General features: G+C 66.1%; 58 protein-coding genes and 3 pseudogenes. 27 read left to right on the top strand and 34 right to left on the bottom strand.

The window, feature by feature from the left end:
- The coding region (locus CF70_RS04425) for a tripartite tricarboxylate transporter permease (RefSeq protein ID WP_035860879.1) at nt 1-385 on the top strand (385 nt) is incomplete at its 5' end.
- A gap of 362 nt (nt 386-747) precedes the next feature.
- Here CF70_RS04425 and CF70_RS04420 read toward each other — a convergent pair.
- Nucleotides 748-969 carry a hypothetical protein gene (locus CF70_RS04420; protein ID WP_035860877.1) on the bottom strand — a complete coding sequence of 74 codons (222 nt, stop codon included), beginning with the start codon at nt 967-969 and terminating at the stop codon, nt 748-750.
- 176 nt (nt 970-1,145) lie between these two features.
- The gene (locus CF70_RS36875) at nt 1,146-1,283 is read right to left on the bottom strand and encodes a hypothetical protein (protein ID WP_200876690.1); all 138 of its coding nucleotides are present in this window, start codon (nt 1,281-1,283) and stop codon (nt 1,146-1,148) included.
- Nucleotides 1,284-1,515: 232 nt separating this feature from the next.
- Between CF70_RS36875 and CF70_RS04415 the strand changes: the two genes are divergently transcribed.
- Both CF70_RS04415 and CF70_RS04410 read left to right on the top strand, forming a co-directional pair.
- A complete protein-coding gene (locus tag CF70_RS04415; RefSeq protein ID WP_035860875.1) occupies nt 1,516-1,785 on the top strand; it encodes a hypothetical protein in 270 nt (89 codons plus the stop codon).
- A gap of 217 nt (nt 1,786-2,002) precedes the next feature.
- On the top strand, nt 2,003-2,245 hold the full coding sequence (locus CF70_RS04410) for a hypothetical protein (RefSeq protein WP_035860874.1): 243 nt from the start codon (nt 2,003-2,005) through the stop codon (nt 2,243-2,245).
- Between the two features lie 58 nt (nt 2,246-2,303).
- On the opposite strand, the gene CF70_RS04405 is transcribed toward CF70_RS04410, so the two are convergent.
- On the bottom strand, nt 2,304-2,504 hold the full coding sequence (locus CF70_RS04405; RefSeq protein ID WP_035860872.1) for a hypothetical protein: 201 nt from the start codon (nt 2,502-2,504) through the stop codon (nt 2,304-2,306).
- A gap of 557 nt (nt 2,505-3,061) precedes the next feature.
- Between CF70_RS04405 and CF70_RS04400 the strand changes: the two genes are divergently transcribed.
- The 3 genes from CF70_RS04400 to CF70_RS04390 all read left to right on the top strand — a co-directional run bounded on the left by CF70_RS04400 (nt 3,062) and on the right by CF70_RS04390 (nt 3,919).
- Entirely contained in the window at nt 3,062-3,289 is a 228-nt protein-coding gene (locus tag CF70_RS04400; RefSeq protein WP_035860906.1) for a hypothetical protein, read from the top strand.
- Between the two features lie 73 nt (nt 3,290-3,362).
- Complete coding sequence (gene infA / locus CF70_RS04395; RefSeq protein ID WP_006157957.1) at nt 3,363-3,584, top strand: translation initiation factor IF-1; 222 nt, start codon at nt 3,363-3,365, stop codon at nt 3,582-3,584.
- Nucleotides 3,585-3,664: 80 nt separating this feature from the next.
- Entirely contained in the window at nt 3,665-3,919 is a 255-nt protein-coding gene (locus tag CF70_RS04390) for a hypothetical protein (protein WP_035860870.1), read from the top strand.
- A 63-nt stretch (nt 3,920-3,982) separates the two neighbouring features.
- On the opposite strand, the gene CF70_RS04385 is transcribed toward CF70_RS04390, so the two are convergent.
- The 6 genes from CF70_RS04385 to CF70_RS04360 form a co-directional block, all read right to left on the bottom strand.
- On the bottom strand, nt 3,983-4,357 hold the full coding sequence (locus CF70_RS04385; RefSeq protein ID WP_035860868.1) for a hypothetical protein: 375 nt from the start codon (nt 4,355-4,357) through the stop codon (nt 3,983-3,985).
- A gap of 134 nt (nt 4,358-4,491) precedes the next feature.
- Nucleotides 4,492-4,776, bottom strand: coding sequence for a hypothetical protein (locus CF70_RS04380; protein ID WP_035860866.1), 285 nt, complete (start codon nt 4,774-4,776; stop codon nt 4,492-4,494).
- A gap of 99 nt (nt 4,777-4,875) precedes the next feature.
- A complete protein-coding gene (locus CF70_RS04375) occupies nt 4,876-5,199 on the bottom strand; it encodes a hypothetical protein (protein WP_035860863.1) in 324 nt (107 codons plus the stop codon).
- A gap of 117 nt (nt 5,200-5,316) precedes the next feature.
- Complete coding sequence (locus tag CF70_RS04370) at nt 5,317-5,601, bottom strand: hypothetical protein (RefSeq protein ID WP_035860860.1); 285 nt, start codon at nt 5,599-5,601, stop codon at nt 5,317-5,319.
- Between the two features lie 60 nt (nt 5,602-5,661).
- Nucleotides 5,662-6,513: a trypsin-like peptidase domain-containing protein gene (locus CF70_RS04365; RefSeq protein WP_235184876.1), complete on the bottom strand. Its 852-nt coding sequence runs from the start codon at nt 6,511-6,513 to the stop codon at nt 5,662-5,664.
- A gap of 99 nt (nt 6,514-6,612) precedes the next feature.
- On the bottom strand, nt 6,613-6,816 hold the full coding sequence (locus CF70_RS04360; RefSeq protein WP_006157950.1) for a cold-shock protein: 204 nt from the start codon (nt 6,814-6,816) through the stop codon (nt 6,613-6,615).
- Between the two features lie 308 nt (nt 6,817-7,124).
- On the opposite strand from CF70_RS04360, the gene CF70_RS04355 reads away from it, so the two are divergent.
- A complete protein-coding gene (locus tag CF70_RS04355; protein ID WP_035860853.1) occupies nt 7,125-7,364 on the top strand; it encodes a hypothetical protein in 240 nt (79 codons plus the stop codon).
- Between the two features lie 157 nt (nt 7,365-7,521).
- A complete protein-coding gene (locus CF70_RS04350) occupies nt 7,522-8,400 on the top strand; it encodes a lipid A biosynthesis lauroyl acyltransferase (protein WP_035860850.1) in 879 nt (292 codons plus the stop codon).
- A gap of 35 nt (nt 8,401-8,435) precedes the next feature.
- Here CF70_RS04350 and CF70_RS04345 read toward each other — a convergent pair whose 3' ends face one another.
- The gene (locus CF70_RS04345) at nt 8,436-8,630 is read right to left on the bottom strand and encodes a hypothetical protein (protein WP_035860848.1); all 195 of its coding nucleotides are present in this window, start codon (nt 8,628-8,630) and stop codon (nt 8,436-8,438) included.
- Between the two features lie 167 nt (nt 8,631-8,797).
- Nucleotides 8,798-9,142: a hypothetical protein gene (locus CF70_RS04340; RefSeq protein WP_152561683.1), complete on the bottom strand. Its 345-nt coding sequence runs from the start codon at nt 9,140-9,142 to the stop codon at nt 8,798-8,800.
- A 304-nt stretch (nt 9,143-9,446) separates the two neighbouring features.
- Between CF70_RS04340 and ligD the strand changes: the two genes are divergently transcribed.
- A complete protein-coding gene (gene ligD / locus CF70_RS04335) occupies nt 9,447-12,047 on the top strand; it encodes a DNA ligase D (protein ID WP_035860903.1) in 2,601 nt (866 codons plus the stop codon).
- Nucleotides 12,048-12,184: 137 nt separating this feature from the next.
- Here the strand turns inward: ligD and CF70_RS04330 are convergent, their stop codons facing one another.
- The 3 genes from CF70_RS04330 to CF70_RS04320 all read right to left on the bottom strand — a co-directional run bounded on the left by CF70_RS04330 (nt 12,185) and on the right by CF70_RS04320 (nt 15,341).
- The gene (locus tag CF70_RS04330) at nt 12,185-13,192 is read right to left on the bottom strand and encodes an alpha/beta fold hydrolase (protein WP_414629421.1); all 1,008 of its coding nucleotides are present in this window, start codon (nt 13,190-13,192) and stop codon (nt 12,185-12,187) included.
- Between the two features lie 137 nt (nt 13,193-13,329).
- A complete protein-coding gene (locus CF70_RS04325; RefSeq protein ID WP_035860840.1) occupies nt 13,330-14,313 on the bottom strand; it encodes a glutathione S-transferase family protein in 984 nt (327 codons plus the stop codon).
- Nucleotides 14,314-14,351: 38 nt separating this feature from the next.
- Nucleotides 14,352-15,341, bottom strand: a complete 990-nt coding sequence (locus tag CF70_RS04320) for an alpha/beta fold hydrolase (RefSeq protein WP_035860837.1) — start codon at nt 15,339-15,341, stop codon at nt 14,352-14,354.
- Nucleotides 15,342-15,506: 165 nt separating this feature from the next.
- Here CF70_RS04320 and CF70_RS37315 point away from each other — a divergent pair.
- Both CF70_RS37315 and CF70_RS04315 read left to right on the top strand, forming a co-directional pair.
- Nucleotides 15,507-15,769, top strand: a pseudogene (locus CF70_RS37315) (LysR family transcriptional regulator); the annotation flags it as partial.
- Between the two features lies 1 nt (nt 15,770).
- A partial coding sequence (locus CF70_RS04315; RefSeq protein ID WP_235184875.1) for a LysR substrate-binding domain-containing protein occupies nt 15,771-16,433 on the top strand: 663 nt, incomplete at its 5' end.
- A 147-nt stretch (nt 16,434-16,580) separates the two neighbouring features.
- On the opposite strand, the gene sodB is transcribed toward CF70_RS04315, so the two are convergent.
- Nucleotides 16,581-17,162: a superoxide dismutase [Fe] gene (gene sodB / locus CF70_RS04310; protein WP_006157940.1), complete on the bottom strand. Its 582-nt coding sequence runs from the start codon at nt 17,160-17,162 to the stop codon at nt 16,581-16,583.
- Nucleotides 17,163-17,316: 154 nt separating this feature from the next.
- Entirely contained in the window at nt 17,317-18,702 is a 1,386-nt protein-coding gene (gene xseA, locus CF70_RS04305; protein WP_051648031.1) for an exodeoxyribonuclease VII large subunit, read from the bottom strand.
- Between the two features lie 175 nt (nt 18,703-18,877).
- On the opposite strand from xseA, the gene CF70_RS35645 reads away from it, so the two are divergent.
- The 8 genes from CF70_RS35645 to CF70_RS04270 all read left to right on the top strand — a co-directional run bounded on the left by CF70_RS35645 (nt 18,878) and on the right by CF70_RS04270 (nt 25,069).
- Nucleotides 18,878-19,132 carry a hypothetical protein gene (locus CF70_RS35645; RefSeq protein WP_152561682.1) on the top strand — a complete coding sequence of 85 codons (255 nt, stop codon included), beginning with the start codon at nt 18,878-18,880 and terminating at the stop codon, nt 19,130-19,132.
- 623 nt (nt 19,133-19,755) lie between these two features.
- Entirely contained in the window at nt 19,756-20,376 is a 621-nt protein-coding gene (locus CF70_RS04300; RefSeq protein WP_035860831.1) for a MotA/TolQ/ExbB proton channel family protein, read from the top strand.
- A gap of 6 nt (nt 20,377-20,382) precedes the next feature.
- Complete coding sequence (locus CF70_RS04295) at nt 20,383-20,811, top strand: ExbD/TolR family protein (protein WP_035860827.1); 429 nt, start codon at nt 20,383-20,385, stop codon at nt 20,809-20,811.
- Nucleotides 20,812-20,997: 186 nt separating this feature from the next.
- A complete protein-coding gene (gene lpxK, locus CF70_RS04290; protein ID WP_035860897.1) occupies nt 20,998-22,107 on the top strand; it encodes a tetraacyldisaccharide 4'-kinase in 1,110 nt (369 codons plus the stop codon).
- Nucleotides 22,088-22,276: a Trm112 family protein gene (locus tag CF70_RS04285; protein ID WP_035860825.1), complete on the top strand. Its 189-nt coding sequence runs from the start codon at nt 22,088-22,090 to the stop codon at nt 22,274-22,276. Before lpxK ends, CF70_RS04285 begins: the two co-directional genes overlap by 20 nt.
- A gap of 12 nt (nt 22,277-22,288) precedes the next feature.
- Complete coding sequence (gene kdsB / locus CF70_RS04280) at nt 22,289-23,098, top strand: 3-deoxy-manno-octulosonate cytidylyltransferase (RefSeq protein WP_035860822.1); 810 nt, start codon at nt 22,289-22,291, stop codon at nt 23,096-23,098.
- A 358-nt stretch (nt 23,099-23,456) separates the two neighbouring features.
- Entirely contained in the window at nt 23,457-24,122 is a 666-nt protein-coding gene (gene adk / locus CF70_RS04275; RefSeq protein ID WP_035860819.1) for an adenylate kinase, read from the top strand.
- 188 nt (nt 24,123-24,310) lie between these two features.
- Nucleotides 24,311-25,069, top strand: a complete 759-nt coding sequence (locus CF70_RS04270) for a 3-hydroxyacyl-CoA dehydrogenase (protein WP_035860816.1) — start codon at nt 24,311-24,313, stop codon at nt 25,067-25,069.
- A gap of 6 nt (nt 25,070-25,075) precedes the next feature.
- Here CF70_RS04270 and CF70_RS04265 read toward each other — a convergent pair whose 3' ends face one another.
- Nucleotides 25,076-25,939: a helix-turn-helix domain-containing protein gene (locus CF70_RS04265; protein WP_235184874.1), complete on the bottom strand. Its 864-nt coding sequence runs from the start codon at nt 25,937-25,939 to the stop codon at nt 25,076-25,078.
- Between the two features lie 206 nt (nt 25,940-26,145).
- On the opposite strand from CF70_RS04265, the gene CF70_RS04260 reads away from it, so the two are divergent.
- Complete coding sequence (locus tag CF70_RS04260) at nt 26,146-26,904, top strand: class I SAM-dependent methyltransferase (protein ID WP_035860813.1); 759 nt, start codon at nt 26,146-26,148, stop codon at nt 26,902-26,904.
- A 19-nt stretch (nt 26,905-26,923) separates the two neighbouring features.
- On the opposite strand, the gene CF70_RS04255 is transcribed toward CF70_RS04260, so the two are convergent.
- On the bottom strand, nt 26,924-27,829 hold the full coding sequence (locus CF70_RS04255) for a LysR family transcriptional regulator (protein WP_035860810.1): 906 nt from the start codon (nt 27,827-27,829) through the stop codon (nt 26,924-26,926).
- Nucleotides 27,830-27,924: 95 nt separating this feature from the next.
- Here CF70_RS04255 and CF70_RS04250 point away from each other — a divergent pair, with 95 nt between their 5' ends.
- Entirely contained in the window at nt 27,925-28,947 is a 1,023-nt protein-coding gene (locus CF70_RS04250) for a bile acid:sodium symporter family protein (protein ID WP_035860807.1), read from the top strand.
- A gap of 73 nt (nt 28,948-29,020) precedes the next feature.
- On the opposite strand, the gene CF70_RS04245 is transcribed toward CF70_RS04250, so the two are convergent.
- Together CF70_RS04245 and tsaE are read right to left on the bottom strand one after the other, a co-directional pair.
- Nucleotides 29,021-30,520: an N-acetylmuramoyl-L-alanine amidase gene (locus tag CF70_RS04245; RefSeq protein ID WP_035860804.1), complete on the bottom strand. Its 1,500-nt coding sequence runs from the start codon at nt 30,518-30,520 to the stop codon at nt 29,021-29,023.
- Entirely contained in the window at nt 30,514-31,026 is a 513-nt protein-coding gene (tsaE, locus tag CF70_RS04240) for a tRNA (adenosine(37)-N6)-threonylcarbamoyltransferase complex ATPase subunit type 1 TsaE (protein WP_035860801.1), read from the bottom strand. The genes CF70_RS04245 and tsaE overlap by 7 nt, the downstream gene beginning before the upstream one ends.
- 16 nt (nt 31,027-31,042) lie before the next feature.
- On the opposite strand from tsaE, the gene queG reads away from it, so the two are divergent.
- Nucleotides 31,043-32,266, top strand: coding sequence for a tRNA epoxyqueuosine(34) reductase QueG (queG, locus tag CF70_RS04235; RefSeq protein ID WP_035860798.1), 1,224 nt, complete (start codon nt 31,043-31,045; stop codon nt 32,264-32,266).
- On the opposite strand, the gene CF70_RS04230 is transcribed toward queG, so the two are convergent.
- A complete protein-coding gene (locus CF70_RS04230; protein ID WP_035860794.1) occupies nt 32,259-33,152 on the bottom strand; it encodes an AEC family transporter in 894 nt (297 codons plus the stop codon). The genes queG and CF70_RS04230 overlap by 8 nt on opposite strands.
- A 123-nt stretch (nt 33,153-33,275) precedes the next feature.
- On the opposite strand from CF70_RS04230, the gene CF70_RS04225 reads away from it, so the two are divergent.
- Together CF70_RS04225 and CF70_RS04220 are read left to right on the top strand one after the other, a co-directional pair.
- The gene (locus CF70_RS04225; protein ID WP_081862011.1) at nt 33,276-33,902 is read left to right on the top strand and encodes a chalcone isomerase family protein; all 627 of its coding nucleotides are present in this window, start codon (nt 33,276-33,278) and stop codon (nt 33,900-33,902) included.
- 118 nt (nt 33,903-34,020) lie between these two features.
- Entirely contained in the window at nt 34,021-34,989 is a 969-nt protein-coding gene (locus tag CF70_RS04220; RefSeq protein WP_035860791.1) for a tripartite tricarboxylate transporter substrate binding protein BugE, read from the top strand.
- Nucleotides 34,990-35,086: 97 nt separating this feature from the next.
- On the opposite strand, the gene CF70_RS04215 is transcribed toward CF70_RS04220, so the two are convergent.
- The 13 genes and pseudogenes from CF70_RS04215 to CF70_RS04160 all read right to left on the bottom strand — a co-directional run bounded on the left by CF70_RS04215 (nt 35,087) and on the right by CF70_RS04160 (nt 48,805).
- Complete coding sequence (locus tag CF70_RS04215) at nt 35,087-36,088, bottom strand: Bug family tripartite tricarboxylate transporter substrate binding protein (protein ID WP_035860790.1); 1,002 nt, start codon at nt 36,086-36,088, stop codon at nt 35,087-35,089.
- A 67-nt stretch (nt 36,089-36,155) separates the two neighbouring features.
- Nucleotides 36,156-36,866, bottom strand: a complete 711-nt coding sequence (locus tag CF70_RS04210; RefSeq protein WP_035860891.1) for an AroM family protein — start codon at nt 36,864-36,866, stop codon at nt 36,156-36,158.
- Nucleotides 36,866-37,789, bottom strand: a complete 924-nt coding sequence (locus CF70_RS04205) for a DUF1177 domain-containing protein (protein WP_081862010.1) — start codon at nt 37,787-37,789, stop codon at nt 36,866-36,868. The genes CF70_RS04210 and CF70_RS04205 overlap by 1 nt, the downstream gene beginning before the upstream one ends.
- A gap of 48 nt (nt 37,790-37,837) precedes the next feature.
- Nucleotides 37,838-38,542: a dipeptidase PepE gene (gene pepE / locus CF70_RS04200; protein WP_035860787.1), complete on the bottom strand. Its 705-nt coding sequence runs from the start codon at nt 38,540-38,542 to the stop codon at nt 37,838-37,840.
- Nucleotides 38,543-38,564: 22 nt separating this feature from the next.
- Nucleotides 38,565-39,353, bottom strand: a complete 789-nt coding sequence (locus CF70_RS04195; protein WP_035860783.1) for an IclR family transcriptional regulator — start codon at nt 39,351-39,353, stop codon at nt 38,565-38,567.
- Between the two features lie 173 nt (nt 39,354-39,526).
- Entirely contained in the window at nt 39,527-40,456 is a 930-nt protein-coding gene (locus tag CF70_RS04190; protein ID WP_035860780.1) for a carbohydrate kinase family protein, read from the bottom strand.
- 48 nt (nt 40,457-40,504) lie between these two features.
- On the bottom strand, nt 40,505-42,136 hold the full coding sequence (gene pgi / locus CF70_RS04185) for a glucose-6-phosphate isomerase (protein WP_035860888.1): 1,632 nt from the start codon (nt 42,134-42,136) through the stop codon (nt 40,505-40,507).
- Nucleotides 42,137-42,237: 101 nt separating this feature from the next.
- A pseudogene (zwf, locus tag CF70_RS04180) lies at nt 42,238-43,497 on the bottom strand (glucose-6-phosphate dehydrogenase); the annotation flags it as partial.
- 1 nt (nt 43,498) lies between these two features.
- Nucleotides 43,499-43,733, bottom strand: a pseudogene (locus tag CF70_RS37310) (glucose-6-phosphate dehydrogenase); the annotation flags it as partial.
- Nucleotides 43,734-43,800: 67 nt separating this feature from the next.
- On the bottom strand, nt 43,801-44,778 hold the full coding sequence (locus tag CF70_RS04175; RefSeq protein ID WP_035860777.1) for an ABC transporter substrate-binding protein: 978 nt from the start codon (nt 44,776-44,778) through the stop codon (nt 43,801-43,803).
- 39 nt (nt 44,779-44,817) lie between these two features.
- Nucleotides 44,818-45,831 carry an ABC transporter permease subunit gene (locus tag CF70_RS04170; RefSeq protein ID WP_051648030.1) on the bottom strand — a complete coding sequence of 338 codons (1,014 nt, stop codon included), beginning with the start codon at nt 45,829-45,831 and terminating at the stop codon, nt 44,818-44,820.
- 84 nt (nt 45,832-45,915) lie between these two features.
- Entirely contained in the window at nt 45,916-47,559 is a 1,644-nt protein-coding gene (locus CF70_RS04165) for a sugar ABC transporter ATP-binding protein (protein WP_051648029.1), read from the bottom strand.
- On the bottom strand, nt 47,546-48,805 hold the full coding sequence (locus CF70_RS04160; protein ID WP_035860775.1) for an ROK family protein: 1,260 nt from the start codon (nt 48,803-48,805) through the stop codon (nt 47,546-47,548). The genes CF70_RS04165 and CF70_RS04160 overlap by 14 nt, the downstream gene beginning before the upstream one ends.
- 248 nt (nt 48,806-49,053) lie before the next feature.
- On the opposite strand from CF70_RS04160, the gene CF70_RS04155 reads away from it, so the two are divergent.
- The 3 genes from CF70_RS04155 to CF70_RS04145 are packed head-to-tail and all read left to right on the top strand — an operon-like array spanning nt 49,054 to nt 51,009.
- Nucleotides 49,054-49,533 (top strand): methylated-DNA--[protein]-cysteine S-methyltransferase, encoded by a 480-nt coding sequence (locus CF70_RS04155; protein ID WP_035860772.1) that lies wholly within the window; start codon nt 49,054-49,056, stop codon nt 49,531-49,533.
- Complete coding sequence (xerD, locus tag CF70_RS04150; RefSeq protein WP_035860769.1) at nt 49,530-50,480, top strand: site-specific tyrosine recombinase XerD; 951 nt, start codon at nt 49,530-49,532, stop codon at nt 50,478-50,480. The genes CF70_RS04155 and xerD overlap by 4 nt, the downstream gene beginning before the upstream one ends.
- Nucleotides 50,481-50,517: 37 nt before the next feature.
- On the top strand, nt 50,518-51,009 hold the full coding sequence (locus CF70_RS04145) for an aminoacyl-tRNA deacylase (protein ID WP_035860881.1): 492 nt from the start codon (nt 50,518-50,520) through the stop codon (nt 51,007-51,009).
- Nucleotides 51,010-51,115 lie beyond the last annotated feature (106 nt).

Below are 51,115 nucleotides of genomic sequence, written 5' to 3'. Positions count from 1 at the left end.
CCTGCCGCTGATCGGGATCTGGGTCAAGCTGTTGCAGGTGCCCTACCGCTTCCTGTACCCGGCCATCCTGACCTTCTGCTGCATCGGCGTGTACTCGGTCAACAACCAGACCTTCGACGTATTTACGGCGGCTGGCTTCGGTGTGATCGGCTACCTGTTCATCAAGCTCAAGTGCGAGCCCGCGCCGCTGCTGCTGGGCTTCGTGCTGGGGCCGATGATGGAGGAGAATTTCCGCAGGGCGCTATTGCTTTCACGTGGCGAGTTCACGGTGTTCGTGACCCGTCCGCTGTCGCTGGGATTGCTGATTGCCGCGGCGCTGCTGGTCTGCATTGTGGCGCTGCCGTCGATCAAGGCCAAGCGCGAGGAAGCATTCCAGGAGGAATGACACGGGCTGGCGGGTGCCTGACTGGTAACAGCGCTAGGGAAAGCGCAGGCACGCGCCTACACTGAGGAGGTGCCGGTCCGGCACTGTCGGTCACCGAGGGGGTACTTCATGAATTATTGTCCCAGGCCGCCTGGTCAGCGGAAAACGCCGGCCACGCCCTGGAAGACGCACTTCCAGCAACCCGGCGAGAAAGGCCGGACCGCCCAGCCCGGCCAGTTCGATCCGCGAACCGAGCAACCCGCCGACAAGAAATAGCATCAGCGATGCGATAGCGTTTTCAGGCCCGTGCCGCCATGGCTGCGGGCCTTGTCGTTTTATCGCGCGTAATATGCTCTCCGGCGGGATGGCCGGCCATGTTCCCGCTACGACGCACTGTGCGCTTCCGCGCGGTCATGTCCCGCCCAGGTCAGGCGCCATCCCGAGGTGGCCGTCTTGGCCACCAGGCCCGAATCCTGAAGCAGCAGCAAATGGTGACTTAGCTTGGATGCCTCGGCATTGCCCAGCGCCTTGGCGAGCTGAAGATCCGTCATCATCGCCTGGCTGTCGGACCGCAGTGCTGACAGCACCCGGTCCGCGAAGGACATGTCACGCCTCATCTTGCACTCCCGCTATTTTTGAACGCCCTGACGCTGACTAGCGAACGTCGCTTCATCAAGCAATGCCAGGCGCTGGGCGCGCGCATAGCGGCAGCACCCGGGCCTCCCGCCAAGGGGCAGGAATGGCAAGGTCCGGCCGACGCACCGCTTCAATCCCTTCTCGATTACTTCTTCTTGCCCGTTGCACCATCATTGCCGACGCGCGACTGGACTGCACCGAACGGGGCGGCAGGGGCGACCGGCTTCTTGGGTTGCTTGGGCTTCTTGGTTTCGCGATTGCCGCGTAATTGACCTTTGGCCATGGTGATGCTCCACGAGTGAGTTACTGCATTGGTTGCCAGGCGGCAGATCCAGCATACCCGCTTACTCCCGCATTCAGGGAATTATCACGCGCACCGGGAAGCGTTTCGCACCATGAAAATCGCCATTCGTTATCGCTATCGCGCGATAACAGCATCGTCTTCCATTATGCGGAAAAGTAAATCGGACACCACCGGGCAAACAGCGTATGCTCGTTGAAGAAAGGAGATCAACATGTCTCAAAATCATGCGATCTACAAGGGGTTCAAGGTTTCGGCCAATGTGCGTCGCTCGTTCGACGACAGCCCCGATGCCGAACTCGCGCGAGCGAAATTTCTCGCGACAGTGACCATCACCCAGGTCAGCGGCGACAGCGGTTCGCTCAGGCTGGTGCCCCCGCTGCTCCAGCATATAGCGCAAACGCCGCACGATGCCATCGACCTGGCCGTGTCTTATGCCAGGACCGTCATCGACGATATGTCCACCTTCGTCAAACGAAAGTAATCCCGCCCCGCGCTTGTTTCTCCCGTCCGATGCCCGCGCGCCCCAGCGATGCCCCACCGGCGTCTTTCCACGACGCGGCATCCGCCGGCATCCACGCACGGACTTCGCCCCGGCCCCTCGATTCGCCCGGAATTGCAGTCCATCGCGCGGCCGCCCTGACCGGCACAGCCGCAGCCACGCCCGGCAACACTTCCCCACGAAAACACAGGAGACGACCATGGAAAGACAAATCAAGAACAAGGCGGAGTTGCGCGCGATGATCCGCGCAGAGCAGCAAAAATGGATGGAGTGCAACGGTGCCTGCTTTGGCGACGTATGCTGGCAGGCGCCGGATGCAGGCGGATGCAACTGGGACCTCTCGACCATGGAAGGCGGCGACAGCGCCGCCTGCCTGGAGAAGATCCGGCCTTTCACGACCGCGCTGCGCGAGCAGTACAACATTCCCAACGAAGGGAAATAAGGAGGGCGAGCGCCTGGCGCGCCGAATCCGGGATGCCTTGCAATCGGGATTCAGGACGCTATTCGACCAGGCGCTCGATCCGTGCCTTGGCGTTTTCCAGCGCGTCGGCCTTGGCCAGTTCGCGGGTGCCGAATGCACTGCCCTGGTTTTCGAAGCGGCCGTGCGTGTCCAGGGTGTAGATCCAGTGCCACTGACCGAAGGTGCGCTGCGTCAGCTCGAAGTTGACGTAGTGCCCCTTATAGAAAAAACTCTCTGGCATCGTCCACCTCGCGCGGTTGCGGCCTGCCCGGCGCCCGGCCCCGGCATCCCTGGGATACGATTGGCGGCGCTTCGCCACGAAAGTGCCGCAAGCGGCGCCACGCGCAACGCCTTGCCTATCGTACGCCCAAATCCGGACGCAAGCGCCGATAGACGGAAAATGGTATCATTGACGGTCTTGGCCGTTTGCCGATCGCATCTAGTCATCGACGCAAACGTGCCGGTCGCCGTACATCATCAGAACATTAACGGCGGCCTGTCGGGCGTACACCCGATTCGTTCAGGGCGGCAACCGCCCATCACCCTTCCGACCCGGCGGCATGTCCGCTCCGCAACCTGTGCGCATGTACCTGGCGCATCAGCCTGCGCAAGCACGGTCCACTCATCACCAGCCACCTTCCTAGCGCAACAGCGCCGGGCCTGACGCGGCTGGCAACTCAATCACGGCGACCGATCGCCCCAAGAGAGCACGCGGCGCACCATGAGATGCGCTCAACGTTGCCTCAGATCGTCCGCCCGCACAAGGGCAGCACTTTGAATAAAAGCTTCAATCAAGGCATCAACCGCAGCAATCGCGGCAATCCGTACACCGTATCGGTGTACCCAATCCAACAAGAGCCAGGCGTGTGGTTTGCGACCTACCTGATCGCCGAATACAAGAACGGCTCCGAATGCATCGTTGCCAACGTTTCGATGCGCCATGCCACGCATGGCACCGAAGCCCAGGCAAAACAGGCCGCCCGACGCGCGGCCGAGAGCGTCGCTGCCGGCATGCGCCTGCAATAAGCCGGCCACTTAAAAGCAACCCGCATGCGTCTAAACCTAATGTGCAGCAGCACCTGCTGCAAAAGGATCATCCTTGGCTAAAGAAGAACTGGTGGAATTTGGTGGACAAGTATCGGAAGTATTGCCGGACAACCGCTTCCGCGTCATTCTGGAAAACGGTTTCCAGGTGTGGGCATATTCGTCCGGCCGCCTGAAGAAGAATCGCATTCGTATCCTGGCCGGCGATCGCGTGACGCTGGAAATGTCGCCCTACGACCTGACCAAGGGCCGCATCAATTACCGTCACAAGTATTGAGACCAAGGCCAGACACGCTGCCGCGCCGTCAGGCTGTAGACCCGCGGCCCCCTCCCAACTCTCTTATGAAAGGAAGAAACATGTCGATCAGCGAAGAATGGGAAGAGATGCACCTGACGCCGGGCGGCTGGGTAGGCGGAAGCTACCGCCACGTGCCTGGACCCGAGGTCACGGTGGAACGCCCGGCCGATGAAGTGCTTACCGTACGCAGGCATGTGGCTGCCACCTACTGTGGCCCGTCGCGCGCAACCGAAGACAGGACGCCGCGCACGGAAGACATGGCACTGATTGAAACGCTGCTGGCACGCTTCGGCAGCCCGGCGTTCGGAGTCTAAGCTCCGATTACGCCTGGCCACGGCGCGCAACGCGCCCGTGCCTTCGCCGCGAGCGGCGGAAGCTCAGCCGGGAAAACGCATGCGTGGGATGCTGGTGCCAACGCGAGAGCCGACCGGGCGCAATTCGCCCTCCCAGGGTTCCGCGTCCAGGTCCAGCACGAAGTCTCCCTCGCCGGCCTTGTCATACAAATTGTCACGAATCGCCTGCCCGATCGCCAGCCGGCACAACGCCTCGAAGCTGTCGACCGCCGTGCCGGCCAGGGCGGCCTCCCTGGCCTGAACCCCAAACGAGCGCCTGCCGTCGCCGACGAAGCTGGTGAAACGCACGCCTGTCGGATGACTGGAGTCCAGAAAGCTGACAGCCACGTGGTAGGCGATGCCTTTGCCTTGCCCCGGTAGCGTGCAGAGGAAATTGGATGGTGTGGCAACCTTGTTCATGACGTATGCGCTCTCGGGCCGGCGCGATGCGCACGGCAATATTTGACAGGTAGACCCGACGCCACGGGCATCGCACCGGACGTCGCACTGGGCAACGCCGCGCCGCTGCGCCGGAATCATCTCCGGCACAACCCTTACAGCGTGGTCACCGACTCACCGGGTATCAGCCCGTTGATAATATCTTCGCCGAACTTCACGGCTCCCCTGCGAGCCGTACCGATATTCTCCCACGGCGTGCTTTCCAGGCGAAACACGCGAGTGCGTTCGCTGCCGGGCCGATGACCCTCGATGCAAATGACCACTGACGCAGTAAAGCTGCGGTCAGGCTTGGTCCTGGGCCACGATTGCGCGGGTTGAATCTTGTACACCAGGGGATAGAGGTCGAATCCCTTGTAGCTGGCGGAAGGCGTATTGTTCATGTAGTGCTCCAGGCGGCTGGATGCCGCCGATGCGGGCCTCGTGAAGATTCGCACACACTGGACAATGCCGGGGCCCATTGCGCGGCCACGCGGGGCAAGCTAGGGAGCCATCAGGCGATCGACGACAATCGCGATCGCTTTCCCTGGCCTGTCCTGCTTGCAATGGACACCAAGGCGTGCGCGCAAAAACCGGTCAAGGCTGCGTTGCAGTTGATATAAGGCGCGCTGGTCGGCACTGCTCAGCTGTTCCGCGACTTCCTGCGCCATCTCGATTTCAAGCGTCCTGGCGGACCAGGCAAGGCTTCCGGCATCAGGGATCTGCCAGTTCGCGGTGACTACGCGCTGTCCTGTCATCCAGGTCCTGACATCTTGCCCGGTGATCTCATCAAGCACGGGCTTCACGAAGGCAACGAGATCTATCATGGCACCGGCCAGGCGGATAAGCGGCCCATCGCCTGGCCGATGGGCGATACAGCCGCGGCGCGCGAATCCGCTCCACCCTCGCACCACAGCGGACCCTGCCGCATATCGCGACAGGCGTCAGAGCGATACGACGGATTGCCCGGGGATCGCGCCGTTGATGATGTCCTCGGCGTATCGGACGACACCACGGCGCGCGGCACCAATATTGTCCCAAGGCACTGTATCCAGGCGGAAAGTACGGGCTTTCTCGCCCTCGGGTTCACCACCTTCGCGGCAGATCACAACGGCGGCATCGAAGGTCCTGTCGGGCCTGCGCTCCGGCCACGTGCGCACCACCGCATGCTTGAACACAAGGGGGTACAAATCGAACCCTTTGTAGCTGGCAATCGGATTGGCGTCCATGATGCGCTCCGCAGTTACATTGATCCCCACTCTACTCCTATAGGCGCAGCATCATCACCTTTATTTTGGCGGCTCTGGAGATGTGGAAGGCGCCGGGAAAGGCGACCCGGCGGACGGCGCGGCTGGCGTGGGGGCAACAGGCGCGGCCGCGCCCGGAGCCGTCCTTGCTGGCGCCACCTTCGCCGGCTCGGTCAGGGTCAGCAGCATGTCCGCATACCAGGCCGAATTCAGTCCGAGCACCTCGTCCTCCGCCAGGTCGCGCGAACCCACGTCGAAGCGGGCAGAGTGAATGCCCAGCAGCATCCACGGCAGGTCCAGTTTCTCGCCCCGGCCATCGCGCATGCGCGAGACCACCAGCGCACCGCTCGTGCCGCGATGGGTCCTTGCATCCGTGAGGAAAAAACCCTGGCCCTGGAAACGCAATCCGTAAGCGGATGCGACCACCGCCTGGCGCGCCACCGGCAGATGATGAAGCGCATCATGAAAACCCAGCGGGAATCCCACGATCAACAGCGAATCGCCCACCTCGACGTGGTCCGACGGCCGCGCCAGGTGCTCCGGCGTGAAAGCCCTGTAGACAAGCTTCGGCGGCAGCGCCTTGCGCTCCAGCTCCACCACCCCGACATCGACCGGGCCGCCGCCATCCTCGCCTTCCCGCCAGACCGCAAGGCCATCGCGGTACAGCGGAATCGAAAAGCCGATCGAGTCGGCCATGTTCTCCGGCTGGCTATGCAGTTCTATCTCGATGCGGTCGGGGTGATGTTTGCTCGGCTCATCGAGCAGCACATGGCGGCTGGTCACCACGAAGAGCCGCCCGTCGCGCTCGAAAAAAAAGCCACTCGCATTGGTGAGCGGTTGCTGGCCGTCGAAGGACGAGACGCGGACGGCGGCAAGAAGGATGGGTTCGACCACAGGCATGATGATTTGGCGCAGGCGCCTCGCTGATTCCCGGTCGGTAAAAAAAAAGCCCCGCTAGGCGGGGCTTTTTCTAGGCGATTCGATTCGGCTCGATCAGATCGGCTCGATCTTGGTCGCTGCGGGGCCCTTTTGGCCAACGCCTGCGACGTAACGCACCTTCTGGCCTTCTTGCAGCGACTTGAAACCGCCGCCTTGAATTTCCGAGAAATGCGCGAACAGGTCGTTGCCGCCTGCGTCAGGGGTGATGAAGCCGAAGCCCTTGGAGTCGTTGAACCACTTGACGGTACCGGTTTCCATGCTGGATATCCTTTAAACCTTAAAAGTTCTGGATGAGCCTATTGCTCACCAGGCATGACGATCAAGGAAGGAACATGGAGCAAACGAATCGCCGCTTGGAGGGACGATCCATAACATCTGAGTAACCGCTTGAAAGATCCTGCATCAACATTTATACAGGCATGGAAGAGGCATGTCAACGTGGCTGCAAAGAAAGTGCGCCAAGGATGGCGGATGGGCCCGATTTAGCGTCCGGGCACCCTCGCCCGTGACGGTTTGTGGCCGCATGAACGTGCTACAGTCACCCACCTACCGCTGCCGGATTCCGCATGTCGCCTTGCCCAGCCTGCCTCGCCATCGAAGCCAACCGCGGTGGTTCGCCGGGGCATGCCATGCTCAGGATCACCGACACGCAGCGCATCAAGGTGCCACGCCGCCCCGCGAGCACTATCAGCACTTTCGTGTGCCAGGCTTGCGCCACCAGCTGGATCTACCGCGACGAAAAGAACGTCGATACGCAGGGCTGGCAACTTGCCCTGCAACAAACGCTGGCTCAGGACCTGCAGTGACATAGGCCGCAGGGCCATTTCCCATCTTCGTCGGCACGCTGCTCCCGCTGGCCCTCACCACTCACTGCCGCGATCTCACTGAGACCATGCCGCACGCCCGCGCAAACCGCGCTACGGCGGCGCGAAGCACACGGCGCGGTAATCTTTCAGGACCTGGATGATCCAGCGCATCGGACTTTTTTTCACCATCAGCCTGCTGCGTTTGCTCGCCGCACTACCCTACAGCGTGTGCGCACGTATCGGCATGGGCCTTGGCGCCCTGCTATATCGCATTCCGAGCCGGCGCCGCGGCGTCGTGCAGACCAACCTGCGGCTGTGCTTTCCGGATGCAAGCGAGTCGCACCGGCATGCTTTGGGAGAGGCACATTTCAGCCATGTGATCCGGAGCTACCTGGAGCGCGGCGTGCAATGGTATGGCGACGCCGGCAGGCTGAACGACCTCGTCGAACTGGACTCCGCCATCGAACTCGGCAATGCCGACGCCGGCCCGACCATTTTCCTGGGGTTCCATTTCGTGGCGATCGAGGCCGGCTGCATGTTCTATTCGATCAGGCACCCGGTGGCCTCGCTCTACTCCAAGATGTCCAACCCCTTGCTGGAACAGCTGGCGAGGCAGCAGCGCGGCAGGTTCGGCACCGAGATGATCCCGCGCAACGGCAGCGTGCGGCAGGCACTGCGGGCGCTTAAGTCAGGCACGCCGCTGATGCTCGCCGCGGACATGGACTTTGGCTTGCGCGACTCGGTATTCGTGCCGTTCTTCAACGTCCAGGCCTGCACGCTTACCTCGGTATCCCGCCTCGCCGCGCTTAGCGGCGCGCGTGTCGTACCGTTCACAACCTCGGTCCTGCCCGGCTACCGCGGCTACAAGCTGAAGATATTCGATGCGATGGCGGGCTATCCCTCGGGCGACGAGAAGGCCGACGCGCTGCGCATGAACGCATTCCTGGAAACCCAGGTGCGCGACATGCCGGAGCAATACTACTGGGTGCACCGCCGCTTCAAGCACCGCCCGGATGGCGAGGCGCCCGTCTATTGAGACGGCACCGCTCCACCCGTGCGAGCAGCCGCCGTTTAGTCCTGGTGGCCGTCCAAGCTCACGCGATAGAGCGTGGCGCCCACCTTTTCCAGCAGCGCCCGCGCCGCGTCGGAAAATGTCTCGCTGGCTAGCAGCGCTGCCAGCCCGGCCACGGCGTCGTCCACCGATAGCTCGACCGTTTCGTCATTGGCAATGCGTTCGAAGGTGCTGATCACTACTGTCGGATCCATCCAGATTCCCCTGCAAAAGTCGAAGTCCGCCGCCTGGGCATGATGCCCACGCTGGCAAGCAGCGCGAATGGTAGCACCGCCACGCCCCCTGCCGGCATCTGGCCAGCGCCATGGCAATGCGCCACCGCCCGGGCCGCAGCGCAACAGCTTGTCGTGGACAGGATGTGTCAGTGCCTTGCGGGCAACGCGCGCAGCCGGCGATTCACCTCGAGCAATGTCTCGCAATCGTCGCTGCCGGCGGCAGTCCGCTGCTGGATATACGTCGTGATGGCAAGCAGGGGACGCTTGCGCTCGCTGCACGACGAAGCGCCGGAACGGGCGCAAGACACCGCCACCTCCCTATCCAGGCTATCCCGCACGATCGCGATCAGGTCCCCGCACTGCGCCGCCTCCACGGAAGACGCCGGCTCGGCCACCTCGGCGCAGGCGACGCCGGCCCGCAGACCGAGTGCGACGGCGGCAAGGCCGATCGCTACCTGCCATGCCTGGCGGGCCGATGGCTTCCCGCCCATCGTGGACATTATCAAAGCGGCGGCAGCACGGCATATATTGCAAATCGTGGCCCGCGGGGGTCGTAGAAAATGCAAACTGGGGGATCCTTGTCAGGTAAGCGCCTGCCCGTTCGCGCGCCCTGGGTGCGGCACAAGCGCAAGTGCCCTGTCTCCATGCAGGATTCATTCCCTTGGCTAACATCTTCAGATGTGCCGGGCACGATTGCTGCGACGCATTGCGCACAACCCTGCCGGCCGGGCTGATTCCCCGCGCCCCGGCCGCCTTGCGCGGACTATCGCTGACCTGCCTTCCAAGGTGTACGAGATGCCAGGACCATTGGAAAAATACCGCCAGAAACGCAACTTCAGCGTCACCAGCGAGCCCAGGGGGACAAAGGTCAAGCCTGCCGCCAGGCTGTCCTTCGTTGTGCAAAAACACGCGGCCCGGCGCCTGCACTACGACTTTCGCCTGGAACTCGACGGTACGCTGAAAAGCTGGGCGGTGCCCAAGGGGCCAAGCCTGGACCCCGCCGACAAGCGCATGGCTGTGCAGGTCGAGGACCACCCGCTCGACTACGGCTCCTTCGAGGGCGTGATTCCTCCGGGGCAATACGGCGCGGGTACGGTCATCGTGTGGGATCGCGGCACCTGGGTGCCCACCGGCGACCCGCATGCGGGATACCGCGAAGGCAAGCTGAAGTTCTCCCTGCATGGAGAAAAACTGCACGGGCACTGGACGCTGGTACGCATGCACGCAAGGTGCGACCAGGATGCGGACAAGCCCGCCTGGCTGCTGATCAAGGAACGCGACGAAGAAGCGCGCGCGGCGGCGTCATTCGACATCGTGGCAGCACTGCCCGACAGCGTGCTGCCCGCCAAGCGCAAAGCCAGCGCGAGGCCAGCGGGCAGATTGGCGCAAAACGCGGAACGCAAGGCCGCGAGCGCCGTCAGCCGGGCCACGGCTTCCCTGGGTCCCGACGATATGCCGTCCGCCGCCAGGTCGGCCGCCCTGCCTCCCATGCTGGCACCGCAACTGGCGACCCTGGTCGACAAACCACCGGCGGCCGATGACAAATGGCTATACGAAATCAAGTTCGACGGCTACCGCCTGCTCGCCCGCGTCGAAGGCAAGAAGGTGCGCCTGTTCACGCGCAACGGCAACGACTGGACCAGCAAGCTGCGCGGACTGGCGCAGGCTGTCGCAGGCCTTGGCCTGCAGTCCGGCTGGCTCGACGGCGAGATCGTGATCGCCGACAAGCACGGCAGGACCGATTTCCAGGCCCTGCAGAATGCATTTGAAAACGCGCAACTCGACGAAATCCGGTACTTCCTGTTCGACCTGCCGTATTGCAACGGCTTCGACCTGCGCAAGGTGCCGCTATCCGTGCGCAGGGACATGTTGCGCCGCGCGCTGACAGCCAGGCCTTGCGATCACCTGCGCTTTAGCGAGAGCTTCGAGGCCAGCGCCGCCGAGTTGCTGCCGGTTGCCTGCAAACTCCGGCTCGAAGGCGTAATCGGCAAGCGTGCCGATGCGCCCTACGTGTCGACCCGCTCACGCGCCTGGATCAAACTGAAGTGCACGCAGCGCCAGGAGTTCGTGGTGGTCGGCTATACCGATCCCGCCGGCTCCCGCCAGGGGATCGGCGCGCTGCTGCTCGGCGTGCATGACGAGCGCGGGCGGCTGCGCTATGCCGGCAAGGTCGGCACTGGCTTCGATGCGGATACGTTGTCCAGCCTTGCGCGCAGGCTCGTTGCCCTGCGGCAGGATGCCTCGCCGCTGGATTCCGCTTGCGCGGGCGAGCCGGCAGGTAGGGTGCCGTCGCACTGGGTGAAACCAAGGCTCGTGGCCGAGATTTCCTTCGGCAGCTGGACGCGGGAAGGCCGTGTGCGCCATGCCGTGTTCCACGGCCTGCGCACCGACAAGCCGGCCGCCGCGGTCGCGGTGGAACGCGCTGCGCAGATCGGGCCGGATGGCAAGCACAAGCACAAGAACAAGCCTGCGACACGCTCCACCGGGACAGCCAAGGCAACGCCCGAGACATCCGCCGCACCGCGCGTGCGCATCAGCCATGCCGGGCGCGTCATCGATGCCTCGACCGGACTGACCAAAGGCGACCTCGTGGGGTACTACGAGGCCATCGCCCCGCTGCTGCTGCCGCATCTGCGCGGCCGGCCCGTGGCGCTGGTGCGCGGCCCCAGTGGCATCGACGGCGAGCTGTTCTTCCAGAAGCACGGGGATGCATTGCGCATGCCCGGCATCAACACACTCGATCCCGCGCTATGGCCGGACCATCCGCCGTTGCTTGAAATTGCCACGGAAGCGGGCATCGTCGCGGCAGCCCGGTTCAACGTGATCGAGTTCCATACATGGAATGCCAACAAGCGCGGGCTTGCCAGGCCGGACCGGGTGGTCTTCGACCTGGATCCCGGCGAAGGGGTGCCGTGGAACCACGTACGCGAAGGCGCCGCGATGATGAAGACCGTGCTGGATGAGCTGGGCCTGCGCAGCTTCCTGAAGAGCAGCGGCGGCAAGGGTCTCCACGTAGTAGTACCGATCTCCGCGCGCCACGACTGGGAGACCGTCAAGGAATTCGCCAGGCAAGTCGTGTTGCACATGGCCAGCATCGTGCCGGAACGCTTCGTGGCCAGGAGCGGGCCCCGCAACCGCGTCGGCAAGACCTTTATCGACTACCTGCGCAACGGCTTCGGCGCCACCACGGTGGCCGCCTTTTCCGCGCGGGCGCGTCCCGGGCTTGGCGTTTCCGTGCCACTTGCCTGGGACGAGCTGGACAGCATCGAATCCAGTGCGCGGTGGACCATCACCAATCTGCACGAACGCCTCCGCGCGCGGCAGGAGGATCCCTGGGCCGGCTATGCCACCACCAGGCAGACACTGACCAAGCCGATCAAGCTGATGATGCCCTGAGCGGCCCTGCCGGTCCCTGCCTGGCGGCCAGCAGCCGGAGCACGCTCCATCGATTGAGCAGGCATAGCCCGCGTGCCGCAAGCAGGCCGAGGCACTTTACCTGCCGGGGACTTGCCGGCGCTCACCCGTGGTTAGCGCTAGCGGCTTGCGGGCAATGCCGCAAGCCCATCGAGCAGCGCCTTGTGGAAGGCCTGGGGATCCTGCATCTGCGGCGCGTGGCCCAGGTCCGGAAACTCGACCAGTTTCGCATTCGGCAGCGCCTTCAGGGTGAGCTGCGCCAGCGCCGGATAGTTGCCGACTTTCGCGCGGACTTCGGGCGGCGCGGCATCCTTGGCGATCGCCGTGGTGTCCTTGTCGCCGATCAGCAGAAGGGTCTGCGTCTTGAGCGCGCCCAGCTCGTACACGACGGGCTGTGTAAAGATCATGTCGTAGATCAGCGCGGAATTCCAGGCCACCTGCTGCTTGCCCGGACCGCGGTTCATGCCCGCCAGCATCTGCACCCACGGCTCGTACTCGGGACGCCACGTGCCCACATAGTAGGTTGCCTGCTCGTAGCCGCGAATCTTGTCGGCGCTGGTGGCCAGCTCGCGTGCGTACCATTGGTCGACCGACAGCGACGGCACGCCCTTCGCCTTCCAGTCTTCGAGGCCGATCGGGTTGACCAGCGCAAGCTGCTCCGTTTGCTGCGGGTACATCAGCGCATAGCGCATGGCCAGCATGCCGCCAGTCGAATGGCCGATCACCGTGGCCTGGCCGACGCCGGCCGATTCGAGCAAGGCGTGGGTATTGCGCGCGAGCTGCTGGAAGGAGTACTGATAGCGCGCCGGCTTGCTGGACTTGCAAAAACCGATCTGGTCAGGCGCGATAACGCGATAGCCGGCCGCGCTGAGCACCTTGATGGTGCCTTCCCAGGTCGCCGCGCAGAAATTCTTTCCGTGCAGCAAAACCGCGGTGCGGCCGTTAGCGTGCTCCGGCCTGATGTCCATGTAGGCCATATGCATCGCCTCGCCCTGCGAGGTGAACGCGAACTGCCGGACGGGGGCCGGGTAGTCGAAGCCTTGCAGTTCTGGCCCGTATGCCGGGCCATCGTCAGCCGTGGCGGCCAGCACGGACGGAGACGTGGCGGCGATGGCCGCGATGAGCATGGCGAACAAGGATTGGCGACGGAACATCATGGCGGCTGGACTCGCTGGCGAAGAGAAGGTCGGAAAGCGCAAGCACGCGGGCGAGCTCGCGAAGCATGAACGAGAGCGCTGCGCAACAGATGCCGCGCGCCGGTGACTCATGACGCCAGCCGCGCGCGGTCCGGCGGCGAGGCGAAATCAAGCACAGGACCCGCCGGCACTACGCCTGACGGATTGATCGAGAGATGGCTCTCGTAATAGTGCCGCTTGATGTGCTCGATACTGACCGTCTCCGCGATACGGGGAAGCTGGTAGATATCCCGCGTGTAGGCCGCGAGGTTCTTGTAGTCGGCGATGCGGCGCAGGTTGCATTTGAAGTGGCCGACATAAACCGCATCAAAGCGGACCAGCGTTGTAAACAGGCGGATATCGGCCTCCGTGAGAGCATCGCCGGTCAGGAAGCGTCGCGTCCCCAGGCGCTGCTCAAGCCAGTCGAGCGTCTCGAACAGCGGCGCGACCGCCTCTTCATAGGCGGCTTGCGTGGTGGCGAATCCGGATTTGTAGACGCCGTTGTTCACGGTGTCGTACACCCTCGCATTGACCTCGTCGATCTCGCTGCGCAATGCCTCCGGATAGTAGTCGCCGGCCCTGGCGCCCAGGTGATCGAAGGCCGCGTTGAACATCCGGATGATCTCCGACGACTCATTGCTGACGATGGTCGATTGCGTCTTGTCCCACAGCACGGGCACGGTCACGCGTCCGGTGTAGTCCGGGGCGGCCGCGGTATAAACCTGGTGCAGCAGGCGCGCGTCGTTGACGGTGTCGGGGACCACGCCCGGGCCCTCGGCGAAGGTCCAGCCCTCGCCCCGCATCAGCCAGTGGACGGTGGAGACGCTGATCATGTCTTCGAGCCCTTTCAGGGCACGCATGATCAGCGTGCGGTGTGCCCACGGGCATGCCAGGCTCACGTAGAGATGATAGCGGCCGGCTTCGGCCCTGAAGCCGCCAACGCCGCTCGGGCCGGCCGCGCCGTCGGGCGTTACCCAGTTGCGGAAGGCCGCGTCCTTGCGGACGAAGCGGCCCCCGGTGGATGCGGTGTCATACCAGCGGTCTTGCCATTTTCCGTTGACGAGCAGTCCCATTTCGATACTCCTGGTGGCGCGATGATGCGCCAGATTTTTCAGTCGGCGCCAACTGCTTGCGACGGTGCGTTGATAAAGCTCACGATGGCCGGGATGGTCTGCCCCGGCGCTTCTTCCATCAGCCAGTGCCCCGAGCCCTTGACGATCACGCCTTGCACATGGGTGGCGACAAGGCGCGCCTGGTCGATCAGGAAATTACCTGACGCCTTCTCGCCGGCCAGCACCAGCATGGGCATCGGCAGCGGCTGCTTCGCCAGGGCAGCGAAATCCTCGGCATCCCGCGGGAACGCATGAAAGAATTCGAACCCCGCGCGCATCCGGCCAGGCCGGGCGTAGGCCGCGGCGTAGCGCTGCCGGCTGGCTTCCGGCACCGAGCGCGCCGGGTCGGCGGCGAAGTCGTTCCAGAAATGCTCGAAGTATGTGCGCTCGCGTCCCTTCACCAGCTTCTCCGGCGTATCGCCGTAGAAATTGAAGTGCCACTTGTCGCGCAGCAGCCAGACCTTCTGCCAGTCGCCCACGCCGGGCAGGAACGCATCCATCAGCGTCACGCTCTCCACTTCGTCCGGGTACTGCGCCGCGTAGGCGTAGGCCACCATCAGGCCGATATCGTGGCCGACGATGTTGACCTTGCGGTAGCCAAGCGCCTGGACCATTGCGTGAATATCCTGCGCGAGGTTCTTCTTCTCATAGCCCGACGGCGTGACTTCCGACGCGCCGGCGCCGCGCAGGTCCGGTGCGATCACGACACGCTTGTCACCGAGCCGAGTCATCAAGGGCAGCCACATATGGCTGGTTTCCGCGTAGCCGTGCAGCAGCACGACGGGCGTGCCGCTGCCTTGCCCGGTTTCAAGATAGTGCAACGTGACGCCATTTGCGTGGATCGTATGTGGCCGGACCGCGCTGCTGCCGGCGCGCTCCGCCGCGCTGGCGGGCGCCAGGAAGGCGAACGCAGCGAATGTGAGCGCGGCTACGCTGGACATGAGTACCGCGACGCTGATACGGCGTGCCATGCGGTGGATGAGGGTCATGACGTTCTCCGGTGACAGCGCCGCCGCAGGACTGGTTGCCTGGCCGATGGCACCGCAAACAAAATGGGGTTCGGGAATGCGATGAAATGCTGTGCATGAATACTGCCCCGGCGGCGCCGTTTTGCCGTACGATTTTCCCGATGAACTCGTTCGACGGAATTGAACATGTTGTCGGAAGACGAACTGGCGTTACTGGAAGCCATCAGGGAAAGCGGCAGCCTGTCCCGCGCGGCAGCCCGCCTTGGCAAAGCGCCATCGACCATCTCACATGCCGCGCGGCAACTCGAAGGCCGCTTCGACGCACTGTTGTTCGACCGCCGCCGCTACCGGCTGCAGCTGACGCCGGCCGGACACCTGCTGGCCGACGAGGCCGCACGGCTGATGCAGGACGTAGCCCGCATGACGCAGCGCGTGCGGCAGGTCGCCAGNGCCGCCAGCGGCTGGGAAGACCGCCTGTGGATCGTCACCGACGAGGTGCTGGAGTTCGAATCGCTGATGCCCGTGATCCGCAGCTTCGACACGTTGCAGTCCGGCGTGGCGATTCGCCTGACCCACGAAGTCCTTAGCGGCACCTGGGAAGCGCTGCGCGATGGCCGCGCGGATGTGATCGTCGGAGCGACCAACGAGCCGCCCGCCATTCCAGGACTGCGCTGGTTCGAACTGGGCGTGGTGGAGTGGGTATTCGCCGTGGCGCCGCGCCATCCGCTCGCCAGCGTGGCAGGACCGCTCACGCGGGAACGCATCTCGGCACACCGCGCGGTGGTGGTAGCCGATTCATCGCGCGGCACGGCGGGACGCGCCTACGGCCTGGTCGGCGGGCAAGCCTCGCTGGCGGTGCCGAGCATGCGCGCCAAGATTCTGGCGCAGCGCGAAGGACTCGGTGTCGGCTGGCTGCCGCGGTACCGGGTGGCGTCGCTGCTCAGGCGTGGCGAACTGGTGGAAAAACGCACGGCCGATCCGCGCGAGCCCAATACGCTCTACGTCGCCTGGCGGGGCGACCATGAGGGCCGCGCGCTGCAATGGTGGCTGGATCAGTTGAAGCAGCCGCGCCTGGCGAAGCGCCTTGTGCAAGGCATGGACCTGTTCGCCTGAGCCGGCGGGACGGCTGAACGCGAACATCGCGGCGCAACAACGGAAAAGGGCCCCGATGGGCCCTTTTCCGTTTGCCGTTCCGCGGCGCGGTTCACGCAGCGGAGTTGTCCGGTGCGCAAGCCGCCGCCGCTCGGCGGCAGCGCGAAATCAACCCGCGAAATTCTTGCTGGCAAAGTCCCAGTTCACGACGTTCCAGAATGCCTCGACGTACTTCGGACGGGCATTGCGGTAGTCGATGTAGTAAGCGTGTTCCCACACGTCGCAGGTCAGCAGCGGCTTGGCATCGGTGGTCAGCGGAGTGGCGGCGTTGGAGGTCGAGACCAGGTCCAGCGAACCGTCGGCCTTCTTCACCAGCCACGCCCAGCCCGAACCGAAGGTACCGACCGCGGTCTTGGTGAATTCTTCCTTGAACTTGTCGAAGGAGCCGAACTTGGCGTTGATGGCATCGGCCAGAGCGCCGGTGGGCTGGCCGCCGCCGTTGGGCTTGAGCGAATCCCAGTAGAAGGTGTGGTTCCACACCTGGGCGGCGTTGTTGAAGATACCGCCGGAAGACTTCTTGACGATCTCTTCGAGCGTCGAGTTTTCGAACTCGGTGCCCTTGATCAGGTTGTTCAGGTTGGTGACGTAGGTCTGGTGATGCTTGTCGTGGTGGAACTCCAGGGTCTCCTTGGAGATGTGCGGGGCGAGCGCATCATGAGCGTAGGGCAGCGGGGGGAGAGTATGTTCCATTGTTCTGTCTCTTTCTGTGGGGTTGAAGATCAGGAATTGTCGATTGTAGGGGACTTGCCATACCCGCGCAAACGCGGCAAACAAAGCCCCTTCGATCATATTAGTTTGATCGATATGCGAGCGCTGTCGGCGGCCCGCCGACGCGCCGCCACGCCTACAGCTCGGCCAGCCGGGGCTGCACGCTGGCGATGCCGGCGTCGGCCACGCCTTCGGCCAGATGGATTTCGATCGTCGAGCCCGCATGCAACTCGGCCGGCGAGCGCAATGCGCGGCCGCGCTGGTCCAGCAGCACGGCGTAGCCCCGCTCCAGGGTGCGTTGCGGCGCCAGCAGTTCCAGCGAGCCGGCGGCGCGCTGCCAGCGCTGGACGGCGCGCTCGTGCTGGCGCTGCGTGGCGTCGCGCAGCCGCAGGGCGGCCCGGCGCAGTTCGGCCTGGGCCAGCGCAAGGTCGGGACGCCCGGCCGCCCAGCGCATGGCGAGCACCTGCTGCCGGTGCCGCTGGGCCGCCACCGTATCGCGCAGCGCGGAACGCAGGTGGCGCATCAGGTTGTCGACCTGCACGCGGCGCTCCTGCAACTGGGCCTGCGGGCTGCGCAGCCGGCGGGCCAGCCAGTCCAGGTTCTGCGCGCGCCGGTCGAGCTGGCGCTGCATGCCCTGGGCCAGCGCATCGCGCGCGCGGTTGGCCTGCATCAGCATGTGGGCGCGGTCCGGGCTGACCAGCTCGGCTGCACCGGTAGGCGTCGGTGCGCGCACGTCGGCGACGAAATCTGCAATAGTGAAGTCGGTTTCATGGCCAACCCCGGATACCACGGGCACGGCGCAGCGGGCAATCGCCTGCGCCACGCTTTCCTCGTTGAACGACCAGAGGTCCTCGATGCTGCCGCCGCCACGGCACAGGATCAGCACGTCGCACTCGTCGCGCTCGCTGGCGGTATCGATCATCGCGGCGATCCTGGCCGCCGCGCCGGCACCTTGGACCGGCACAGGGTAAACCACGACCGGCACATGCGGCGCGCGCCGGCGCAGCGTGCTGAGCACATCGCGCAACGCGGCGGCCTGCAGCGAGGTGATCACGCCGATGGTGCGCGGATGGGCGGGCACGGGCCGCTTGCGCTCGGGCGCGAAGAGCCCGGCCTGGGACAGCTTTTCCTTCAACCGCAGGAATGCCTCATAGAGATTGCCGAGACCCGCGCGGCGCATGGCCTCCACGCCGAGCTGTAATTCGCCGCGTGCCTCGTACATGGACACCAGCGCCCTGACCTCGACCGCCTCGCCCTCGCGCGGCATGAAGCCGACATGCTGGTTGCGGCCGCGGAACATCACGCAGCGGATCTGGGCGCGCGCATCCTTGAGCGAGAAGTACCAGTGGCCGCTCGCGGCGCGTGTGAAGTTGGAGATTTCGCCCCGGACCCAGGTAAGTGGAAAGTTGCGTTCCAGCACCTGGGCGATAGCGTGGTTGAGCTCCCCGACAGGGATCGCTTCGCGCGCGCCGGGAGGCGCCATAGGCTGCGGTTCACGCGAAAAGTTCAGCGGTTCTGACATGGCGCACGGCCGGGCAAGCGGCGTGGAATGGACATGTCCACAGCATAACCTGTCTGTCAAGCCTCCCTGCATTCGCGATGCAACCACCCCTCCAGACCGTGCGACTTGACACAAGCCTTTGATTCTTATGCCCTTTCCGCCGTCTTATTTTTTAGGCAATGTAAGCAAACCCCTTATGCGTCAACGACTTACCGGCAGCACCCCCGGCTTGTTCACAAAGTTATCCACATTTTTTCTGGACAACCTTGCCGGAAGAGTCCCGCTTGTGGATAACCCACTGAAAGTCACTGACACAGTGTCGCCGATTGGCCAGGCGCGCCTTTTGCGGCGCTTTTTCGAGGCGCCAAGTCCCGACACCCCGGAAGTCGGCCGGGCTGCCGACATGGCCCCGTTAAACAAGCTCTGCCCATTTTTTAATCAACAACAATGAAGTGTTTTCCAATCAATGGGTTACAGCGCTTCTCAGATAGTTTTCCACAACCCGTCCACAAGACTGTCCCGGATGAATGTGGAAAGGGGGAGACTTGGCCGGATTTTTCCCTTTTCGGAGGCAGACAGCGCTCTGGCGGCCCCATCTGGCGCGCTCTGCACATTATTTAAGCACCCCCTCCACCCCTCTTTTAAATCAATGAGTTAGGTGTCCTTTCAGGCTTCTGTCCACAACCGGTCCACAGCACTGTCCTGTTTTAATGTGGATAGCCGGCGCCTGAGCGTTGGCCGTTTCCCGGCCGGTCGGAGGATGTCTTCGCCATTCGCCGGCTGCCCATTTTTTAAGCGATATACAATTTTTCCTTTCGAATCAGTAGCTTGACCTCTTTGTCAGCCCACTGTCCACAATTCATCCACAGCGCTGTCCCTGTTCCATGTGGACATCCCGCCAGTCGACGCCCCGGGCACCACGGCGCGCGATGCGCTTCCGATACAACACGGTGCTGCGTCTTGCCGCGCCCGGTGCAGCGGGTTAGAGTGGCGCCTGATTTTTTCGAACACAGCCAGCACGCGAACGGCCGCGGCGGCTGGCATGAGAGACAAGCTGTCGAATCGGGGTCCCACGTGTTTTCTATCATTCAAGCGGCCGGCTGGCCGATCTGGCCCTTGTTGCTGGCTTCGGTCATCGCTCTCGCGCTGATCGTCGAACGTTTCCTGAGCCTCAAGCGCAGCAAGGTGCTGCCGCCCAAGCTGTACGACGAAGCCCTGTCGGTGGCACAGCAACGCCGTGCCACGCCGGAGGTGGTCAATACGCTGGAACAGAATTCTCCGCTGGGCCGCGTGCTGGCCGCAGGCCTGCGCCATGTGGTGCTGCAGCCGCATACCTCCCGCGATGCCGCCAAGGAAGTGGTGGAAGAGGCTGGCCGCGCGGTGGCGCACGAGCTGGAGCGCTACCTGAACGCCCTCGGCACCATCGCCTCGGTGGCGCCGCTGATGGGCCTGCTGGGCACCGTGATCGGCATGATCGAGATCTTCGGCAGCCAGGGCGGGTCTGGCGCCAGCCCCGAGCAACTGGCCCACGGCATCTCGGTGGCACTCTATAACACCGCATTCGGCCTGATCATCGCGATCCCGGCATTGATCTTCTGGCGCTACTTCCGCCGCCGCGTGGACGATTACGTGGCGGAACTGGAGTTCCGCGCCACCGCCTTCCTGGACGCCATCCTGCCGCAGCGCCGCGCCTGACCCGCCATGCAATTCCGATCCCGCCAGCGGCGCGAAGAACCGGAGATCAACCTCATCCCGTTGATCGACGTCCTGCTCGTGATCCTGATCTTCCTGATGATCACGACCACATACTCGCGCTATACCGAGTTGCAGATCCAGTTGCCGACCGCCGACGCCGAAAAGGCGCAACAGCGCCCCGGCGAGATTGTGGTGTCCGTGTCGGCCAAGGGTGTCTATTCGATCAACAAGCAGGTCATGGACCAGCAGGACGTGACCAGCCTGGCCCAGCGCCTGCGCGAGGTTGCCGGCCCGGCCGACGGCCAGCCGCCGGTGCTGATCGTCAATGCCGATGCGCAGGCCACGCACCAGTCCGTGATCAATGTCATGGAAGCCGCCCGCCTGGCCGGACTGCCCCGCCTGACCTTCGCCACGCAAAGCTCGCAGGCGCGCTGACCGGCCAGACACCCAATACCCGATTCCCGCAAGCCGCGGCTTGCGGGGGGCGCCGCAAGGTGCCCATAATGGCTAGGTAGCATGCCGGTGATGCCGGTGCTGCCCGCCCGGGGCGCCGGTTCGCCGCGCCCTCGCTTCCCGCCCTTCACAACGCAACACTACCGCCCTGCCCAGCCAACCACGCCCATGTCCGCTCCCCGCCACGCCCTTGCCGACTTCGTGACCGCCCAATGGCAGCGCCGCGGCTGGTTCGCCTGGCTGATGCTGCCGCTGTCGTGGCTGTTCGGCCTGATCAGCGGCTGGCGGCGGCTGGCATATCGGCGCGGCTGGTACCGTTCGACGCGGCTGCCGATGCCGGTGATCGTTGTGGGCAACGTGACGGTGGGCGGTACCGGGAAGACGCCGGCGGTCATCGCGCTGGCGCATGCGCTGGCCGAAGCCGGCCTGCGTCCGGGCGTGGTTTCGCGTGGCTACGGCGTCACGCTCAAGCACCCGCGCCGGGTCAAGCCAACCTCGCAGGCCAAGGACGTGGGCGATGAGCCGCTGCTGATCGCCCGCGCCACCGACGTGCCGGTCTGGGTCTTCCCCGACCGCGCGCTGTGCGCGCAGACCATGCTGGTGTCGCATCCCGGCATCAACGTGCTGCTGCTCGACGATGGCCTGCAGCACTACAAGCTGCAACGCGATTTCGAGATCGTGATGTTCGATACGCGCATGGGCGGCAACGGCCTGCTGCTGCCGGCGGGCCCGCTGCGCGAATCGCTCTCGCGCCGGCGCGACGCCACCCTGATCAATGACCCCGACTTCCGCGCCAGCGCGGACAAGCCGGATGTCTATGGCATGCGCCTGGTGCTCGACGACGCCTGGCAACTGGCCGATCCGGCCATGGCCAGGCCCTTGTCCGCGTTTGCCGGGCAGCGTGTGCTGGCCGCCGCCGGCATCGGCAACCCCGAACGCTTCTTCGCCAGCCTGCGGGCCGCCGGCCTGGCACCCGACACCATGCCGCTGCCGGACCACTACGACTTCGCCGAAGACCCCTTTGCCGGCGATCCCGTCGCGCGCGCAGCCGACGCCATCCTGATCACCGAGAAGGATGCCGTAAAATGCGAGCGCCTCAGTGACCCGCTCGACCCGCGGATCTGGGTCGTCCCCACCACGCCCGTGATCGACGCGGGCCTGATCGACAAAATTCGCCGCGCCGTCGCCGCGCACGCCCAGGCCGCGCCCGCCGCGCAGGGTGCCGCGATCGCCGCCGGCCACACCAAGGAAACGCAAGATGGACAACCGGCTGCTTGAAATCCTGGTCTGCCCGCTGTGCAAGAGCAAGCTGGAATACGACCGTGCCGCCCAGGAACTGATCTGCCAGGTCGATAAACTGGCCTATCCGATCCGCGATGGCATTCCCATCATGCTCGCCGATGAAGCACGCCAGACCGTGCCCGGCAGGCTGGTCTCGCCGGAATAAACGGGTCGCATCATGTCGCTGCCAGCTTTCACTGTCGTCATCCCCGCCCGCCTGGCCTCGACCCGGCTGCCCAACAAGCCGCTGGCCGATATCGGCGGCAAACCCATGATCGTGCGCGTGGCCGAGCGGGCTCATGCCTCTTCGGCGCAGCGCACGGTAGTCGCCACCGATGCGCCCGAAGTGGCGTCGGCCTGCGCGGCGCACGGCATCGAGGCTGTGCTTACGCGCGCCGACCATCCCTCGGGCACCGACCGCCTGGCCGAAGTGGCCACGTTGCTGGGCCTGGCGGATGACGCCATCGTGGTCAATGTCCAGGGTGACGAACCCTTGATCGAACCGGGCCTGATCGACGAGGTGGCGCTGCACCTGGCGCACCACGCCGATTGCGCCATCGCCACCGCCGCCCATCCGATCGGCGATATCGCCGACGTCTTCAATCCCAACGTGGTGAAGGTGGTGTGCGATGCCGGCGGCCGCGCGCTGTATTTCTCCCGCGCGCCGATCCCCTGGGCCCGCGATGCCTGGGCCGGCGTGCCCGCCGCGGCGGCCGCCACCGCGCAGGTGGCGTTGCCCGCCATGCCGGTGCTGCGCCACATCGGCCTTTATGCCTACCGCGCGGGATTCCTGCGTCGCTTCCCGACGCTGGCGCTGTCGCCGGTGGAGCAGACCGAAGCGCTGGAGCAGTTGCGCGCGATGTGGCATGGCGAGCGGATCGGCGTGCTGGAGACAGCGGCCGCGCCCGCGCCGGGCGTCGATACGCAAGCCGACCTGGAACGCGTGCGCGCGCTGTGGGCACAGGCCATGGCGCAAGAAGGACCTTGAGTGCACTTGGTGTGGCCGCCGGGCACCACGGCGATCCCGCAAGCCACAACATAAGTCATGACAGATGTCACCGCCGCGGCAAGCCGATTTCGCGCCGCCTCGTGGCATAATGCTCGGCGATACAGAGCCGTCGGGCGCCCGGGCGCCCGGCCAAGGCTCGGTGGGGAGATGAAGAGTGAGCCCGTTCGGTACCCGCCCGCCGCCAGAGGCAGCGGCTAAAGCGTGCCGACCGTCAACAGACCAGACTCCGATCCGGGGTGCGCCGACCTGATGGCGCGGTAAGCCTCGCGTCAAGTTTCGGCGTTACCCTCCTTCCATTCCCCCTGCCATACCAGATTCAAAACTCTGAGGACCCGTAATGCGTTTGATCCTGTTGGGCGCACCTGGCGCCGGCAAAGGCACGCAAGCCCAGTTCATCTGCGAAAAGTTCGGCATCCCCCAAATCTCCACCGGCGACATGCTGCGCGCCGCGGTGAAGGCCGGCACGCCGCTAGGCGTGGAAGCCAAGAAGGTGATGGATGCAGGTGGACTGGTGTCGGACGACATCATCATCGGCCTGGTCAAGGACCGCCTGCAGGCGGCCGATTGCAAGGACGGCTATCTGTTCGACGGCTTCCCGCGCACCATTCCGCAGGCCGAAGCCATGAAGGAAGCGGGCGTGGCGATCGACTACGTGCTGGAAATCGACGTGCCGTTCGACGCCATCATCGAGCGCATGAGCGGGCGCCGCGCCCACGTGGCGTCGGGCCGTACTTATCACGTCAAGTACAACCCCCCCAAGACCGAAGGCCTGGACGATGTCACCGGCGAACCGCTGATCCAGCGCGACGACGACAAGGAAGAGACCGTCAAGAAGCGCCTCGATGTCTACTCCCAGCAGACCCGTCCGCTGGTGGACTACTACTCCAGGTGGGCCGCCGATGGCGATGCGTCGGCCAAGGTTTCGCCGCCGCAGTACCGCAAGATCGCGGGCGTTGGCAGCGTGGAAGACATCACCGCGCGCGTGTTCGACGCACTGAAGTAATCTGCGCGCCGCAAGCGCTGCATGAAACAAAGAAAGCGACCTACGGGTCGCTTTCTTTGTTTCTGGGCATTGAGCGCCGTCCTTTGAGCCCGGATTGACGTTTACGTAAACGTTATGTCACCATGCCGTATCCGCAGCACCAGAAAATCAAAGAACCACACACTCAAGTTCAAGCGAGGAAGACAAGCATGGAAATCCGCGACAACGTATTTATCGTCACTGGTGGCGCCTCCGGGCTCGGCGAGGGCAGCGCCCGCATGCTGGCGGCCGCCGGCGGCAAGGTGGTGATCGCCGACCTCAACGAGGCCGCCGGCACCGCGCTGGCGGCGGAACTGGGTGGACGCTTCGTGCGCTGCGACGTCAGCAACGAGGCCGACGGGCAAGCCGTCGTGGACGCCGCCACCGCGCTGGGCCGCCTGGCCGGGCTGGTCAATTGCGCCGGCATCGCCACCGCCAACAAGACAGTCGGCAAGAACGGCCCGCATCCGCTGGACGCCTTCGACAAGACCATCCGCGTCAACCTGGTCGGCACCTTCAACATGATCCGGCTCGCTGCCGCGGCCATGGTGCGCAACACGCCCGACGCCGAAGGCGAGCGCGGCGTGATCATCAACACCGCCTCGGTGGCGGCGTTCGACGGCCAGATCGGCCAGGCTGCCTACGCCGCCTCCAAGGGCGGCGTCGTCGCCATGACCCTGGCCATTGCCCGCGACCTGTCGCGCGATGGCGTGCGCTGCATGACGATCGCGCCGGGCATCTTCGAGACGCCGATGCTGCTGGGCATGCCGCAAGAGGTGCAGGACGCCCTTGGCAAGATGGTGCCGTTCCCCTCGCGCCTCGGCCGCCCGGCAGAGTACGCGAAGATGGTCGCCGCCATCATCGGCAACACCATGCTCAACGGCGAGGTGATCCGGCTCGACGGCGCCATCCGCATGCAGCCGAAGTAAGGCGCGTCAGCTTTCTTCCGTCAGCGCCCGCGCCGGCATCAGCATCACCAGCGTCAACCCCGGCGCGGCTGCCGGCACCAGCGTGAGCTGCTCGAAGTGCAGCAGCCCGCGCCGCGGATGGCGAAAGCCGCGGCGGCCGCCCTGGCGTTCTTCCACGTCCTGCGACAGCCAGTCCTTGCGGAACACCTGGCTCTCGGTAATCAATCCTTCCACCAGCGCCCGCGTCGGCGGGTCTTCGGCATGGCGAATGCTGTGCGCGCGGAATTCCGCCACCAGCCGTGCCGCCCGGTGCGGCCAGTCGTCCACCAGTGCCTGCAAGCCCGGCGACAGGAACATGCTGCGCAGCAGGTTGCGCTCGGCGCTGGCGGGATCGAGCCAGCCGATGAACAGGTCGGCCGCGGCGGCATTCCAGGCCAGCGCGTTCCACTGCCGGTCCAGCAGATAGGCCGGTCCGGCGATGGCTTCCACGCTGGCCAGGACCGTGGCCGGGACATGTTCGTCCTGCGCCTGCATCGGATCGCGCCGTCCGGCCAGCTCGAACAGATAGGCCCGCTCCGCGCGCGTCAGCCGCAAGGCGCTGGCCAGGCTGGCGAGCGCGCGCGCCGACAGCGCCACGGGCCTGCCCTGCTCCAGCCACGTGACCCAGGTAGCGCTGAGGCCCGACAGCTGCGCCAGTTCCTCGCGCCGCAAACCCGGCGTGCGGCGCCGGCGGCCCGGTGCCAGCCCGACTTGTTCCGGGGCCACGCGCTCGCGGTGCGCGCGCAGGAAGCGGCCCAGCACGGCCTCGCGCGTGAGTTCGCGTGCGCTGGCGGCATCGGGTGCGGCGGCGGACTGGCCGGACGATTCGGCTGTTGTGTCGTAATCGATCATGAGTGGACTGGGTGTACTGGGCGGAACGGGCACGAAGCATCCCGACAGGATGGAAACTGGTGCGTTTTATACCAGGATAAAAGCCTGACTTGTACCGGGAGAACAGCCTGCTACAGTACGTCGAACCCGTTAAGCGGGCAAGCACCGAATCCCTGCAAATCCCTTCACTAGAATTCACCAGCGGCCATCGCCGCCAGGAGAGCCTCATGCAACAACAAGAACTCGTTGCCGCCCAGTTCGGCGCCACCGCCAGCGCCTACCTCACCAGCGCGGTCCACGCCCAGGGCGCCGACCTGCAACAGCTTGCGCAGGAGCTGGCAAGCCTGCCGGCGGCGCGGGTGCTGGATCTGGGTTGCGGGGCCGGCCATGCGAGCTTCGCGGCGGCGGGTGTTGCAGCCGAAGTGACGGCTTACGATCTGTCAGCCGAAATGCTGGCGGTGGTGGAAGGGGCAGCCCGCGACAAGGGCCTGGCCAATATCCGCACCCGCCAGGGCGCGGCGGAATCGCTGCCCTTCGGCGATGCCAGCTTCGATGCGGTGATCTCGCGCATGAGCGCCCACCACTGGCGCAACGTGCCGGCAGCGCTGACGGAGATGCATCGCGTGCTCAAGCCGGGCGGCAAGATCGTGCTGATCGACATTGCCGGCTCGGAAGACCCGCTGCTCGACACCTGGCTGCAATCGGTGGAACTGCTGCGCGATCCTTCCCATATCCGCGACTACACCGGGCCCGCCTGGCAAGCCATGCTGGAGGCCGCAGGCTTCAGCGCCAGCGTGTCCCCGGTCTGGCGCATCGAGCTTGAGTTCGCCACCTGGGTGCAGCGCATGCGCACGCCTCCCGTGGCGGTGGCCGCGATCCAGCACCTGTGGCAACTGGCGCCGGCGGAAGTACGTGACCACTACCTGGTCAAGCAGGACGGCAGCTTTGCACTGGAAGCGGTGATGCTGACGGCCTCGCGCAGCTAAGCCTGCCGGCCGCCGCTGGCTAAGGCATGGCTGGCTCGGCCGGCAACGGCAGGCTCCGCACCATCTGCCAGACGGCCGCCGCCGATGGCGACAGAGAACGGTCTTCCCGGCAGACCATGACGATGCGGCGTTCCTCGCGCGGCGTCAGCGGCCGCCAGACCAGCGGCGACGCGGCGGGCAGCGGCAGCGAGAACGAGGGCAACACCGAGGCGCCGATGCCGGCCTCGACCATGCCGAACACGCTGGCCGAATGCCCCAGTTCCTGCACCACGTTGGGCGATATACCGTGACTGGCGAAGATCCGGTCGATCAGGGGCCGGCTGCCCGAGGCGAAATCGAGCAGCACCAGCGGCATGCCATCGAGCGCCGACCACGGCACGGAATCGGCATCCGCCAACGGGTGATCGCGCCGGCACACAAAGCAGAACGGATCGGTGGCCAGCGGCGCGATGGTCAGCCCTTCGGGCGCCTGCGGATCGATCAGCACGCCGAAATCCACCGCCCCCGCCCGGATCTGCTCCAGGCCGTCGGCCTGCACGTTATCGCGAATGCTGAGGCGGATATCCGGATACTGGCGCGCGCAGGCCGACACATAGAGCGGCATCAGGCGGGCCGAAATCGTGGGCGCACTGGCAATCACGACGCGGCCGCGATAGCGCTCGCCGAGTTGCCGCGTTTCTTCCAGCGTGTCGTCCAGCTGGCCAAGCAGGCGTTCGATCGCGGGCGCCAGCGCCTGCCCCGCATCGGTCACCACCACCTCCCGCGTGGTGCGGTCGAGCAACCGTACCCCAAGTGCTTCCTCAAGCTCCGCCACGCCGCGGCTGACCGCGGGCTGGGTCAGGCCGACGGCATCCGCGGCACGGCTGAAACTGCCATGCCCGACCACGGCAAGAAAGACGCGCAACTGGCGCAGGGTGTAATTCATGCGTCTATGAGATGAATGGATGCGATAAATGAATTTGCATTCTAGGCTTCGCTGGCGTCCAATACTAGGCGAAACCCTAATCCAACCTTGCAGTCATGTCCGCCATCCTCTCACCCTTCAAGAAAATCTACGACCTGATCGACGGATTCGTATTGATCATGCTCACCGCCATCGGCATCGCGCTGCTGGCACCGGAACTCGGCACCGGCGACGGCCCGCTGCACCTTGGCATGGTGACCAACCTGGGCGTGGCCCTGGTCTTCTTCCTGCACGGCGCAGCCCTCTCGCGCGACAAGCTGGTGGCGGGCGCGCGCCACTGGCGCCTGCATGCCTTCGTGCAGAGCTTCACCTATATCGTCTTCCCGGTGGTCGGGCTGGCGCTGATGTTCGGCCTGCGCAACGCGCTGCCCGCCGAACTGCTGCTGGGCGTGTTCTACCTGTGCGCGCTGCCGTCGACTGTTTCCTCCTCGGTGGCGATGACCTCGATGGCGCGCGGCAACGTGCCTGGCGCAATCTTCAATGCCACCATCTCCGGCCTGATCGGCATGGCCGTCACGCCGCTGCTGATGGGCCTTGTGATCAGCGCCAGCGGTGCCTCGATGCCGCTGGGCAAGGCGCTGACCGGCGTGGCGCTGCAACTGCTGCTGCCGTTCGCGCTGGGCCAGCTGGCCCGCCCGCTGATCGGCAGCTGGCTTGCCAAGAAGAAGCAGATCACCAGCAAGATCGACCGCGGCGTGATCGTGCTGATCGTCTATTCCTCGTTCTGCGACGCCACGGCCGCCGGCCTGTGGCACAAATACAGCTGGGAAACCATCGGTGCCGTGATGGCGCTCGCCGCCGTGCTGCTGGTGGTGATCCTGGCCACCACCACCTTCACCGCGCGCCGCCTCGGCTTCTCGGTGGAAGACGAGATCACCGCGGTGTTCTGCGGCTCCAAGAAGAGCCTGGCCAACGGCATCCCGATGGCCAAGATCCTGTTCGCCGGCCACCCGGCGCTGGGCCTGCTGGTGCTGCCGCTGATGGTCTATCACCAGTTGCAGCTGATCGTATGCTCAGTGATCGCCTCGCGCTACGCCAGCCGCGACGCGCTGCCCGAAGGCGCCGCCGCCCGCGCCTGAGTTTCACCGCGTAGCATGGCAAACGGCCGGCATGATTGCCGGCCGTTTTGTTTCTTGCCCCGCCCTTTACCCATTACACCGACGGATTCTTCGACAGCGGCGGATTGCGCGCGAAATAATTGCGGATACCGCGCAGGATGGCATTGGCCAGTTGCTCCTGGTGGTTCTCGTCGTTGAGCTTGCGCTCTTCCTCCGGATTGCTGATGAACGCCGTCTCGACCAGGATCGAGGGAATATCCGGCGCCTTCAGCACGGCAAAGCCCGCCTGCTCCACGCTGCCCTTGTGCAGCCGGTTGATGCCGCCGATCTCCGCCAGCACGGCCTTGCCCACCTGCAGGCTGTCGTTGATCTGCGCGGTGGTGGACAGGTCCAGCAGCACGCGCGCCACCTGGGCATCCTTGTTGCCCATGTTGGCGCCGCCGATCAGATCGGAGGCGTTTTCCTTGTTGGCCATCCAGCGCGCGGCGCTGCTCGATGCGCCGCGCTCGGACAGCGCGAACACCGAGGCGCCCTTGGCTTCCGGCGACAGGAACGCATCGGCATGGATCGACACGAACAGGTCGGCCTGCACCCGGCGCGCCTTCTGCACGCGCACATTGAGCGGCACGAAGAAGTCCGCGTCACGCGTCATCATGGCGCGCATATTGGGCTGCGCATCGATCTTGGCGCGCAGGCGGTGCGCGATCTGCAGCACCACGTCTTTCTCGCGCGAGCCGGACGCGCCGGTGGCGCCGGGATCCTCGCCACCGTGGCCGGGATCGATCGCCACCGTCAGCAGGCGGCGCATCTTGAAGGGACGGTCCGCCGGCGGGTTGTTGGCCGGCAGGGACGCAGGCGGATTGTTCTGCGCCAGCGGCGGGACGGATGGCGCAACCGACGGTGCCGGCGGCTTGGGCCGGGCGGCGGCCATCGGCGGCAAGGCGGGCACCGGGTTGCCGCCCTTGTCGTCGAACTTGCGCACCAGCGCGCCGATAACGTCCTCCTCGCTAGTGGCAGGCGCGCCGGACACGCCGTCCGCGCCGGCCGGCGGCTGCGTGGCGGCAAAGCGGCGCTGCTTGTCCTCGGTATCGCGCACCAGCTTCCACAGGGGGTCGGGCGGGTTGACCGGATACAGGTCGAACACGAGGCGGTTGCGGTAGCTGCCGATCGGCGCCAGCGTAAACACCTGCGGCGAGACGTCTTCCTTCAGGTCGAATACCAGCCGCACCACGCGCGGGCGGTTCTGTCCCACGCGCACGGTCTGGATATAGGGGTCGTTGGAGGTGATCTTGGCCACCAGCTCGCGCAGGGTCGGCGACAGATCCAGGCCATCGATGTCCACCACCAGGCGGTCGGGGCCATGGACCATCTGGTGGACGGCGGCCAGCGGCGCATCGGATTCGATGGTGACGCGGGTGTATTCCTCGGCAGGCCAGACCCGCACCGCGACAATGCCGGCGCCAAAGGCGATCTGCGGTCCGGCCAGTGTCAGCACCACCGTGCCGGCACTCGCCTTGAGGCACTGCGCCAGCCATTGACGGCGGGGCAGCTGGATATCGTCGGGGCGGTCGGTGGCGATTCGCTTGATCAGCATGCGCAAAGCAGGGTAAGTCCAGTCTGAGTATAGGCACTAAGCGTAACGATTCGGCGTTCGGCCGCGTCGTCGGCGCCGCTTGTGTCCGATTGGAGCAACAGGTGCAGGTCCGGTTCCCCAAGCAGGCGGCCGGCCTTCTCCGGCCATTCCACCAGGTTAACGGCCGGTTCGGCGAAACAATCGCGAAAACCGGCATCGGCCCATTCCTCCGGATCGGCGAAACGGTACAGGTCGAAGTGATAGGCGGTCAGCGGCGAGCCATCCGCGCGCGTGACCGAGTAGGGCTCGCACAGCGTGTAGGTAGGGCTGCGCACCTTGCCGGCATGGCCAAGCGCGCGCAGGATGGCGCGCGATAGCGTGGTCTTGCCGGCGCCGAGGTCGCCCGAGAGCTGCAGGTGCACGGTCTGCGGCGGCAGCTTGCGCACGGCATCGGCCAGCGCTGCGCCCAGCCGGGCGGTGGCCGCTTCGTCGGGCAGGTTGAGTGTGCGTTGTTGGAGCAGGGGCATTGCGTACAATTCGGGAATGATCGACCGAGCAACCCTGGCGCCAGCCGCCTCGCCCCCTCCTGCCAGCGACTCCGCCCCTATGGGCGAGCCTGGCACCGGGCCGTCCCTTGCACGTCCGGGCACGGACGCCGCGGGGCTGGCGGACCTGGCGCGCTCGATCCGGACCTGGGGCGCGGAGCTTGGCTTCGACGCGGTCAGCATCGCCGAAGTGGATCTCAGCCGGGCTGAGGCAGGATTGATGGCGTGGCTGGCGCAGGGCTACCACGGCGACATGGATTATATGGCGAACCACGGCCTGCGGCGCGCCCGGCCCGCCGAACTGGTGCCCGGCACGATACGTGCCATCGTGGCGCGCATGCCTTATCTGCCGGCCGCGGGCCCCGACGACTGGCGCACACACGAACTCGCCCGGCTCGATGACCCCGCCACCGCCGTGATCTCGCTCTATGCGCGGGGCCGCGACTATCACAAGGTGCTGCGCAACCGCCTGCAGCAGCTCGCCAGCCGCATCGAGGCCGCCATCGGACCGTTCGGCTATCGCGTGTTCACCGATTCGGCGCCGGTCATGGAGGTGGCGCTGGCCGCCCAGGGCGGGCTGGGCTGGCGCGGCAAGCACACGCTGCTGCTCGACCGCGAAGGCGGCTCGATGTTCTTCCTCGGCGAGATCCTGGTCGATGTGCCCTTCCCGGCCGACGCGCCGGAGCCTGGCCACTGCGGCAATTGCCGCCGCTGCATCGATATCTGCCCGACCCAGGCCATCCTGGAGCCTTACCGGATCGACGCGCGCCGCTGCATCTCCTACCTGACCATCGAGCACAAGGGCGCCATCCCCGAGGCGCTGCGCGCGCCGATGGGCAACCGCGTGTATGGCTGCGACGACTGCCAGCTGGCCTGCCCCTGGAACAAGTTCGCCCACCGCGCCACGCTGCCCGACTTCGACGTGCGCAATGGCTTCGACGCGCCCGACATGGCCGAGCTGTTCGGCTGGACCGAGGCGGAATTCAACCAGCGGCTGGAAGGCAGCCCGATCCGCCGCATCGGCCACGAACGCTGGCTGCGCAACCTGGCGGTGGGGCTGGGCAACAGCCTGCGCGCGGCAAATGCCAGCGGCGACGCGGCGCTTGCCGCCCGCATACGCGCCGCGCTGGCGGCGCGCCAGCCCGAGGCCAGCCCGCTGGTGCGCGAGCATATCGACTGGGCGCTGGCGCAGGATCGCGCCGCCGAGGCCCGCGCTAGCTGACCAGGGACAGCCAGAACGGCGTGGTCACGATGGCCAGCACGGTCATGACCGAAATCGTCGCCGCCACCATCGGCCCGTTGCCGCCCATGCGCACGGCCAGGATATAAGCGCTCGACGCGGTCGGCAGCGAGGCGAACAGCACCACGATCTGCGACTGCAACCCGGTCAGCGGCAACATCCGCCCCACCGCCCAGGCAAAGCAAGGCATGGCCAGCAGCTTGACTCCGCTCCACCACGCAACCGGCCCTATCGCGCCCGTGGCGCCGCTCATCTGCAGGCCGGCCCCTACCGTCATCAGCCCCAGCGCGGTCGATGCGGAGCCGAGCCGGTTCAGCGTCATCGCCACCACGTCCGGCGGGTGCAGGCCGATCAGGTTGGTCAGCAGGCCGCCAGCGGTGGCCAGGATCAGCGGGTTGCGCGCCAGTTCGCGCCACAGCCGGCTTTCGCCGTGGCGGGCCAGCGCCCAGACCGCGGCCACATTGCACAGCGGCACCGTGCAGCCCACGATCACCGCCATCATGGCCAGCCCCTCGCTGCCGCCCAGGCGCGCGGCCAGGGCCAGCCCGATATACGAATTGAAGCGGAATGCGGTCTGCAGCCCGGAGGCGAAATCCAGCGGTTCCGGCCGCAGCACCCATTTGACGGCATAGCCGCCCACCATGCCGAATGCCGTGGTCAGCAGCGCCAGGCCGAGCATCGCGGAGGTGGAGGAGAAATCGAACTTGGCGCTGTTGGTGGACTGCAGCAGCAGCGCGGGGAACAGCACGAAGTACACCAGGCGCTCCACGCCCGACCAGAAGGCCCGATCGAAGGAGGTGTATCGCACCAGCAACCAGCCTATCAGGATCAGGCTGAAATCAGGCACCAGCAGGAGAGCAGAAGACATCGTCTCGTTTTATTTATTGTGATGGCCGCCGTGTCACACCAAGTGCAGACTAGGGCAGATACCAATTGGTATTGTTTCAGAAATCGACGAATATGGCACGTTCCGTCGTACCGTCCAGCTTCCATGTTTTCCCGTCGTACCCCGTCCGCGCGTGCATCGCTGCGCCGCCGCGCCAGCCAGCTGGCGCTCACCCTCTGCGTGGGCTCGGCCATGGCCATGCCGCCGGGGCACGCGCGCGCCAACGTTGTCGAGGGCATGCGTATCGACGATGCGATCCGGGTCGGCGGCAAGGAACTGCAGCTCAATGGCACCGGGCTGCGCTCGGCGTTCATTCTCAAGGGCTATGTGGCCGCGCTTTACCTGCCGGAAAAGGCGCGCAACGCCACCGTGGTGCTGGGCGGCCACGGTCCCAAGCGCCTGCAGATCCGGCCGCTGCGCGAAGTCGCACCCGATACCTTTATCAAGGCGCTGAACGACGGGCTTCGCGAAAACCACAGCGAGATCCAGCTGCAGCGGCTATCCGAGCGCATGCTCCAGCTCAGGCAGACCATGGAGCAGATGGGCACGGCCCGCAAGGGCGACGTGATCAATTTCGACTTCTCGCCCGATGGCGGCACCATGGTCGCCATCAACGGCACGCCGCGCGGCAAGCCGATCCCGGGCGAGGATTTCTACCAGGCGGTGCTGCGCGTTTTCCTTGGCGACCATCCGGTCGACCGGGAACTCAAGCGCGCACTCCTGGGCGGTTGACCGCCCGCCAGAACTCACGCCGCCGGCCTCGCCGCTCCGCCACCGCGGATGCCTGGCCGGCGTTCTTTACCTAGGGCGGGACATCCCCGCCCGGTCTTTTGACGGGAGACACGATCTCATGCAATCCAGCAAAATCGCACTGGCCCTGGGCCTGGCAGCCGCCGCCACCCTGGCGCAGGCACAAAGCTTCCCGAGCAAGCCGATCCGGCTGATTATCCCGTTCGCGCCCGGTGGGACCACGGATATCGTGGGCCGTGGCGCGGCCGACCAGATGAGCCGCATCCTGGGCCAGCCCGTGGTGGTGGAAAACCGCGCCGGCGGCGGCGGCTCGATCGGCGCCGACGCCATCGCCAAGGCCGCGCCCGACGGCTACACCATCGGCATCTCCACCGTGTCCACCATGGCGGTCAACCCGGCTTGCAATCCCAAGCTGTCGTATGACCCGATCAAGGACTTCAAGCCCATCACCAACCTGGCCAACGTAGCCAACGTGATCGCGGTCAACCCGAATTTCCCGGCCAAGGACTACAAGGAGTTCCTGGCTGCGCTGAAGGCCAATCCGGGCAAGTATTCGTACGCCACCTCCGGCACCTGCGCCTTCGGCCACATGCTGGGCGAGCAGTTCAAGGTCTCGACCAAGACCTTCATGGTCCATATCCCCTACCGCGGCGCAGGCCCGGCACTGAACGACGTGCTGGCCGGCCAGGTGCCCATCATGGTCGACAACCTGCCCTCCTCGATGCCTTACATCAAGGCCGGCAAGCTGCGCCCGATCGTGGTGGCATGGAACAAGCGGATCGACGCGCTGCCGAACGTGCCGACCTTCGGCGAACTGGGACTGAAGGAGCCGAACGACCCGGCCTGGTACGGGCTGGTGGCCCCGGCCGGCACGCCTGACGACGTCATCAGGAAGCTCAATGAAGCCGCCGTCAAGGCACTGCAGGACAAGGACTTCCAGCAGCGCCTGCGAGCCGCCGGCGCCGAACCCTCGGGCAACACCCCGGCGGAGCACTCGGCCGAGATCAAGAAGGAATTCGAAAAGATGAAGCACCTGGTCAAGGTGCAGAACATCAAGCTGGAGCAGTGATACCGCGCCTGCCTGCATGAACGCCAGGCTTCAGCGCATCGTTGGCCCCCGATACGGGGGCCTTTTTATTTGGCGGGCATTTGCGCCCCGGTGCCGCTTATTCGAGCGTGACGTTGGCTGACTTGATCACCCCCGCCCACATCTTGCGGTCCTGTACCAGGAAGCTGGCGAAGTGCTCAGGCGCATCGCCCACCGGTTCGGAGCCGAACTCCGCCAGTTTCTTCTTCACCTCCGGCCGCGCCAGTGCCTTCACCAGTTCCTTGTTGAAGCGCTCCACAACCGGCTTTGGCAGGTCCCTGGGGCCGAAAATGCCCTGCCAGGTGGGCATGTCGAAGCCCTTGAGCCCGCTTTCCGCCAGCGTCGGCACGCCGGGCAATAACGCGGAGCGCGTGCTGCTGGTGACGGCCAGCGCCTTGACCTTGCCAGCCTGGACCAGGCTGGCCGCCGTGGTGATATTGTCCACGGTCATGGCGATATGCCCGCCCATCAGGTCGGTGATGACCGGGGTGGCGCCCTTGTACGGCGCATGGGCCATGTCGATGCCGAGCCGGTGCAGCATGGTCTCGGCGATCAGGTGATTGGACGTGCCGACGCCCGACGTGCCGAAGGTGGCCGACGGGGTCTGCTTCACGTAGGCGACGAAATCGGCCATGTTCCTGACCGGCAAGGTGGGCGTGACGATCACCACATTGGGTTGCGTGGCGAGCATCACGATGGGCGTGAAATCCTCCACCTTGTAGGGCGTTCCCTTGGGATTGAGCAGATGGCTGACAGCCATCGCGCCGGCGGCGCCCATGCCGATGGTGTAGCCATCCGCCGGGGACTTCGCAACCTTGTCGGCGGCGATATTGCCACCGGCGCCGGGCACGTTCTCCACCACCACGGGAACCCCCAGGCTTTCCGACAGCGGCGCCTGCACCAGCCGCGCCAGCAGGTCCGCCGAGCCGCCCGGCGCAAAGCCGACCAGCAGCCGTACCGGCCTGGCTGGCTTCCACTCCTGCGCGTGCGCCACCGATACCGTCGATACCGCGGCCATGCCTACGCCCACCGTCAGCAAGCCGCGTAGCAGCGGCCGCATGCGTTTCACCAGCTTTTCCATCTTGAGTCGCGCTCCAGCTATGTCATGGGCAATGGGTAACAGGTCGGCCGGGTTGCCCGCACCCCGGTTAGTCGGCTTGTGCCCGCGCGGCGTCAGTGCGATCGAGCACCTGCGCCAGCACGGTGGCCACCATGCGGTTCGACAGCAATACCGGTGCCTGCGCATGCCGCGCCACCTCAAGGCGCATCGCCTCGGTGAAGCCCATGCAATGCATGACGATCAGGTCGCAGCCGCGCAGGGCTTCGCCGGCCTGCGCGAAGCGTCCGCTCATGGCATCGAGATAGGGCGAGGCGTGGGTCACGCGCAGCTCGCAAGGCACCGGCTGGATCAGGTGGAAGTCCTTCACCTGCGCTTCCAGCGGCAGCACGATGCCGAGACGCCTGCAACCTGATGCAAGCGCCACGGTGAGGTGATCCACCACCTGCTGCGGTTCCACCACCAGCGTGTTCAGCGGCGGCAGCGCCGTGCCGGTGCACAGCGGCACCAGCACATCGAAGCGGCCGTCGTCCAGCGATTGCAGCAGCCGCGCGAGGCGCGCTTGCGCAACGGGCTTGCCGATCACCGCCTGGCTGCCGTCGCGCATGCGGGTGGCAAAGCGATACTCGCCGGCGCCCGGCGCCATTGCCGCGATGCCGGCGGCGTCCAGCGCGTCGAGAATGCCAAACTCCTCCGCCGCCACCGGCATGCGGAGGTCCGCCATCATCTGCGGCACCACATCCACGCGCGGCGACTGCCCGATGGTGACGAACCCCACGCGCGGTTCACGGCGGGCCGGCATCATGCTTCACGCCCCACCGTTTGCAGATGGGCCAGCGAGCCGTAGCGGCGCAGCAATTCGGCCCACTCGGCTTCATCGTAGAAGGCGCAGTTGCCCGGGCCGAACAGTTTGGCTACTTCAATGCAGAAGCGCGTGGCCACGTCGAGGTCGAAGGCGTTGGTCACGCCAGTGGCGCAGCCTGGCACCGTGGTCTGCGCGGTCAGCGCCACGCCGATCACGGGTGCGGTGGTGACGATGCCCGGCTGCATGATGGAGTTGACGTGCCAGAGGCCGTTTTCGTATGGCGTGATGTCCTGCGTGGTCAGCGGCAGCACGGCCGGCAGTTCGCCGCTGACCCAGCCCATCACGTCCAGCATGCGCTCGGGCAGGCGCAGCAGCCAGCCCTCCTTGGCCACCGGCGTGAGCGCCACGCCGCGGCGGTTGACGAAGCGGTTGCCCCGCGTGGTGTCCACCGACAGGATGGCGGCCATCCCGGCATGCACTTCATGCGACATCATCCTGCGCATCGCGAAAGGCGATTTCATCATCGGCACCGGATGATGCGGCCGCGTGGCCGCGTGCGGGCAGATATGGGTGTGAATCCGCACCGGCCCGGCCAGCACGTCGCCGGTGGCAGCCATGTCGGCCAGCTTGAGCGCGGTGGCAATCGCAACGATGGCGCCATCGGCATCCGAGACCAGCCCGGTCACGGCCGGGCGCGCACCCACGCCCCCGAGCCGCCCGACCAGGCCAAGCGCGGGCAGGCCCGGGTCCCGGCCAGGCAGCGTGCAGGCGAGGAAATCCGTGTACAGCCCGCCCTCTTCCACGCGCGTGACAGTGACATCGGCCACGCCGCGCGCACGCAGCAGCGTGGCGACCGTCTCGCCGTCGACCGTTGCCGCCGAGAGCAACTCGATCGACTCAATAACCTGCTTCATCGACATCCTGCCTGACCTCCCGCGACTCGCGCGCTCATTTCCGATTGCCCCTGCTTACTCTGGAAGCACCAGTGCGCCCGGCGCAACGTCCCAGGTGGACGGCCCCTTGAACCAGCGCGCCTGGTGCGGCCCGCCCATGTCAAACCGCTCGCCGGAAACGCGCAGCCAGTTGCCCTCCGGCAAGCCCAGTACCGGCATATGCGGCGCCAGCGTGGTGAACTCCGCCAGGCGCTGGTCGCGCGTTTCCCCGCGGAAACCAGGCACGGTGAGATTGAAGTAGTGCGGATTGATCTGGAACGGCACCAGCCCGAGCGCGTCGAAGCCGCCCGGATAGACCACCGGCATGTCATTGGTGGTGCAAATGCTCGGGCAAGCCAGATTGGATCCCGCGCTCCAGCCCAGATAGCGGGCGTGCCCGGCGGCAACCCGCGCGGAGATCGCGGCAAGCAGTCCGCGCTCGCGCAGGCATTGCAGCAGGCGGAAGGTATTGCCACCGCCGACCACGATCAGCTCGGCTGTTTCGATGGCGGCAATGGCGGCCCCTGCATCGGCCGCGCGATGCAGCGAGTGCGTGGCCAGGCCCAGCGGCGACAGCGCATCGCGCACCAAGGCTTCGTAGGCGTCCCATTCGCGCGTGACACCCGCGAAAGGTATGAAGCATGCCTGCCGGCGTCCGCCAGCCAGTTCGGCGATCGCGCCGTGTGCATGGACGAGGTACCCCTCGTCGCTGCTTGAATTGCTCAGTAACAGTAATTCCATGGGAGTTCGGGGCTTTTCTGCGTTATTCATCCGTGGGTGCCGGCGGGTCGCGCCACAGCGGGTCGCCAATGCGCTGGCCGAGGGCGGCTACCGCCTCCACCAGCGCGTCGCGCAATGCCTGCGCCTGCGCCTGGCCGACCTGCATGGCGGTAAAGGACAAGCACAGGCCGCGCAAGTCACCCGACGCCGGATCGGCAATCGTGGTGGCAACCGCGCCGATGCCCGGCATGCCTTCGTTGATGGCGATCGCGCTGCGCTCGGCGCGCGCGGCCGCCACGCGCTCACGCAATTCCCCCACCGTCGCGGGGCAACCGGCCGGGGCATCCGGCAGCTTCTTGCCGGCCGACTTGCCGTAGCGCTCGCTGAATGCCTCGCCGGACAGGCGCGACAGCAGCACGCGCCCCATCGCCGTGGTGAAGGCGGAGCGGCGCGTACCGGGCGGGGACAGCACCTGGACGGGATTGCTGCCGTTCAGGCGCTGCAGCACCACAGTGTCGGTGCCGTCGAGCATGGAAAGGTAGGCGGTAAAACCGGTGGATTCCGAGAGCGCCGCCAGCAGGTCGCGGCATTGCTCGTCGAAGGGATGTGCCTGGGTGGCCGCTTGCGCCGCGCGGATCAGCAGTACGCCAGGGCGATAGCGCCGCGTGGCCGGATGCATCTCCAGCAGGCGGTATTTCACCATTTGGGCGAGCAGGCGCGACGCGGAACTCTTGGCCAGGCCGAGTTCGTCGGTGATGTCGTTAAAGACAATCTCGTGCCGGCCCTGTTCGAACAGGCCCAGCACGCTTTCGACGCCTTCAAGAATGCTCATGCGGGATCTTTCCCTTCGGGCCGCACCCGTCATCCGGCGGCGCGGTCGGCTAGAATTTTTGGTTCCGTTTTTCGGAACCTAAGTTCCGTTAAATGGTTGTTCGGAAAAATTCTAGCGGTATTGAAGGAAAGATTCAACAGATGCTGCGCCGTATGGCTGCCGTTCCGGCCCCGTCAGGCCGGAACGGCCATCTTGCCCAGCAGCGCCTCCACCTCCGCAACCGTGGGCGAATACGCCCCCGCCCGCGTAGCCGCCACCGCCGCGCTAGCCGCCGCCCAGCGCGCCTGCCGCGCCGGCGTCGCCCCGGGATCCAGCAGCAGCCCCGCCATCCACCCTCCCATGGCGGCATCGCCACAGCCCACGGTGTCGACCACATCGACGGCAAACACCGGTTGTTCGCAAGCCTCATCCCCATGCAGCAGCGTCATGCCATCGGCGCCGCGCGTCAGCAGCACACTCGCGCGCGGGGCCAGCGCCCTGAGCGCGGCCAGCGCGGCGTGTTCGTCGAGTGCCGGATACAGGCCGCGCAGGTCTTCGTCCGAGACCTTGATGTAGTCCGCCAGTCCGGCGATATGGGCAAAGACCGCCTGGTACGCGGGCGCGCGCATGGGCGTGCGGAAATTGGGGTCGAAGGCGATGCGCTTGCCCGCTGCCGCTGCCTGCGTGGCTTCTTCGCACAGGCGCGCGGCCAGCGGCTGGCGCGCCAGGCTCAGCGAACCGAAGTGCACCGTGCGCGCGGCCTGGCGCCAGCCCTGCGGCAGACACGCGGGATCGAAGTAGAGATCGGCGCTGTCGTCGCCCACGAAGAAGTACTGCGGCGGGTGCTGCGCGCCGACAAAAGCCAGCAGCGGCGAGCGTTCGACGCGCTGCAGGAAACGCAGGTCAAGGCCGGCGTCCTCGCTGGCCAGGGCGAGCTGGTCGCCCAGCGTGTCGCAACTGATCGCGCCGGCGAACGCGGTGGGAATGCCCAGCCGCGCGCCCACGCGGGCTACGTTCCAGCATGAGCCGCCGGGCAGGCCGAGCCAGTCCTGGCCGCCCTGGTGGACCATATCGGTCAACGCCTCGCCGAACACGACGTACGCAGGCCATGGTGTCGTTGTCATTGCATCCTCTACTGTTCTACTGTGTTGGATAGCCGCCGCGTGCCGGCCTCAGCCTTGCCACGCTGACGCCGCCGCCAGCGCGCGCCGGATCAGGCCGGCGGTGGAAGCATCGTGGGGCCGCACCGGTCCGCCGTCCAGCTCGCAGGCGATCGGCGCAGCCAGTTGCTTGCCGAGTTCCACGCCCCACTGGTCGAACGAATTGATGTTCCACAGCACGCCCTGCACGAAGGTGCGGTGCTCCGAGAGCGCAATCAGCGCCCCCAGGTGCCAGGGATCGAGCCGCTGCAGCAGCAACGTATTGCTGGGCCGGTTGCCTTCGAACACCATGTGCGGCACCAGCGCCTCGTCCCGCACGCCCAGCGCCCGGACCTCCCCGGCGGTGCGGCCGCGCAGCAGCGCCTCGCCCTGCGCGAAGCAGTTGGCGAGCAGCTTGCCGTGGTGGCCGGGCATCGCGTGCGCCGGTTCGAGCGCGGCGATGAAATCCACCGGCATCCAGTGCGAACCCTGGTGCACCATCTGGAAGTAGGCATGCTGGCCGTTGGTGCCGGTGGTGCCCCACACCACGGGCGCGGTGCCTTGCGCGGCGGCGGCGCCGTCGAGCTGCACGGACTTGCCGTTGCTCTCCATCTCAAGCTGCTGCAGGAAGGCCGGCAGCAATTCGAGCGGCTCGCAGTACGGCGCCACGCAGCGGCTGCCGGTGCCCAGGAAGCTGCGATACCAGACATCGAGCAGGCCGAGGATCATCGGCATGTTCCGCGGCGAGTCGGTCTCGGCGAAATGCCGGTCCATGGCGCGGGCGCCGTCGAGCAACTGGCGGAAGCGGTCGAAGCCGACCGCCAGCGCAATCGACAGGCCCACCGCCGACCACAGCGAGAAGCGCCCGCCCACCCAATCCCAGAACGGGAACATATTGTCGGGATCGATGCCGAACGCTACCACGGCCTCCCGGTTGGTGGAAACGGCGACGAAATGGCTGGCCAGCTGCGCCTGCGGCACGCCGTGGCGCAGGCACCAGGCGCGCGCGGTCTGCGCGTTTGCCATGGTCTCGAGTGTGGTGAAGGTCTTGGAGCAAACCACCACCAGCGTGCTGGCGGCATCCAGCCGCGCGAGCACCGCGGCGAGATCGCTGCCATCCACGTTGGCGACGAAATGCATGCGCGGCCCTCCGCTATCCAGGTGCGCGAGCGCGCGGCAGACCATGCGCGGACCCAGGTCCGAGCCGCCGATGCCGATATTGACCACATCGGTAATCACGCGGCCATTCCAGCCGCGCCAAGTGCCGCCCCGTACCGCGCCGGAAAATCGTTCCATCTGCGCCAGCACCGCGGCTACGTCGCCGGCCACCGGCACGCCCTGCGCATGGAAGCCATCCTCCGGCCACGCGCGCAGCGCCATGTGCAGCGCGGCGCGGCGCTCGGTGGTATTGACCGCTTCGCCGCGGTACATCGCATCGCGCCGCGTGGCTACGCCCGCCTCGCTGGCGAGTTCGAACAACAGCGCCATGGTGGTGTCGGTGACGCGGTTCTTGGCATAGTCCAGCGTCAGGCCTGCCGCCTCGGCCACGAAGCGGGCACCGCGGGCTTCGCCCTGCTCGCCGTCGAACCAGTCGCGCAGGTGGGCATCGCGGATGACTTGCGCATGTGCCTGCAGCCGTTGCCAGCTGGGCAGGTGATGGGACATATTGGACATCGGTTCAACTCCTGTACTCGCCCCCGCACGGGCAGTAGGCAATAAATGGGCAATAGCCAGTAGCCAGTGCGGCGGTATCTCTCAAACTGCCTTCACAGCTCTTCATGCCAGACCGCGCCATCGCGCGAAGGCAGCGCGCTCGACGCGGCCGGCCCCCAGGTGCCCGCGGTGTAGAGCTTGGGCGCGAGATTGCTCTGCGCCCATGCCTGCTGGATTGGCGCGACCCAGCGCCAGGCCTGTGCCTGTTCGTCACGCCGCACGAACAGCCCGAGGCGGCCCCGGATCACGTCAAGCAGCAGGCGCTCGTAAGCCCCGGTCTTGCGCTCATGGCGGCCGCCCTGCCCGCGCGGCAACATGCGTTGCAGATCCAGCGTGGCGGGCTGCAGCGCCTGGGTGTCGCCAGGATGCTTGACCAGGAAATGCAGGCGGATGCTTTCCTCCGGCTGCAGCGTGATCACCAGCCGGTTGCCAGGCTCGTGGTCGAGCGGGCGCGGGAACAGGGAATACGGCACGTCGCGGAACTGGATCACGATCTCGGCCACGCGGGACTGCATGCGCTTGCCGGTGCGCAGGTAAAACGGCACGCCGGCCCAGCGCCAGTTGGCGATCTCCGCCTTGATGGCGACGAAGGTTTCGGTCTGGCTGTCGGGCGAGACAGCCGGCTCGTTCACGTAGCCCGGCACCGCATCGCCGCTCGCCGCACCGCGGCAGTACTGTCCACGTACCACTTTCTCGGCCACCTCGTTCAGCGCGATCGGCTTGAGTGCCTTCAGGATCTTCAGCTTCTCGTCGCGGATGGCGTCCTCGGACAGGCTGGAGGGCGGCTCCATCGCCACCATGCACAGCAGTTGCAGCAGGTGGTTCTGCACCATGTCGCGCAATGCGCCGATGCCGTCGTAGAAGGCGCCGCGCTTTTCCACGCCGATTTCCTCGGCGATGGTGATCTGCACATCGCGCACCCATTCGCGCCGCCACAGCGGCTCGAACAGGACATTGCCAAAGCGCATTGCCATCAGGTTCTGCACCGATTCCTTGCCCAGGTAATGATCGATGCGATAGATCTGGTCTTCGGCAAAATGGCGCGCCACCGCGGAGTTGATCGCGTCGGACGAGGCCAGGTCATGGCCCAGCGGCTTCTCCAGCACGATGCGCACGCCGGCGTGATTCAGCCCGGTGCGGGCCAGCTGGTCGCAGATCGACACGAACAGGTGCGGCCCCGTGGCCAGGTAGAACACCACCACCGGCGCGGCGCGCGCGCGCACCAGTTCGGCCAGGGAATCGAAGCCCTCCGGCGCATTGGCATCCACCTGCAGGTAGAGAATGCGCTCGGCAAACGAGCGCCATGTCTCGGCNCGGCGGCCGCGGCCGCCGGCAGCGCGGGACGCACCTTGGCCTCCAGCATGGCCAGGTAGGCTTCCTGGCCGAGCGGCTGGCTGCCCAGCGCGAGGATGCGCCCGCGCGGATGCAACGAGCCCACGCAGTGCGCGTCGAACAGCGCCGGCAGCAGCTTGCGCGTGGCCAGGTCCCCGGTGCCGCCGAACAGCACGAAGTCGAATTCGGGTACTGCGCCTACAGCATTGCTTTGCATCATGTCACCAGTCGGTTGGTTATTCGATTCATCGGTTTGAAGCGGGTTGGCGTGGCCGCTGGCCACGCTAGCGCGGCGCGGACCAGCCCTTGTAGTCGTTCACATTGGCGCGCGTAACCAACGTAGGCGGCAGCAACACGGTGCGGCTTGCGGGCGGCCTGCCGTTCATCAGCCCAACGCCGATCTCCACCGCGGTGCGCGAGATGGCCCAGGGATCCTGGCTGGCCGAGGCCTCGACCAGGGTGTTGGCCTTGAGCGCGGCCTCGATATCGGGCGCGCCGTCGACCGAGGCGATCAGGATGCCGCGCCGGTTCAGCTGGCGCGCGGCCAGGTCGGCGCCGACCGCCTGCGGGTCGTTGATGGTGAACACCGCATCAACCTTGGGGAAACGGGTCAGGTAGAGCTGCATGACGTTCAGGCCGCCCTCGCGCGAGCCCTTGGCGTCCTGGTCATCGGAGAGCACATGGATGCCGGGGTGCTTGCCCAGCACGGTCTTGCAGCCCTTCACGCGATCCAGGACGGCGGACACCGGCGGGCCGTTCTGGATGATCAGGTTGCCGCGCCCGCCCAGCCGCTCGGCGAGAAAGCCGCAGGCAATCTCGCCGGCCCGGGTGTTGTCGGTCTGCCCCGTGGCGTCGGCGCCCGCCGCCGCCACGTCCACCGCCACCACCACGATACCGGCCTTGCGCGCCTTCTTCACCGCCGGTTCGATGGCGCGCGCATCGGCCGCGTTGATCAGGATCAGGTCCACCTTCGACACGATAAAACTGTCGATATGCGAGAACTGCTTGTTGAGGTCATAGTCGGCGGACAGCACCGTGACCTTGACCTCCGGGTTGATCTTCCTGGCCGCGGCTTCGGCGCCATGCGCCAGCGCGACAAAGTACGGGTTGCCGAGCGAGCCGAGCGTGACGCCGACTTTCTTCAACGGCCTTTGCGCGGCCGCGGGCGCCGATGCCGGGTCCGGCGCGCCCTGCGCCGCGGCGCCGGTGCACAGTATGCTGACTGCCGCCAGCGCGAGTGCCGCCAGGTAATGCTTGGACATGTCGTGTCTCCAGTAGCCGGTGTGTTCAGCGCAAGCGCATCAGGTACGTGCCGAGCCCTTGCGGCGGTAGCGGTCGAGCGCCACCGCGCCGATGATCACCAGGCCCTTGATGATGTACTGCCAGATATCGGACACGCCCAGCAGCACCAGCCCGTTGGACAGCACCGCGATGATCAGCGCCCCCACCAGCGTACCGACGATCGAGCCGGTGCCGCCGACGAAGCTGGTGCCGCCAAGGATGACCGCCGCGATCGCGTCGAGCTCATACGACTGGCCCAGTTGCAGTCCGTTGGCTGCGTACAGCCGCGAGGCGGACATCACACCGCCGAGGCCGGACAGCAAACCCGAGACCGCATAGACGAACAGCAGCACGACCCACACCTTGATGCCGGACAGCCGCGCCGCTTCCGCATTGCCGCCGACCGCGTAGATCTGCAGGCCCAGCACGGTACGGCGCAGCACGAACCACGACAACGCCACCACGGCGAAAGCGATGATCACCAGCCAGGGCACGCCCAACACCTCCGCGTTGCCGATGAAGGCGAAGCCGATATCCGGGTTGTAGATCGTGCTGTCGTTGCCAACCAGCCGCGCCAGCCCGCGCACGGCGGTCAGCGTGCCGAGCGTAACAATGAACGGCGGCAGTTTCATGAAAGCGACCAGGGCTCCGTTGACGATGCCGAACAGCAAGCCGCACAGCAGCGCGGCCGGCACGCTCAGCATGCCTAGCTGCGGCGACAGCGATGCCAGCATCGCCACCACCGCCGAGATCGACAGGATCGACCCCACCGACAGGTCGATGCCGCCGGTCAGGATCACGAATGTCATGCCCGCGGCCAGCACCATATTGATCGAAGCTTGCTGCGCGATGATCGACAGGTTCTGCCAGCCGGCGAAGTTCTCGGTGAGCACCGAGAAGCCGATGCACAGCAGCACCAGCACGGGCAGCATGCCGAGCGCGCGCAGGCGCTCCTGCGTGGTGATGCGGCCGAGGGACGCCGACGGCGCGGCCGGACCGGTGGAAGGAACGGGACGGGTGATGGATTCGTGCATGGTTGTCTCCTGCGCCGGCGGCTGCGGGAATCTGCAGGCCGGCGTCAATATCTCTTGCGGGTGGCGGAGAGGCTCCGCCCTGTCTCAGTGCAGCATGCTGCTGGTTGCGTTGCCGGCTGCGGCATTGCCGGGCGCGGCCAATGGCGTGCCAGTCCAGTCCGCCGCCGGCTGCGCCGCGCCCGTGGCCAGCGCAATGATGCGTTCCTGGGTTTCGGCGGCGCTGCTGGCTGGCCGGACCTCGCCGGCCAGCGCACCTTCGCGCATGACCAGCACGCGATCGCACAGGCCCACGACTTCGGGCAGCTCGCTGGAGATCATCAGGATCGCCACGCCGCTCTCGGCCAGCGCGTTGATCAGGCGGTAGATTTCCGACTTGGCGCCAATATCCACGCCACGGGTGGGCTCATCGAGGATCAGCACGCGCGGCTGGATTTCCAGCAGCCGCGACAGCATCACCTTCTGCTGGTTGCCGCCCGACAGGGCACCCACATTGACCTGCGCATGCGCGACGCGGATGCCGAGCGTGTCAATGGCCTCCGTGGTCCGCCGGCGCGCGGCCGGGCGGTTCAGGCGCCCGAGCCCGAGGGCATCGCGCGCGGCCACGATGAGGTTGATGTTCTCCTGCACGCTCTGGTCGAGAAACAGGCCTTGCAGCTTGCGGTCCTCGGTCAGGTAGGCAATGCCGGCATCGATGGCCTGGCGCGGGCCGCCGGGCGGCAGCGTGACCAGCCCGGCCGGGCTTGCAATACGCACCTCGCCGCGCGTACGCACATCGGCGCCAAAGACCAGACGCGCCAGTTCCGTGCGGCCCGCGCCGACCAGGCCCGCCAGTCCCAGCACCTCGCCGGCACGCAGATCAAAGCTGCAGCCCTTGACGCGGCGCCCGTCCGCGACATCACGCACCGACAGCATGACCTCGCCCTGGCGCGACTGGCCATGCGTCTTGGTATAGAAGCCCGACAGGTCGCGCCCCACCATCATCTTGACCAGCGCCGCCTGCGACAGGTGATCGCGGTCCAGCGTGCCGACGAAGCAGCCATCGCGCAGCACCGTCACGCGATCGGCCAGCTCGTCGATCTCGGCCATGCGGTGGCTGATATAGAGGATCGCCATGCCTTCGCCGCGCAACTGGCGGATCAGCGCGAACAGGCGGTCCGTCTCGTGCGTGGACAGCGGCGTGGTGGGTTCGTCCATCACTAGGATGCGCGCTTCGAAGTGCACGGCACGCGCGATCTCGACCAGTTGGCGCTGCGCGATCGACAGGCTGGAGACACAGGCCACGGGCGAGAAATCCGCACCGAGCCGGGTCAGCGTCGGTTCGCAGGCGCGCGCCATTTCGCCGCGCGCCACCAGCCCGCGCCGTTGCAGCGCGCGGCCAAGGTAGATGTTCTCCGCCACGCTCAGGTTGGGGGCCAGGCTCAGCTCCTGGTAAATCACCGCCACGCCGAGATCGCGTGCGGACTGCGGCCCGTCGATCTCCACCCTTTGGCCGTCGATATGGCATTCGCCGCCGGGATCCGCCGTGTAGGCGCCGGACAGGATCTTCATCAGGGTCGACTTGCCGGCACCGTTTTCACCCATCAGGGCATGGACCTCGCCGGCATAAGCGGTCAGCTCGACATTGCGCAGCGCGCGCACGCCGGGGAAGGTCTTGCAGATATTGCGCAGCGCGAGCAAGGGCGGGTTGGCGCACGCGCCGGAAAAATCGGACAGGTCAGACGATGGCATGGTTGGCCTCCGGAATCATGGCGGATGCGCCCCTGAGCATTTCGGCCCGCGGCGAGAAGTTCATGAACATTGGCAGCGAGGCGGCACCCACCGCGCCGGCGTTGGCGCCGAAGCAACCACGCACCACGCGCGGCGGGCGCCGCGCCTCCGGCGCGCCCTCGTCCAGTTCGGCCTGCAGGCGCCCGATCAGCGCCGCCACGAGGCCGGCATCGATGTCGGCGTCAAGGATGATCAGCGGCACGTCGAGCACCGCCAGCGCGGACTGCATGGCCGGCGCGAGCGCGTCGATGCAGTCTTCCAGCCACTCCCCCACCGCCGGATGCTGGTTGCGCACCTGCGCTTCCAGATCCGCGTGGCCGTCGATGGTCACACCGTGATGGCGCAGGTGCCGGGTCAGCGCATTGAGCGAAGCACGTGCCAGCAGGATGTCGCGCCGCTTGACGGTGCGCGGCGCCGAGGCCAGCGTGCTTGGCTGGACCGGCATCATGCCGATATCGCCGGCATTGCCCGACACCCCGCGCACGCAGTCGCCGTTGAGCGCCACGCCGCCGCCGATGGCCGGGCCGAGGAAGACATAGAGGAAACTCTGCGCGTGGTGGCGGCCGTAGAACAGTTCGGCCACGGCGGCGGCGGTCCCGTCGTTCTCGCCGAACACCGGCATGTCCGTGGCGTCCGCCAGTTCGGCGGCGAAGTCCACCGCATCCCAGGCGCGGAAGGTGGCTTGCGAAGCCTCGTCCTGCAGATCCAGTTCGCGCAGCCAGGCGCCGAGGTTGTAGGGCTGGGCCACGCCGATGCCGAGCAGGCGCTTGCGTTCGGCCGGCGTCAGCTGCGCGCGCAGCGCGGCCACATCGCCGCGCACGATCTCAAGCGCCTGATCCGGGTGAGGCAGGATCATCTGGTGGGCACGGGTGGCGAGGATCTCGCCGCCGAAATCCACCATCACGCACTCGATGCTGGCGCGGTCCAGCCGCACGCCGATGCCGAACGCCCCCTTCGGCTGGAGGCGGATCAGGCTGGCCGGCTGGCCGCGCTGCCCGTCCTGCCGGCGGCCGGCCACTTCGATCAGGCCATCCTCGGTCAGCGTCTGCACGATGCTGCCCACTGCCGTGTTGGTGAGCTGGGCCATGCGGGCGAGATCGGCCTTGGACGCCTCCCCGGCCCGGCGCAGCGCCAACAGCAACGCGCGCTCGTTGTACAGCCGCAGGCTGGCGGAATTCACGCCGCGGCCGGCCTTGGCACTGTTCATATCGTCTCCGGTGTTGTTCTGAGCGCCGCCCGGATCACATGATGGATTCGCCACGGCATTAATTAATTCAGTTTGAATTAAATAATACGGAGAGGTAGAACTCAAGGAAGGGGAAACCCGCAGGCAAGCGGTTGCATGCCACCACTAAAGCGCCGTCCGAGCGCCGTCCGAGCGCCTCGCACGCCACCGGGCATCCCACCGGCTCCGCCATGCTCTAAAATCCAGGCTCGCGCCTTCCGCACCCTGCCATGGACTCCATCTTCGACGCCATCCTTCCCGCGCCTTTCGGCAAGATCGGCGTGCGTACCGACGGCGAAACCATCCGCGAGATCGTCTACCTGCCCGAGAGCATGAAGCTGATCGAGCCCGCCAATGCGGTCGCGCGACAGCTGGCGCGGCAACTCGAGGCCTACTACGCCGATCCGGATGCCCCCTTCGATATCCCGCTGGCGCCGGTCGGCAGCGCCTTCCAGCGCCGGGTATGGCAAGCCATCGCGAGCGTGCCGCGCGGCAAGGTCACCACCTATGGCGCCGTGGCGCGGCAGATCGCCAGCGCGCCGCGCGCGGTCGGGCAGGCGTGCGGGGCCAATTATTTCCCGGTGGTGATTCCCTGCCACCGCGTGGTCGGCGCCAGCGGCATTGGCGGCTTTGCCAACCACCAGGGCGATGGCTTCTTCCTTGACATCAAACGCTGGTTGCTGATCCACGAAGGGGTGATGCTGGCATGAACGATATCGCCCACATCGAAGGCGGCGCCGAAGCCCAGGACAGCCCCGAACTGCTTGCCGACCTGGACCTGGTCCACCGTTTCTGCGACGCGCTGTGGCTGGAAGACGGGCTGGCGCGCAACACCATCGACGCCTACCGGCGCGACCTGACGCTGCTGTCGCGCTGGCTGCATGCCACGGCTACGGCCACGCTGCTGGGGGTGGACGATACCGCCCTCAATGGCTACTTCGCATCGCGCCACCTTGAGACGCGGGCATCGTCGGCCAACCGGCGGCTCACCGTGTTCAAGCGCTTTTACCAGTGGGCGGTGCGCGAGCACATGATCACGGCCGATCCCTGCCTGCTGCTGCGCCCGGCCAAGCAGCCGCCGCGCTTTCCCAAGACGCTGACGGAAGCCCAGGTCGAGGCCCTGCTGGAAGCGCCGGACACCGCCACCCCGCTCGGCCTGCGCGACCGCACCATGCTGGAACTGATGTATGCCAGCGGATTGCGCGTGTCAGAGCTCACGCAGATGAAGACCATCGAAGTCGGCCTCAACGAAGGCGTGGCGCGCGTAGTCGGCGGCAAGGGCAACAAGGAACGGCTGGTTCCCTTCGGCACCGAAGCCGGCGACTGGCTACGCCGCTACCTCGCCGAAGGCCGGCCCGCGCTGCTGGGCGAGCGCGCCTGCGACGCGCTGTTCGTCACCCAGCGCGGCGAGGGCATGACGCGGCAGGCCTTCTGGCACCTGATCAAGCGCCACGCGCGCGACGCCGAGATCTACGCGCCGTTGTCCCCGCATACGTTGCGGCATGCCTTTGCCACCCACCTGCTCAACCACGGCGCAGACCTGCGCGTGGTGCAGTTGCTGCTGGGGCATGCCGATATTTCCACTACGCAGATCTATACGCATGTGGCGCGCGAGCGCTTGCGGGATCTGCATCAGCAGCATCATCCGCGCGGGTAGGTTTTTTTGCGCGGTCATTGCGAACAGTCATTCCATCATGAGCAAGTCCAAACACGTTTCGGAAACCCCCGCTACCCAGTTCCTCAAGCGGCATGGCGTTGCCTTTGGCGAGCATGCCTATGAGTATGTCGAGCATGGAGGCACCGGGGAGTCGGCGCGCCAGCTTGGCGTGGATGAGCATGCTGTGATCAAGACGCTGGTGATGGAGGACGAGAAGGCGCAGCCGATGATCGTGCTGATGCATGGGGATTGTTCGGTGTCGACGAAAAACCTCGCTCGGCAGACGGGGCGCAAGAGCGTGCAGCCGTGCAAGCCAGAGGTGGCGCAGCGGCATAGCGGATATATGGTGGGGGGGACTTCGCCGTTCGGGACGCGCAAGCGGATGCCGGTGTATGTGGAAGCTGGTGTGCTGGCGCTGGGGAGGATCTATATCAATGGGGGGCGCAGGGGGTATCTGGTTAGCGTTGATCCGCAGGTGTTGACGGTGCTGGTGGGGGCGGAGGTGGTGGAGTGTGCGTTGGTGGATTAAGAGTGTGAGGGGGGTGGGGGGTAAAACCGTTGGCTTTTGATTGCGGGTGGGCCTTTGGAATTGGCGGTGTTGGTCTTTGGACCCAAAGGAATACGACATCCCCCTG

Source organism: Cupriavidus sp. SK-3, from assembly GCF_000611145.1.
Classification (GTDB): Bacteria; Pseudomonadota; Gammaproteobacteria; order Burkholderiales; family Burkholderiaceae; genus Cupriavidus.
This window is presented reverse-complemented; position numbering and strand designations above follow the sequence as displayed.

Excerpts from the sequence above, each read along its gene's own strand:
- CF70_RS04420 (WP_035860877.1), bottom strand. The coding sequence starts at position 969 with ATGTCCTTCGCGGACCGGGTGCTGTCAGCACTGCGGTCCGACAGCCAG.
- CF70_RS36875 (WP_200876690.1), bottom strand. The coding sequence starts at position 1,283 with ATGGCCAAAGGTCAATTACGCGGCAATCGCGAAACCAAGAAGCCCAAG.
- CF70_RS04415 (WP_035860875.1), top strand. The coding sequence starts at position 1,516 with ATGTCTCAAAATCATGCGATCTACAAGGGGTTCAAGGTTTCGGCCAAT.
- CF70_RS04410 (WP_035860874.1), top strand. The coding sequence starts at position 2,003 with ATGGAAAGACAAATCAAGAACAAGGCGGAGTTGCGCGCGATGATCCGC.
- CF70_RS04405 (WP_035860872.1), bottom strand. The coding sequence starts at position 2,504 with ATGCCAGAGAGTTTTTTCTATAAGGGGCACTACGTCAACTTCGAGCTG.
- CF70_RS04390 (WP_035860870.1), top strand. The coding sequence starts at position 3,665 with ATGTCGATCAGCGAAGAATGGGAAGAGATGCACCTGACGCCGGGCGGC.
- CF70_RS04385 (WP_035860868.1), bottom strand. The coding sequence starts at position 4,357 with ATGAACAAGGTTGCCACACCATCCAATTTCCTCTGCACGCTACCGGGG.
- CF70_RS04380 (WP_035860866.1), bottom strand. The coding sequence starts at position 4,776 with ATGAACAATACGCCTTCCGCCAGCTACAAGGGATTCGACCTCTATCCC.
- CF70_RS04375 (WP_035860863.1), bottom strand. The coding sequence starts at position 5,199 with ATGATAGATCTCGTTGCCTTCGTGAAGCCCGTGCTTGATGAGATCACC.
- CF70_RS04370 (WP_035860860.1), bottom strand. The coding sequence starts at position 5,601 with ATGGACGCCAATCCGATTGCCAGCTACAAAGGGTTCGATTTGTACCCC.
- CF70_RS04360 (WP_006157950.1), bottom strand. The coding sequence starts at position 6,816 with ATGGAAACCGGTACCGTCAAGTGGTTCAACGACTCCAAGGGCTTCGGC.
- CF70_RS04355 (WP_035860853.1), top strand. The coding sequence starts at position 7,125 with ATGTCGCCTTGCCCAGCCTGCCTCGCCATCGAAGCCAACCGCGGTGGT.
- CF70_RS04350 (WP_035860850.1), top strand. The coding sequence starts at position 7,522 with ATGATCCAGCGCATCGGACTTTTTTTCACCATCAGCCTGCTGCGTTTG.
- CF70_RS04345 (WP_035860848.1), bottom strand. The coding sequence starts at position 8,630 with ATGGATCCGACAGTAGTGATCAGCACCTTCGAACGCATTGCCAATGAC.
- CF70_RS04340 (WP_152561683.1), bottom strand. The coding sequence starts at position 9,142 with ATGGGCGGGAAGCCATCGGCCCGCCAGGCATGGCAGGTAGCGATCGGC.
- ligD (WP_035860903.1), top strand. The coding sequence starts at position 9,447 with ATGCCAGGACCATTGGAAAAATACCGCCAGAAACGCAACTTCAGCGTC.
- CF70_RS04330 (WP_414629421.1), bottom strand. The coding sequence starts at position 13,192 with ATGCTCATCGCGGCCATCGCCGCCACGTCTCCGTCCGTGCTGGCCGCC.
- CF70_RS04325 (WP_035860840.1), bottom strand. The coding sequence starts at position 14,313 with ATGGGACTGCTCGTCAACGGAAAATGGCAAGACCGCTGGTATGACACC.
- CF70_RS04320 (WP_035860837.1), bottom strand. The coding sequence starts at position 15,341 with ATGACCCTCATCCACCGCATGGCACGCCGTATCAGCGTCGCGGTACTC.
- sodB (WP_006157940.1), bottom strand. The coding sequence starts at position 17,162 with ATGGAACATACTCTCCCCCCGCTGCCCTACGCTCATGATGCGCTCGCC.
- xseA (WP_051648031.1), bottom strand. The coding sequence starts at position 18,702 with ATGTCAGAACCGCTGAACTTTTCGCGTGAACCGCAGCCTATGGCGCCT.
- CF70_RS35645 (WP_152561682.1), top strand. The coding sequence starts at position 18,878 with ATGCGTCAACGACTTACCGGCAGCACCCCCGGCTTGTTCACAAAGTTA.
- CF70_RS04295 (WP_035860827.1), top strand. The coding sequence starts at position 20,383 with ATGCAATTCCGATCCCGCCAGCGGCGCGAAGAACCGGAGATCAACCTC.
- lpxK (WP_035860897.1), top strand. The coding sequence starts at position 20,998 with ATGTCCGCTCCCCGCCACGCCCTTGCCGACTTCGTGACCGCCCAATGG.
- CF70_RS04285 (WP_035860825.1), top strand. The coding sequence starts at position 22,088 with ATGGACAACCGGCTGCTTGAAATCCTGGTCTGCCCGCTGTGCAAGAGC.
- kdsB (WP_035860822.1), top strand. The coding sequence starts at position 22,289 with ATGTCGCTGCCAGCTTTCACTGTCGTCATCCCCGCCCGCCTGGCCTCG.
- adk (WP_035860819.1), top strand. The coding sequence starts at position 23,457 with ATGCGTTTGATCCTGTTGGGCGCACCTGGCGCCGGCAAAGGCACGCAA.
- CF70_RS04270 (WP_035860816.1), top strand. The coding sequence starts at position 24,311 with ATGGAAATCCGCGACAACGTATTTATCGTCACTGGTGGCGCCTCCGGG.
- CF70_RS04265 (WP_235184874.1), bottom strand. The coding sequence starts at position 25,939 with ATGATCGATTACGACACAACAGCCGAATCGTCCGGCCAGTCCGCCGCC.
- CF70_RS04260 (WP_035860813.1), top strand. The coding sequence starts at position 26,146 with ATGCAACAACAAGAACTCGTTGCCGCCCAGTTCGGCGCCACCGCCAGC.
- CF70_RS04255 (WP_035860810.1), bottom strand. The coding sequence starts at position 27,829 with ATGAATTACACCCTGCGCCAGTTGCGCGTCTTTCTTGCCGTGGTCGGG.
- CF70_RS04250 (WP_035860807.1), top strand. The coding sequence starts at position 27,925 with ATGTCCGCCATCCTCTCACCCTTCAAGAAAATCTACGACCTGATCGAC.
- CF70_RS04245 (WP_035860804.1), bottom strand. The coding sequence starts at position 30,520 with ATGCTGATCAAGCGAATCGCCACCGACCGCCCCGACGATATCCAGCTG.
- tsaE (WP_035860801.1), bottom strand. The coding sequence starts at position 31,026 with ATGCCCCTGCTCCAACAACGCACACTCAACCTGCCCGACGAAGCGGCC.
- queG (WP_035860798.1), top strand. The coding sequence starts at position 31,043 with ATGATCGACCGAGCAACCCTGGCGCCAGCCGCCTCGCCCCCTCCTGCC.
- CF70_RS04230 (WP_035860794.1), bottom strand. The coding sequence starts at position 33,152 with ATGTCTTCTGCTCTCCTGCTGGTGCCTGATTTCAGCCTGATCCTGATA.
- CF70_RS04225 (WP_081862011.1), top strand. The coding sequence starts at position 33,276 with ATGTTTTCCCGTCGTACCCCGTCCGCGCGTGCATCGCTGCGCCGCCGC.
- CF70_RS04220 (WP_035860791.1), top strand. The coding sequence starts at position 34,021 with ATGCAATCCAGCAAAATCGCACTGGCCCTGGGCCTGGCAGCCGCCGCC.
- CF70_RS04215 (WP_035860790.1), bottom strand. The coding sequence starts at position 36,088 with ATGGAAAAGCTGGTGAAACGCATGCGGCCGCTGCTACGCGGCTTGCTG.
- CF70_RS04210 (WP_035860891.1), bottom strand. The coding sequence starts at position 36,866 with ATGCCGGCCCGCCGTGAACCGCGCGTGGGGTTCGTCACCATCGGGCAG.
- CF70_RS04205 (WP_081862010.1), bottom strand. The coding sequence starts at position 37,789 with ATGTCGATGAAGCAGGTTATTGAGTCGATCGAGTTGCTCTCGGCGGCA.
- pepE (WP_035860787.1), bottom strand. The coding sequence starts at position 38,542 with ATGGAATTACTGTTACTGAGCAATTCAAGCAGCGACGAGGGGTACCTC.
- CF70_RS04195 (WP_035860783.1), bottom strand. The coding sequence starts at position 39,353 with ATGAGCATTCTTGAAGGCGTCGAAAGCGTGCTGGGCCTGTTCGAACAG.
- CF70_RS04190 (WP_035860780.1), bottom strand. The coding sequence starts at position 40,456 with ATGACAACGACACCATGGCCTGCGTACGTCGTGTTCGGCGAGGCGTTG.
- pgi (WP_035860888.1), bottom strand. The coding sequence starts at position 42,136 with ATGTCCCATCACCTGCCCAGCTGGCAACGGCTGCAGGCACATGCGCAA.
- CF70_RS04175 (WP_035860777.1), bottom strand. The coding sequence starts at position 44,778 with ATGTCCAAGCATTACCTGGCGGCACTCGCGCTGGCGGCAGTCAGCATA.
- CF70_RS04170 (WP_051648030.1), bottom strand. The coding sequence starts at position 45,831 with ATGCACGAATCCATCACCCGTCCCGTTCCTTCCACCGGTCCGGCCGCG.
- CF70_RS04165 (WP_051648029.1), bottom strand. The coding sequence starts at position 47,559 with ATGCCATCGTCTGACCTGTCCGATTTTTCCGGCGCGTGCGCCAACCCG.
- CF70_RS04160 (WP_035860775.1), bottom strand. The coding sequence starts at position 48,805 with ATGAACAGTGCCAAGGCCGGCCGCGGCGTGAATTCCGCCAGCCTGCGG.
- CF70_RS04155 (WP_035860772.1), top strand. The coding sequence starts at position 49,054 with ATGGACTCCATCTTCGACGCCATCCTTCCCGCGCCTTTCGGCAAGATC.
- xerD (WP_035860769.1), top strand. The coding sequence starts at position 49,530 with ATGAACGATATCGCCCACATCGAAGGCGGCGCCGAAGCCCAGGACAGC.
- CF70_RS04145 (WP_035860881.1), top strand. The coding sequence starts at position 50,518 with ATGAGCAAGTCCAAACACGTTTCGGAAACCCCCGCTACCCAGTTCCTC.